General features: G+C 40.8%; 44 protein-coding genes and 1 pseudogene (2 of these 45 only partly in view). 41 read left to right on the top strand and 4 right to left on the bottom strand.

Translation table 11 applies throughout. From position 1 onward, the window contains the following. From AXE83_RS08155 to AXE83_RS08070, 18 genes are all read left to right on the top strand, one after another. A protein-coding gene (locus tag AXE83_RS08155) for a cysteine hydrolase family protein (protein ID WP_060956090.1) crosses the window boundary here: on the top strand, positions 1–310 show its 3' portion. The gene continues 191 nt to the left of window position 1, outside the view; only the last 310 of its 501 coding nucleotides appear in the window; the start codon falls outside the window, past its left edge; it ends in the stop codon at positions 308–310. 12 nt (positions 311–322) lie between these two features. Next, positions 323–676, top strand: coding sequence for a ribosome silencing factor (gene rsfS, locus AXE83_RS08150; protein ID WP_049503418.1), 354 nt, complete (start codon positions 323–325; stop codon positions 674–676). 110 nt (positions 677–786) lie between these two features. Beyond that, positions 787–1,527, top strand: coding sequence for a class I SAM-dependent DNA methyltransferase (locus tag AXE83_RS08145; protein ID WP_049549289.1), 741 nt, complete (start codon positions 787–789; stop codon positions 1,525–1,527). Positions 1,528–1,536: 9 nt separating this feature from the next. Further along, on the top strand, positions 1,537–2,634 hold the full coding sequence (locus AXE83_RS08140) for a nucleotidyltransferase (RefSeq protein ID WP_060956089.1): 1,098 nt from the start codon (positions 1,537–1,539) through the stop codon (positions 2,632–2,634). 131 nt (positions 2,635–2,765) lie between these two features. Further along, complete coding sequence (locus AXE83_RS08135) at positions 2,766–3,020, top strand: type II toxin-antitoxin system Phd/YefM family antitoxin (protein WP_190279310.1); 255 nt, start codon at positions 2,766–2,768, stop codon at positions 3,018–3,020. Positions 3,021–3,023: 3 nt separating this feature from the next. Further along, positions 3,024–3,278 carry a Txe/YoeB family addiction module toxin gene (locus AXE83_RS08130; protein ID WP_000924730.1) on the top strand — a complete coding sequence of 85 codons (255 nt, stop codon included), beginning with the start codon at positions 3,024–3,026 and terminating at the stop codon, positions 3,276–3,278. Positions 3,279–3,494: 216 nt separating this feature from the next. Next, positions 3,495–5,108, top strand: coding sequence for a ribonuclease Y (locus AXE83_RS08125; protein ID WP_060956087.1), 1,614 nt, complete (start codon positions 3,495–3,497; stop codon positions 5,106–5,108). Positions 5,109–5,244: 136 nt separating this feature from the next. Beyond that, the gene (gmk, locus tag AXE83_RS08120) at positions 5,245–5,871 is read left to right on the top strand and encodes a guanylate kinase (protein WP_060956086.1); all 627 of its coding nucleotides are present in this window, start codon (positions 5,245–5,247) and stop codon (positions 5,869–5,871) included. A gap of 24 nt (positions 5,872–5,895) precedes the next feature. Further along, entirely contained in the window at positions 5,896–6,210 is a 315-nt protein-coding gene (gene rpoZ / locus AXE83_RS08115; RefSeq protein ID WP_006146546.1) for a DNA-directed RNA polymerase subunit omega, read from the top strand. An 84-nt stretch (positions 6,211–6,294) separates the two neighbouring features. Beyond that, on the top strand, positions 6,295–8,691 hold the full coding sequence (locus tag AXE83_RS08110; protein WP_060956085.1) for a primosomal protein N': 2,397 nt from the start codon (positions 6,295–6,297) through the stop codon (positions 8,689–8,691). Positions 8,692–8,703: 12 nt separating this feature from the next. Further along, the gene (fmt, locus tag AXE83_RS08105) at positions 8,704–9,639 is read left to right on the top strand and encodes a methionyl-tRNA formyltransferase (protein WP_060956084.1); all 936 of its coding nucleotides are present in this window, start codon (positions 8,704–8,706) and stop codon (positions 9,637–9,639) included. Beyond that, entirely contained in the window at positions 9,632–10,945 is a 1,314-nt protein-coding gene (gene rsmB, locus AXE83_RS08100; RefSeq protein WP_060956395.1) for a 16S rRNA (cytosine(967)-C(5))-methyltransferase RsmB, read from the top strand. Before fmt ends, rsmB begins: the two co-directional genes overlap by 8 nt. Before the next feature lie 15 nt (positions 10,946–10,960). Further along, on the top strand, positions 10,961–11,701 hold the full coding sequence (locus tag AXE83_RS08095; RefSeq protein WP_060956083.1) for a Stp1/IreP family PP2C-type Ser/Thr phosphatase: 741 nt from the start codon (positions 10,961–10,963) through the stop codon (positions 11,699–11,701). Beyond that, a complete protein-coding gene (pknB, locus tag AXE83_RS08090; RefSeq protein WP_060956082.1) occupies positions 11,698–13,584 on the top strand; it encodes a Stk1 family PASTA domain-containing Ser/Thr kinase in 1,887 nt (628 codons plus the stop codon). Before AXE83_RS08095 ends, pknB begins: the two co-directional genes overlap by 4 nt. Positions 13,585–13,688: 104 nt before the next feature. After that, positions 13,689–14,447: a threonine/serine exporter family protein gene (locus AXE83_RS08085; RefSeq protein WP_049549274.1), complete on the top strand. Its 759-nt coding sequence runs from the start codon at positions 13,689–13,691 to the stop codon at positions 14,445–14,447. A gap of 1 nt (position 14,448) precedes the next feature. Beyond that, a complete protein-coding gene (locus AXE83_RS08080) occupies positions 14,449–14,898 on the top strand; it encodes a threonine/serine exporter family protein (protein WP_049503410.1) in 450 nt (149 codons plus the stop codon). Positions 14,899–15,074: 176 nt separating this feature from the next. Further along, positions 15,075–16,247, top strand: a complete 1,173-nt coding sequence (locus tag AXE83_RS08075; protein ID WP_060956081.1) for a hydroxymethylglutaryl-CoA synthase — start codon at positions 15,075–15,077, stop codon at positions 16,245–16,247. After that, positions 16,247–17,521 carry a hydroxymethylglutaryl-CoA reductase, degradative gene (locus AXE83_RS08070; RefSeq protein WP_060956080.1) on the top strand — a complete coding sequence of 425 codons (1,275 nt, stop codon included), beginning with the start codon at positions 16,247–16,249 and terminating at the stop codon, positions 17,519–17,521. The genes AXE83_RS08075 and AXE83_RS08070 overlap by 1 nt, the downstream gene beginning before the upstream one ends. Positions 17,522–17,672: 151 nt before the next feature. Here AXE83_RS08070 and AXE83_RS08065 read toward each other — a convergent pair whose 3' ends face one another. After that, positions 17,673–18,638, bottom strand: coding sequence for a LacI family DNA-binding transcriptional regulator (locus tag AXE83_RS08065; protein ID WP_060956079.1), 966 nt, complete (start codon positions 18,636–18,638; stop codon positions 17,673–17,675). Further along, the gene (locus AXE83_RS08060) at positions 18,619–20,073 is read right to left on the bottom strand and encodes a sucrose-6-phosphate hydrolase (protein WP_060956078.1); all 1,455 of its coding nucleotides are present in this window, start codon (positions 20,071–20,073) and stop codon (positions 18,619–18,621) included. Before AXE83_RS08060 ends, AXE83_RS08065 begins: the two co-directional genes overlap by 20 nt. A 361-nt stretch (positions 20,074–20,434) precedes the next feature. On the opposite strand from AXE83_RS08060, the gene AXE83_RS08055 reads away from it, so the two are divergent. Further along, positions 20,435–22,318 (top strand): sucrose-specific PTS transporter subunit IIBC, encoded by a 1,884-nt coding sequence (locus AXE83_RS08055; RefSeq protein ID WP_060956077.1) that lies wholly within the window; start codon positions 20,435–20,437, stop codon positions 22,316–22,318. Positions 22,319–22,625: 307 nt separating this feature from the next. Next, positions 22,626–23,513 carry a fructokinase ScrK gene (gene scrK, locus AXE83_RS08050; protein ID WP_060956076.1) on the top strand — a complete coding sequence of 296 codons (888 nt, stop codon included), beginning with the start codon at positions 22,626–22,628 and terminating at the stop codon, positions 23,511–23,513. A gap of 40 nt (positions 23,514–23,553) precedes the next feature. Here scrK and AXE83_RS08045 read toward each other — a convergent pair whose 3' ends face one another. After that, positions 23,554–24,744 (bottom strand): cation diffusion facilitator family transporter, encoded by a 1,191-nt coding sequence (locus AXE83_RS08045; RefSeq protein ID WP_060956075.1) that lies wholly within the window; start codon positions 24,742–24,744, stop codon positions 23,554–23,556. Between the two features lie 156 nt (positions 24,745–24,900). Here AXE83_RS08045 and AXE83_RS08040 point away from each other — a divergent pair, with 156 nt between their 5' ends. The 14 genes from AXE83_RS08040 (at position 24,901) to AXE83_RS07980 (ending at position 41,558) form a co-directional block, all read left to right on the top strand. Beyond that, positions 24,901–26,511, top strand: coding sequence for a hypothetical protein (locus tag AXE83_RS08040; protein ID WP_060956074.1), 1,611 nt, complete (start codon positions 24,901–24,903; stop codon positions 26,509–26,511). 1 nt (position 26,512) lies between these two features. After that, on the top strand, positions 26,513–27,544 hold the full coding sequence (locus tag AXE83_RS08035) for an acyltransferase family protein (protein WP_060956073.1): 1,032 nt from the start codon (positions 26,513–26,515) through the stop codon (positions 27,542–27,544). Continuing rightward, a complete protein-coding gene (locus tag AXE83_RS08030; RefSeq protein ID WP_060956072.1) occupies positions 27,537–28,505 on the top strand; it encodes a glycosyltransferase family 2 protein in 969 nt (322 codons plus the stop codon). Before AXE83_RS08035 ends, AXE83_RS08030 begins: the two co-directional genes overlap by 8 nt. A gap of 190 nt (positions 28,506–28,695) precedes the next feature. Next, the gene (locus AXE83_RS08025) at positions 28,696–31,380 is read left to right on the top strand and encodes a cation-translocating P-type ATPase (RefSeq protein ID WP_060956071.1); all 2,685 of its coding nucleotides are present in this window, start codon (positions 28,696–28,698) and stop codon (positions 31,378–31,380) included. Positions 31,381–31,490: 110 nt separating this feature from the next. After that, positions 31,491–31,901 carry a peptide deformylase gene (locus AXE83_RS08020; protein WP_060956394.1) on the top strand — a complete coding sequence of 137 codons (411 nt, stop codon included), beginning with the start codon at positions 31,491–31,493 and terminating at the stop codon, positions 31,899–31,901. Between the two features lie 119 nt (positions 31,902–32,020). Beyond that, the gene (locus AXE83_RS08015; protein ID WP_060956070.1) at positions 32,021–32,185 is read left to right on the top strand and encodes a DUF3953 domain-containing protein; all 165 of its coding nucleotides are present in this window, start codon (positions 32,021–32,023) and stop codon (positions 32,183–32,185) included. Between the two features lie 79 nt (positions 32,186–32,264). Further along, positions 32,265–32,987 (top strand): peroxide stress protein YaaA, encoded by a 723-nt coding sequence (gene yaaA, locus AXE83_RS08010; RefSeq protein WP_060956069.1) that lies wholly within the window; start codon positions 32,265–32,267, stop codon positions 32,985–32,987. Between the two features lie 140 nt (positions 32,988–33,127). Beyond that, a complete protein-coding gene (locus tag AXE83_RS08005) occupies positions 33,128–34,414 on the top strand; it encodes a homoserine dehydrogenase (protein WP_060956068.1) in 1,287 nt (428 codons plus the stop codon). Between the two features lies 1 nt (position 34,415). Continuing rightward, positions 34,416–35,285 carry a homoserine kinase gene (gene thrB / locus AXE83_RS08000; protein ID WP_045763189.1) on the top strand — a complete coding sequence of 290 codons (870 nt, stop codon included), beginning with the start codon at positions 34,416–34,418 and terminating at the stop codon, positions 35,283–35,285. Positions 35,286–35,561: 276 nt separating this feature from the next. After that, positions 35,562–36,500, top strand: a complete 939-nt coding sequence (gene msrB / locus AXE83_RS07995; protein ID WP_060956067.1) for a peptide-methionine (R)-S-oxide reductase MsrB — start codon at positions 35,562–35,564, stop codon at positions 36,498–36,500. 49 nt (positions 36,501–36,549) lie between these two features. Beyond that, complete coding sequence (locus tag AXE83_RS07990) at positions 36,550–38,274, top strand: ABC transporter ATP-binding protein (protein WP_060956066.1); 1,725 nt, start codon at positions 36,550–36,552, stop codon at positions 38,272–38,274. A gap of 1 nt (position 38,275) precedes the next feature. Further along, entirely contained in the window at positions 38,276–40,024 is a 1,749-nt protein-coding gene (locus tag AXE83_RS07985; protein ID WP_060956065.1) for an ABC transporter ATP-binding protein, read from the top strand. Between the two features lie 107 nt (positions 40,025–40,131). Further along, complete coding sequence (locus AXE83_RS11530) at positions 40,132–40,257, top strand: hypothetical protein (RefSeq protein ID WP_257721052.1); 126 nt, start codon at positions 40,132–40,134, stop codon at positions 40,255–40,257. Between the two features lie 41 nt (positions 40,258–40,298). Beyond that, a complete protein-coding gene (locus tag AXE83_RS07980; protein WP_060956064.1) occupies positions 40,299–41,558 on the top strand; it encodes a TRZ/ATZ family protein in 1,260 nt (419 codons plus the stop codon). 186 nt (positions 41,559–41,744) lie between these two features. Here AXE83_RS07980 and AXE83_RS07975 read toward each other — a convergent pair whose 3' ends face one another. Then, entirely contained in the window at positions 41,745–43,223 is a 1,479-nt protein-coding gene (locus AXE83_RS07975; protein ID WP_060956063.1) for an oligosaccharide flippase family protein, read from the bottom strand. A gap of 124 nt (positions 43,224–43,347) precedes the next feature. On the opposite strand from AXE83_RS07975, the gene mecA reads away from it, so the two are divergent. The 7 genes and pseudogenes from mecA to AXE83_RS07945 form a co-directional block, all read left to right on the top strand. Beyond that, entirely contained in the window at positions 43,348–44,085 is a 738-nt protein-coding gene (mecA, locus tag AXE83_RS07970; protein ID WP_060956062.1) for an adaptor protein MecA, read from the top strand. A gap of 665 nt (positions 44,086–44,750) precedes the next feature. After that, a complete protein-coding gene (locus tag AXE83_RS07965; protein ID WP_049526246.1) occupies positions 44,751–45,314 on the top strand; it encodes a TIGR01440 family protein in 564 nt (187 codons plus the stop codon). Position 45,315: 1 nt separating this feature from the next. Then, positions 45,316–51,210 (top strand): ZmpA/ZmpB/ZmpC family metallo-endopeptidase, encoded by a 5,895-nt coding sequence (locus AXE83_RS07960; protein WP_060956061.1) that lies wholly within the window; start codon positions 45,316–45,318, stop codon positions 51,208–51,210. Positions 51,211–51,368: 158 nt separating this feature from the next. Then, positions 51,369–51,929, top strand: a complete 561-nt coding sequence (locus AXE83_RS07955; RefSeq protein WP_049526243.1) for a TlpA family protein disulfide reductase — start codon at positions 51,369–51,371, stop codon at positions 51,927–51,929. A 9-nt stretch (positions 51,930–51,938) separates the two neighbouring features. Continuing rightward, positions 51,939–53,054 carry a peptide-methionine (R)-S-oxide reductase MsrB gene (msrB, locus tag AXE83_RS07950; protein WP_049526241.1) on the top strand — a complete coding sequence of 372 codons (1,116 nt, stop codon included), beginning with the start codon at positions 51,939–51,941 and terminating at the stop codon, positions 53,052–53,054. 78 nt (positions 53,055–53,132) lie between these two features. Continuing rightward, a pseudogene (locus tag AXE83_RS10680) lies at positions 53,133–53,287 on the top strand (helix-turn-helix domain-containing protein). A gap of 151 nt (positions 53,288–53,438) precedes the next feature. Further along, positions 53,439–57,671 carry the 5' portion of an SIALI-17 repeat-containing surface protein gene (locus AXE83_RS07945; RefSeq protein WP_060956060.1) on the top strand. 1,089 nt of this gene lie beyond the right edge of the window, so 4,233 of the gene's 5,322 nt are visible here — the first part of the coding sequence; it begins with the start codon at positions 53,439–53,441; its stop codon lies off the right edge, out of view.

The following is a 57,671-nucleotide window of genomic DNA, read 5'->3' as shown; positions in this document are numbered from 1 at the left end:
TTTAAGTCGAAAACCTAATGAAAAGGTCTTTCAGAAGAAGTATAACAGTATTTTCAAAGAAACTGGTTTAAAAGAATACTTGGATAAACAGGGGATTGAAAAATTAGTTTTATGTGGTATGCAGACAGAATATTGTGTGGATACCTCTGTCAAGGTTGCTTTTGAATATGGCTATAAGCTTATTATTCCAGAAGGAACTTGCACAACGTTTGATGGGGATGACATTCCAGCTGAAACGATAAATGAATTTTATGAGGACATTTGGGAGGAGCGCTTTGCAGATGTCCTAGATTACAAACATATTTTCTAGAAAGAGGATTAAATGAACGAAAAAGAATTACTAGAACTAGTCGTGAAAGCGGCTGATGAGAAACGTGCAGAGGATATCCTCGCACTTGATGTACAAGATTTGACTAGTGTGACTGACTATTTTGTCATCACTAGTTCTATGAATAGTCGTCAGTTGGATGCTATCGCTGATAATATCCGTGAAAAAGTAGCTGAAGCTGGCTTTAAAGGTAGCCATGTTGAAGGCGATGCAGCTGGAGGCTGGGTCCTATTAGACCTCGGTGGTGTCGTAGTGCATATCTTCTCAGAAGAAATGCGTGCCCACTATAACCTCGAAAAACTATGGCATGAGGCAAATTCTGTAGACATTTCAGAAGCCTTAGCATAGAAGATGAACTCAGTTGTAATCAACTGGGTTTTATTTGCTTATGTTAGAAGAAAATTGTTAGAAAGGTAAGGGCTAGTGGTGTTTACCATGGGGCTCTTGGTATCATGATTATGGCAACTTATGAAACTTTTGCGGCGGTCTATGATGCGGTTATGGATGATAGTTTATACGACAAATGGACGGACTTTTCTCTGCGTCATTTACCTAAAACCAAGGACAGAAAGAAACTATTGGAGCTTGCTTGCGGGACAGGGATCCAGTCTGTGCGCTTTTCTCAAGCGGGTTTTGATGTGACTGGACTTGATTTGAGTGCGGATATGTTGAAGATTGCCGAAAAGAGAGCGGCTTCAGCCAAGCAAAAGATTGATTTCATTGAAGGCAATATGCTGGATTTATCCAAGGCTGGTCAATACGACTTTGTCACGTGTTACTCGGACTCAATCTGTTACATGCAGGATGAAGTGGAAGTAGGGGATGTCTTTAAAGAAGTCTATAATGCTCTCAATGAGGATGGGGTCTTTATCTTTGATGTGCATTCGACTTACCAGACAGATGAGGTCTTCCCAGGCTATTCCTACCATGAAAACGCCGAAGACTTTGCCATGCTTTGGGATACCTATGAGGACGATGCTCCTCACTCCATCGTGCATGAACTGACCTTCTTTGTCAAGGAGGCAGATGGTTCCTTTAGCCGTCATGATGAGGTACATGAGGAACGAACTTACGAGGTCTTGACCTATGATATCTTGCTGGAACAGGCTGGTTTCAAATCCTTCAAACTCTTTGCGGACTTTGAAGACAAGGAGCCTACAGAAACTAGCACCCGTTGGTTTTTTGTGGCACAAAAGTAGGAGAATATCATGACCATTACAGGTATTATCGCGGAGTTCAATCCTTTTCATAATGGCCACAAATACCTGCTGGACCAGGCGGAGGGACTGAAAATTGTTGCCATGTCTGGGAATTTCATACAGCGTGGGGAGCCTGCTATCGTGGATAAGTGGACACGGGCTCAGATGGCGCTGGAAAATGGGGCGGACTTAGTGGTAGAATTGCCCTTTTTAGTCAGTGTCCAAGCAGCAGATTTTTTCGGTCAGGGTGCAGTGGCTATCTTGGCTCGTTTGGGGATTAACACCCTTGCTTTCGGGACAGAGGAAGTTCTGGATTATCAGAAAATTGCAGACCTATACTCAGAACGTGGTCAAGAGATGGAGAAATTTGTGGATAACTTACCTGATTCTCTTTCTTACCCTCAGAAAACGCAAGCTATGTGGAAGGAATTTGCAGGTCTTGATTTTTCAGGCAATACGCCTAATCATGTCCTTGCTCTCGCTTATGCCAAGGTGGTTGCAGGACGAAACATCAGACTTCATCCGATTCAGCGTCAAGGAGCCGGCTATCATTCTGTGAACAAGGATGTAGACTTTGCCTCGGCGACAGCTCTCCGTCAGCACCAATCAGATCAAGATTTCTTAGAACGCTTTATGCCTTCTGTTACTCTTTTTGAGCAGGCGAGTAAGGTGAGTTGGGATAACTATTTTCCACTTTTACGCTATCAAATCTTGTCAAATCCAGATTTAAGTACTATTTATCAGGTCAATCAAGAAATGGCAGTGCGTATTAAGGAAGCCATCAAAATAGCAAAATCTATTGAGGAATTGGTTGAGTTAGTGGCTACCAAACGCTACACCAAAGCGCGTGTCAGACGTCTCTTGACCTATATCCTGGTACAGGCCAGAGAAAGTGACTTGCCAGAAGCCATCCATGTCCTTGGCTTTACTGAAAAAGGCAGACAACATCTCAAGTCTCTGAAAGGGCAGGTCAATCTAGTCAGTCGAATTGGCAAAGAACCTTGGGATGCTATGACTCAAAAGGCAGACCAGATTTACCAACTGGGAAATCCAAGTATAGAAGAGCAGAATTTCGGCAGAGTACCCATTAGAATAGAATCAAACTAAGTCTACTGAAAGGTAGGCTTTTTGAGATTTTTTCGAATAAATAGATAGAAAAGAAAAAACTTGTACAAGTTCCTGACAATTTCTTTCTTTTTGTGTATAATAGTGGGAAAGAGGTAAAACGAGGTATGGTTATGGAAGCAGTTCTTTACTCAACATTCCGAAATCATTTGAAGGATTATATGAAGAAGGTAAACGATGAATTTGAACCTTTGACAGTTGTCAACAAAAATCCAGACGAGGACATTGTAGTCCTTTCAAAGAGCGAGTGGGATAGTATTCAAGAAACTTTGAGAATTGCTCAGAATAAGGAGCTTTCTGACAAGGTCTTGCGAGGAATGTCCCAAGTTCGTGTGGGACACACTCAGGTGCATATGATTGAGGAGTGATGGATGCTACTCAAGTTTACAGAAGATGCCTGGGCGGATTATTGCTACTGGCAAACTCAGGACAAGAAAACATTAAAAAGAATCAACAAACTAATCAAGGATATTCAACGCGATCCATTTACAGGAATTGGTAAACCAGAACCACTCAAGTATGACTATCAAGGAGCTTGGTCACGGCGTATTGACGCAGAAAATCGCTTGATTTATATGATGGATGGAGATAGCGTGGCTTTCTTGTCTTTCAAAGATCATTACTAAGTCTACTGAAAGGTAGGCTTTTTCTAATTTGTGTGTAAAAAAATTCTTTAAAAATTTGCTTAGTAACAATACCCTAGTTTATTAGGGAAAATAAGGATTTTAATCGCCGAAATAACCAAAACAACTTCAAATTAAGGTTTGTTAAAAATGATTTTTTATGGTAGAATGTATAAGAATGCATATCATTCGGATAAACAAATAAATTGAGGTAAAAACATGGAAATTATGGCGATTGTTATCGTTGTTTTTGCCGTCATCATTGGTTTAGTCATTGGATATGTCAGCATCTCAGTCAAGATGAAATCATCACAAGAGGCTGCAGAGCTGATGCTTTTAAATGCTGAACAAGAAGCAACTAATTTACGAGGACAAGCTGAGCGCGAAGCGGATTTATTACTCAATGAAGCTAAGAGCGAAAGCAAGTCTCTTAAAAAAGAAGCACTATTGGAGGCCAAAGAAGAAGCCAGAAAATACCGTGAAGAAGTGGACGCTGAATTTAAGTCAGAACGTCAAGAACTCAAGCAAATCGAAAGTCGTTTGACTGAACGTGCTAGCAGTCTTGATCGTAAAGATGACAATTTGACGAACAAAGAAAAAACACTTGAACAAAAAGAACAAAGTATTTCTGATAGAGCAAAAAACCTTGATGTACGTGAAGAGCAACTAGAAGAAATTGAGAAACAAAAGCAAGCTGAACTAGAGCGTGTCGGAAGTCTGACTCAGTCGGAAGCAAAAGACATTATCTTGGCCCAGACAGAGGACAACTTGACTAAGGAAATTGCTAGTCGCATTCGTGAGGCTGAGCAAGAAGTTAAGGAACGTTCAGACAAATTGGCTAAGGATATCTTGTCCCAAGCTATGCAGAGAATTGCTGGTGAGTATGTGGCTGAGTCTACCAACTCTACAGTTCATCTGCCTGATGATACCATGAAAGGTCGTATCATTGGTCGTGAAGGACGTAATATCCGTACCTTTGAAAGTTTGACAGGGGTTGATGTTATCATTGATGATACGCCAGAAGTGGTAACCTTGTCAGGTTTTGATCCTATCCGTCGCGAGATTGCCCGTATGACGATGGAAACTTTGCTTAAGGATGGACGTATCCACCCAGCTCGTATCGAAGAGTTGGTTGAGAAAAATCGTCAAGAGATTGACAATAAGATTCGTGAATATGGTGAAGCCGCAGCCTATGAAATTGGTGCACCAAACCTTCACCCAGACTTGATGAAGATCATGGGACGCTTGCAGTTCCGTACGTCATACGGACAAAATGTCTTGCGTCATTCGATTGAAGTGGCTAAGTTGGCTGGTATCATGGCTAGCGAACTTGGTGAAAATGCTACCCTTGCTCGTCGCGCGGGATTCCTTCACGATATTGGTAAAGCCATTGACCGTGAGGTAGAGGGTAGCCACGTTGAGATTGGTACTGAATTAGCGCGCAAGTACAAGGAACACCCAGTTGTGATCAATACCATCGCTAGTCACCACGGTGATGTAGAACCTGAGAGTGTGATTGCAGTTATCGTTGCCGCGGCGGATGCCTTGAGTGCTGCCCGTCCAGGAGCTCGTAGCGAATCACTTGAAAGCTACATCAAACGTCTCCATGATTTAGAGGAAATCGCTAATAGCTTTGAAGGTGTTCAAAATAGCTTTGCCCTTCAAGCTGGTCGCGAAATCCGCATTATGGTAAATCCAGGTCAAATCAAAGATGACAAAGTCACAATCTTGGCTCATAAAGTTCGTGAGAAAATCGAAAACAATCTCGATTATCCAGGAAATATCAAGGTAACCGTGATTCGTGAACTTCGTGCAGTTGATTATGCAAAATAAATAAGAAAGAGCAGTTGAAAAATTACTGCTTTTTTGTTACACTAGATAGAAAGATTGTAGCGAGCAGAAATGGCTTTAGATATATAGTCTTACAGAAATTTTCAAGTCATTTCACAAACTATCTAAAGGAGACATAATGGCAGACCGAGGCTTACTAATCGTTTTTTCAGGTCCTTCTGGAGTTGGAAAAGGAACGGTTAGACGAGAAATTTTTGAGAGTTCTGAAAATCAATTTCAATATTCTGTATCTATGACAACACGGGCACAACGTCCAGGTGAAGTAGATGGTGTTGATTATTTCTTCCGTACACGGGAGGAATTTGAAGAGTTGATCCGTCAAGGGCAAATGTTAGAGTATGCAGAGTATGTGGGTAACTACTATGGAACTCCTCTGACTTATGTTAATGAAACGCTTGATAAGGGAATCGATGTCTTTCTTGAAATTGAAGTGCAGGGAGCTCTTCAAGTCAAGAAAAAGGTTCCAGATGCGGTCTTTATCTTTTTGACACCGCCAGATTTGGAAGAATTGCAAGACCGTCTCGTAGGCCGTGGTACAGATAGTGCAGAAGTGATTGCTCAGCGTATCGAAAAAGCCAAGGAAGAAATTGCTTTGATGCGTGAGTATGACTATGCTATTGTCAATGACCATGTTTCTTTAGCTGCCGAGCGTGTGAAACGTGTCATTGAAGCTGAACATTTCCGTGTAGACCGCGTGATTGGTCACTATCAGGATATGCTACCAAAGTCTCCGACTATTCGATAAAATTTAGAAAACAGGTACAAACAAATGATGCTTAAACCCTCTATTGATACCTTACTTGACAAGGTACCATCAAAATATTCACTCGTCATCTTGGAAGCAAAGCGTGCTCATGAATTAGAAGCTGGAGCACCTGCTACTCAAGAATTTAAATCTGAAAAATCTACTCTTCGTGCCCTGGAAGAAATTGAATCTGGGAATGTAACCATCCACCCAGATCCAGAAGGAAAACGCGAAGCTGTTCGTCGTCGTATCGAAGAAGAAAGACGATTGAAAGAAGAAGAAGAAAAGAAAATTAAAGAGCAAATCGCGAAAGAAAAAGAAGAAGGTGAAAAAATTTAAGGTTGGGGGGACTCAATCTTATTTTTTCTATTGCAAGAATACTCAATCAATTAAAAGGATTTAAGAAGAGAAGGAGGTGAGGATATGGCTATTGCAAAAATCATTGTGGATGTTCCCTTGATGCAGACAGACCAGCCCTATAGCTACAAGATTCCAGAGGAATTTGAAGGGATGCTGGAAGTTGGCATGCGGGTTCATGTACCTTTTGGGAAGGCCAATCGCTTGATTCAGGGAATTGTTCTTGGGTTGGAGTCTCAATCTGATGCAGATGTGGCAGACGAGGACTTAAAAGAAATTGCCGAGGTGCTGGACTTTTCTCCTGTTTTAACAGAGGAACAACTCTGGTTGGCTGAAGAACTACGTAAGTCAGTCTTCTCATACAAAATTTCTATTCTAAAAGCTATGCTTCCGGGATTTTTGAATTCTAGCTATGATAAGATCCTCTATCCTCTGGAAGGCTTGAGTCAGGAAGATAAAGAGCGATTGTTCGGTTCGCAAGAATCTCTAGCCTTTTCATCTCTCGACCTGGAAAAGCAAGCTGAGATGATGCGATTGACCCGAAAAGGGATCTTGAAGCTAGAGTATCAGGCTGTGGATCAGAAGAAAGTTAAAACGCAGTCTTGGATTCAAGTGAATCTTGACAAATTAGAAAAGCTAGCAATCTCAAACCGTGCCAAGAAGAAATTGGAACTGCGAGATTATTTATTAGCACATCCAGAAAGCACTCCTTTGGCTACTTTGTTAGAACATTACTCACGAGAACAAGTCAATTTCTTTGTGGAACAGGGTGCTTTGACGATTCTTCAAAAGGAAGTTCAACGCTCAGCTGCCTACTTTGAAGGAATCGAGTCAAATCAAGCCCTAGAATTAAATCCAGAGCAAAAACAAGCCTGTGAGGCGGTTGTTGGAGCGATTGGAAAGAAACATCCTCCATTTCTTCTACAAGGAATCACTGGAAGTGGGAAAACCGAGGTTTATCTGCAGATTATCCAAGGGGCCCTGGATATGGGGAAAACAGCGATTGTTCTTGTACCAGAGATCTCTCTGACACCCCAAATGACAGAGCGCTTTATTGCTCGTTTTGGTGAGCAAGTTGCCATCCTCCATTCGGGTTTGTCCAATGGTGAAAAGTATGATGAGTGGCGCAAGGTGGAGCGTGGAGATGCTCAGGTAGTTGTAGGGGCCAGGTCTGCTATTTTTGCACCTTTAAAAAATCTAGGTGTTATCATTATCGATGAAGAGCATGAGGCTAGTTATAAGCAAGATAGCAATCCGCGTTATCATGCTAGGGATGTGGCTCTTTTACGAGCTCAGTATAATCAAGCTGCCCTAGTCCTTGGTTCTGCAACACCGAGTCTAGAAAGTCGTGCGCGTGCTGGTAAGGGTGTTTATCAACATCTACGCCTGACGCAACGGGCCAATCCTTTAGCAAGTATACCTGAAGTTCAACTGATTGACTTCCGTGATTATATTGGGCAAAATGAAACGTCAAACTTTACACCACCTCTGATTGAGGCAATACAAGATCGACTGGATAAAAAAGAGCAAGTGGTTCTCATGCTCAATCGTCGTGGTTATTCTAGCTTTGTTATGTGTCGGGAATGTGGGACTGTTGATACCTGTCCCAACTGCGATATTTCTCTTACTCTGCACATGGATACTAAGACTATGAATTGTCATTATTGTGGTTTTTCTAAGGAAATTCCTCATGTCTGTCCAAACTGTCAAAGTCGCAGTATTCGTTACTATGGAACAGGAACTCAGAAAGCCTACGATGAGCTAGCGGAACTCTTTCCAGAGGCACGCATTCTACGCATGGATGTGGATACAACTCGTAAAAAAGGCAGTCACCAAGCTTTACTTGAGCAGTTTGGCAAGGGTGAAGCGGATATTCTTCTGGGAACCCAGATGATTGCCAAGGGCTTGGATTTTCCAAATGTGACCCTTGTCGGAGTTCTCAATGCGGACACAGCCTTGAACCTGCCTGATTTCCGTTCTTCTGAGAGAACTTTCCAACTCTTGACCCAGGTGGCAGGACGAGCAGGAAGAGCTGAAAAAGCTGGGCAGGTCTTGATCCAGTCTTACAATCCTCAGCACTATGCTATTCGCTTTGCCAAGGATCAGGACTATGAAGGCTTTTATGCCTATGAAATGGGTATCAGACGTCAGTTGGGTTATCCACCTTATTATTTCACAATTGGAATTACCTTGTCTCATAAGAAAGAAGAAGAGGTTCTTAGACGTGCTTATCAAGTCATGGAAATATTGCGGTCAGGTTTGTCGGATGCTAGTATCATCCTTGGACCAACGCCAAAACCTATCGCTCGTACTCATAACCTCTATCATTATCAAATTTTAATTAAATACCGTTTAGAAGATGAGCTGGGTCCAACCCTTAACCAGGTCTTGGCCTTGACACAAGAACGGGAAAATAGCGAACTTCGTCTCAGTATTGACCACGAACCGCAACAATTTTTATAAGAAGGAGAAGATATGACAAAACTAATATTTATGGGAACGCCTGAATTTTCAGCGACTGTTTTAAAGGGACTTTTGACAGATGACCGCTACGAGATTGTTGCAGTTGTAACTCAGCCAGACCGTGCGGTTGGACGTAAAAAAGTCATCCAAGAAACCCCAGTCAAACAAGCAGCCAAAGAAGCAGGTCTTCCTATCTACCAGCCTGAAAAATTATCTGGTAGTCCAGAAATGGAAGCCATCATGAATTTGGGAGCTGACGGGATTGTAACAGCAGCTTTTGGACAATTCCTCCCAAGTAAACTCCTTGATAGCATGGATTTTGCAGTCAATGTTCATGCTTCGCTCCTTCCTAAACACCGTGGTGGTGCTCCTATCCATTATGCCTTGATTCAGGGTGATGAGGAGGCAGGAGTAACCATTATGGAGATGGTCAAGGAGATGGATGCAGGAGATATGATTTCTCGTCGTAGTATTCCAATTACAGATGAGGACAATGTAGGAACCTTGTTTGAGAAATTGGCGATTGTTGGTCGTGATTTGCTTTTGGATACTTTGCCTGCATACATTGCTGGCGAGATTCAGCCTCAACCGCAGGACCCAAGCCAGGTTACATTTTCGCCTAATATCAAACCTGAAGAAGAAAAGTTGGACTGGAACAAGACCAATCGTCAACTCTTTAACCAAATTCGTGGGATGAATCCTTGGCCAGTTGCTCATACTTTTCTAAAGGGCGAACGCTTCAAAATCTATGAAGCTCTGCCTGTAGAAGGCGAGGGGAATCCAGGTGAGATTATCTCTATCGGTAAGAAAGAATTGATTGTCGCAACAGCAGAAGGAGCCCTGTCTCTCAAGCAGGTTCAACCAGCAGGAAAACCTAAAATGGACATTGCTTCCTTCCTCAACGGTGTGGGACGAACTTTGGCAGTAGGAGAACAATTTGGTGACTAAAGTAGAAACGGCTAGAAGTTTAGCCTTAGAGGTGCTAGAAGACGTCTTTGTCAATCAAGCATATTCCAATATCGCCCTAAATAAACACCTCAAGGGAAGTCAACTATCAGTTGCAGATAAGGGTTTGGTGACAGAGCTGGTCTATGGAACTGTAGCTCGAAAACTTACATTGGAGTGGTACTTGTCTCATTTTATCCAAGACAGAGACAAGTTAGATAGCTGGCTCTATGTTCTTCTTCTCATGAGTGTCTATCAACTCCAATATCTAGATAAGCTACCTGACCATGCAGTGGTCAATGAAGCAGTGGAACTGGCTAAACTTCGAAAAAAGGGGAGCGAAAAACTAGTCAATGCAGTCCTTCGTCGTATCTTGCGTGAGGGTTTGCCAGATATTACCAGTATCAAACGTAAAAATAAGCGTGATTCCATTGCCTACTCTTTGCCAGTTTGGTTGGTTTCTAAGCTCAAGGAAGAGTATGGTGAAGAGCGAGCGCAAGCGATTTTTGAAAGTCTATTGAGGCGTAATAAAGCCAGTATTCGCGTAACAGATTTGAGCCGAAAAGAGGAAATCAAAGCTTTGCTTGGTGCAAGTGATTCTCATTTATCTCCTGCTGGTCTGGTTAAGGAACAGGGGTATTTTGCTAGTCATGACTTGTTTTCAGAAGGACTTATTACTATCCAAGATGAGTCAAGTCAACTGGTTGCACCGACACTAGAGCTACAAGGCGACGAGCAGGTTTTAGATGCTTGTGCAGCTCCTGGCGGAAAGACCGCCCATATGGCATCCTATCTGATGACAGGTCAGGTGACGGCTCTAGATCTCTATGACCACAAACTCACTTTAATTCAAGAGAATGCTCAGCGTTTAGGTGTAGCGGACCGTGTCCAAACGCAAAAACTAGACGCTCGAAAAGTGCATGAATTTTTTGGTAAGGATCAATTTGATAAGATTCTTGTTGATGCCCCTTGTTCAGGGATTGGTCTATTGCGTCGAAAACCAGATATCAAATATAATAAAGAGACAGCAGATTTCGCGTCATTACAGGAAATTCAATTGGAAATATTAGGTAGTGTTTGTCAAACGCTACGTAAAGGTGGTATAATAACGTATAGTACCTGTACTATTGTCTCGGAAGAGAACTTTCAAGTGGTTCAAGCTTTTTTAGAAAGTCATCCCGAGTTTGAGCAGGTTAAACTAGAACATGAATGTAAGGATATCGTGAAAAATGGTTGTATCCTCATTACTCCGGAATTATACGGAAGTGATGGATTCTTTATCAGCCAATTTCGTAAGATATCCAATTAGGAAGGAACTGACACAATGGAGATTTCATTATTAACAGATGTGGGTCAGAAACGTACAAATAATCAAGACTATGTCAATCTTTTTGTCAACCGTGCCGGTCGTACAATGATCATCTTGGCTGATGGGATGGGAGGACACCGTGCAGGTAATATTGCCAGCGAGATGGCAGTAACTGATTTAGGTGTTGCCTGGGTTGATACGCAGATTGACACCGTTAATGAAGTTCGCGAATGGTTTGCCCACCATCTTGAAGTTGAAAATCAAAAGATTTATCAAATGGGGCGTGATGAAGCCTACAAGGGAATGGGGACAACTCTAGAAGCCCTTGCAATTATTGATCATCAAGCTATTTATGCTCATATTGGAGATTCTAGAATCGGTCTCATTCGAGGAGAAGAGTACCGTCAACTGACAAGTGATCATTCTTTGGTCAATGAATTGCTCAAGGCGGGTCAATTGACACCTGAAGAAGCTGAGGCACATCCACAAAAGAATATCATCACACAGTCTATTGGGCAAAAAGATGAAATTCAACCTGACTTAGGAATTGTCAGCTTGGAACCAGGTGACTATCTGGTCATGAATAGTGACGGTCTAACCAATATGATTTCAGGCAGTGAGATCTATGATATTGTGACTAGCGATATCTCTCTTGATGATAAGGCAGCCACTTTGGTACGCTTTGCCAACAATGCCGGAGGGCTTGATAATATTACAGTTGCCCTTGTTTCGATTGAGGAGGAGGCGGCACTATGATCCAAATCGGCAAGATTTTTGCCGGGCGGTATCGGATTATCAAACAAATTGGCCGTGGGGGTATGGCAGATGTCTACCTGGCCAAGGATTTGATTTTAGACGGGGAAGAGGTAGCTGTAAAGGTCCTGAGGACTAACTACCAGACTGACCCGATTGCTGTTGCGCGTTTTCAGCGTGAAGCGCGTGCAATGGCTGACTTAGATCATCCCCATATCGTTCGGATAACGGATATCGGTGAAGAGGACGGTCAACAGTACCTGGCTATGGAATATGTAGCTGGTCTTGATCTCAAGCGCTATATCAAGGAACACTATCCCCTCTCAAATGAAGAGGCTGTCCGTATCATGGGTCAGATTCTCTTAGCGATGCGCTTGGCGCACACTAAAGGTATTGTCCATCGTGACTTAAAGCCTCAAAATATTCTTTTAACTCCGGATGGGACGGCTAAGGTAACGGACTTTGGGATTGCCGTAGCCTTTGCAGAGACCAGTCTGACTCAGACCAACTCTATGTTGGGTTCTGTTCACTACTTGTCACCTGAGCAGGCTCGTGGTTCTAAAGCAACGTTCCAAAGTGACATCTATGCCATGGGGATTATTTTCTATGAAATGCTGACAGGGCATATCCCTTATGATGGCGATAGTGCAGTAACCATCGCTCTCCAGCATTTTCAAAAACCTCTTCCTTCGGTCATAGCTGAAAATCCATCTGTTCCCCAAGCTTTGGAGAATGTGGTCATCAAAGCAACTGCTAAAAAGCTAACAGATCGATACCAGTCGGTTTCAGAGATGTATGTTGATTTATCTAGCAGTCTATCTTATAACCGCAGAAATGAACCTAAACTTGTTTTTGATGATGCTACTAAGGCGGACACAAAGACATTGCCAAAGGTTTCTCAAACAACCTTGACCTCTATTCCTAAGGTTCAACCACAGACAGATAGCCATCAGGCAACTAAAGCTAGCCCAGAAGTAAGCGCTAAAAAATCTGTGGAAAAACCAGTGAAAAAACGTCGTTTTAAAGCACGCTATCTGGTTCTACTAGCAAGTTTCGTACTGGTTGCGGCTTCTCTAGTATGGATTTTATCCAGAACACCAGCTACCATCGATATTCCAAATGTAGCAGGTCAAACAGTTGCTGAAGCTAAGGAAACCTTGAAAAAAGCCAACTTTGAAGTTGGTGATGAGAAAACGGAAGCTAGTGAAACAGTCGAGGAAGGACGAGTGATTCGGACAGATCCTGAGGCAGGTAGTAACCGAAAAGAGGGAAGTAAGATTAATCTGATTATTTCAACTGGTAAGCAATCCTTTAAGATTGGTAATTACATTGGTAAGAAGTCTACAGATGTCATTGCTGAGTTGAAGGAGAAAAAAGTTCCCGAAAATCTGATTAAGATTGAGGAGGAAGAGTCCAGTGAATCGGAACCAGGTGTGATTTTGAAACAGAGTTTATCTGAAGGTACGACCTATGATCTTACTAAGGCTACTTCCATCGTCTTGACAGTTGCTAAAAAGAAAAAGGTTACAACTGTGACCATGCCAAACTATGTTGGATATAGTCTTGAATTTGCAAAAAATAATCTCAAAAGTTTAGGTATTAGTGAAGATAGAATTGAAATTAAAGAAGTGGAGATAGCACAAGAAGGAATTAAAGAAGGTGAGATTGCCAAACAAAGTCCCGCACCCGATGAAAAACTTGATTTAAGCAATCCGATAGTTAAACTCTATATTTATAAACCTAAAAAAAATTCACCACCAATTAGTCAACCTTCGTCAGAACAAAATTCTGGTCAAACTGACACAACAAACCCTACAAACCCTACGCAGGGTAACCATCCAACAACACCTACACAAGATGGAACTGGAAGTCAACGAAATCAATAGACTCTCTATATATAAACCAATCTTTGTCACAGTTTCTGTGGCAAAGATTTTTTTTCCTCCAAAATTATGATAAAATAAAATGGAGTTTGAAAAAGGAGGGAAATATGGAAGAATCAAAAAAACTGAATGCAGTTATTGATGTCATCATGCTAGCTGGAACAATTCTGCTTCGCAATGGTTCTGAGATTTATCGTGTTGAAGATACCATGATTCGGATTGCTCATTCACAGGGCATTATGGATTGTAATGTTTTGGCCATGCCTGCCGCCATCTTTTTCTCCATTGAAAATACAAATATCTCTCGTATGAAGCGAGTTACATCCTCCTCTTATAATATTGAGAAGGTATGTGATGTTAACCAGATTTCACGACAACTTGTAGCAGGACAGCTTGATCTGGATACAGCCTTTATCCAACTAAAGGAATTAAATGCTAAGGCGTCTCCCTATACCAATGTTCAACTAACTGCTGCAGCGACTCTCAGTGCTCCCTTCTTTTCAATCATGTTTGGTGGGAATGTCTACGATGCAATCGGAGCAGGAGTGGCGACCTTATTTGCCTTTACTTGCTCTCTCTATGTAGAGAAGTTTATTCGTATTCCTTTTATGACAGCTTTTGCAGGTGCTCTTGTCTTTGGTTTGATTGCACAATTTTGGGCGCGCTATTCTGGTTTACCATCGACGGCGGATTTAGTGATTGCAGGTGCAGTTATGCCCTTTGTACCTGGAATTGCCCTGACCAATGCTGTTCGAGATATTATGACCAATCACATTAACTCTGGTATGAGCAAGATGTTTGAATCCTTGCTGATTACCCTTGCCTTAGGGGCTGGAACATCAGTCGCCCTCGTACTAATGAACTAATATGACACTAACAACATTTTTATTGCAAGCTCTGGCAAGTTTGCTTGCCATTATTACCTTTTTAATTGTTTTAAATGTCCAGCGTTCCATGCTCATCCCTGGTGGAGTTTTAGGGATGTCTATCTGGTTACTCTATCTGATACTCAAGGAACCAACCAATGTCATTTTGGCAACCTTTATTGCTGCTGTGATTGGTTCTTGTGTCAGCCAAATTATGAGTATCCTCTATAAGACACCAGCAGTTGTTTTTGCTCTGGCTATATTGGCGCCACTAGTACCAGGTTATCTATCTTATCGAACCACTTCCTTCTTCGTTACAGGTGACTACGGCCATGCCATTTCTAGTGCCATGTTAGTCATGATGTTGGCCCTTGTTATCTCCATTGGAATGGCCAGTGGGACAGTTTTGTTGAAATTGTATCATTATCTCAAAAAGAATCGAGCTAGCTAAGACTCGATTTTTTGTAGCTCTAAAGTTCTGTTTGTTGGACTAGCCTAAAAATGAGATAAGGTTTTTAAAATGAACTTGATTTGGTGAATCAAGTCTTTTTTCGCTCATTTGACTTCAATTGTGATAAAATAGAGGTGAACGATTTTTTACAATGAATGATAAAAATAGAGGTAAATATGACAATCGGTATTGATAAGATTGGTTTTGCGACCAGTCAATACGTTTTGAAATTACAAGATTTAGCAGAAACCCGAGGAATTGATCCTGAAAAATTGAGTAAAGGACTCCTTTTAAAAGAATTGAGTATCGCTCCTTTAACAGAGGATATTGTTACCTTGGCTGCTAGTGCAGGAAATTCTATCCTGACTGAAGAAGATAAGCAAGAGATTGATATGGTTATCGTAGCGACAGAGTCTGGAGTCGATCAAAGTAAGGCGGCTGCAGTCTTTGTACACGGTTTATTAGGAATCCAACCATTTGCTCGTAGTTTTGAAATCAAGGAAGCTTGCTATGGTGCAACTGCGGCACTTCACTATGCTAAGTTACACGTAGAAAATTCTCCAAAATCAAAAGTTTTGGTACTAGCCAGTGATATTGCAAGGTATGGTGTTGAAACTCCTGGAGAACCAACTCAAGGTGCAGGCTGTGTTGCCATGTTGATTAGCCAAAATCCACGCGTTATGGTCTTCAACAACGATAACGTTGCGCAGACTCGTGACATTATGGACTTTTGGCGTCCAAACTATTCGACAACACCATTTGTAAATGGAGTCTACTCAACACAGCAGTATTTGGATAGCTTAAAAACGACTTGGGAAGAGTACCAAAAGCGATATGATTGCGACTTGAATGATTTTGAAGCTATTTGTTTCCATTTGCCATATCCAAAGCTAGCTCTCAAGGGATTGAAAAAAATCCTCGATAAATCTCTACCTCAAGAGAAAAAGGATTTACTTCAAAAACACTTTGATGAGTCCATTATTTACAGCCAAAAGGTTGGAAATATCTATACAGGTTCACTCTTTTTAGGACTCTTATCTCTTCTTGAAAATTCTGATAGTCTCAAAGCAGGGGACAAGCTAGCTCTCTATAGCTACGGAAGCGGTGCTGTATCTGAGTTCTTCAGTGTGGAATTGGTTGAAGGCTATGAACAGCAATTGCAGAAAAATCGCTTAGACTTGCTAGACCAGCGTCAAGCATTGAGCGTAGCTGATTATGAACGAATCTTCTTTGAGGAAGCAAACTTGGATGAGTCAGGTTCTGCAACCATGTCAGGCTATGAGGGACAGGACTATGCTCTGGTTGAGATTGTAGACCACCAACGTCGCTACAGCAAGGTTGAAAAATAATGAAAAAAAATTGGAATGGATTTGCTAAAAAATCAATTCAAGAGCGCCTAGAACTAGTTAAGTCTCAGGCGCTTACTTCTATGGAAGCCCAAGAAAGTCTTGAGCAAAATGAGAATCTCAGTCTAGCAGTTGCGAACCAATTGAGTGAAAATGTAGTGGGGACCTTCTCACTTCCATACTCAGTAGTTCCAGAAGTGTTGGTAAATGGTCAAGAGTACACCGTTCCTTATGTGACCGAAGAGCCATCTGTGGTTGCTGCGGCTAGTTTTGCTAGTAAGATTATCAAGCGTGCGGGTGGTTTTACTGCACGAGTTCATCAGCGACAAATGATTGGTCAGGTAGCTATTTATCAGGTTCCAGATAGGGATAAAGCTTGTCAGGCTATTTTGAGTCAGAAAGCGGAACTACTCGAACAAGCAAACCAAGCCTATCCCTCTATTGTCAAACGTGGTGGTGGAGCGAGAGAGCTAAAAGTTGAGAAAATTTCTGGTGAGGCTGACTTTTTAGTGGTTTATCTCCATGTAGATACTCAAGAAGCAATGGGAGCTAATATGCTCAATACCATGCTTGAAGCTTTAAAACCAAGTCTAGAGGCTCTAAGTCAAGGGCAAAGTTTAATGGGAATTCTATCCAACTATGCAACAGATTCTCTAGTAACCGCAACTTGTCGGATTGCCTTTCGTTATTTGAGTCGCCAGAAGGATGAAGCGCGTGAACTAGCTGAAAAAATGGTTTTAGCCAGCCAGTTTGCTCAAGCAGATCCTTATCGAGCGGCTACCCACAATAAGGGAATCTTTAACGGAATTGATGCTCTCTTGATTGCTACTGGAAATGATTGGCGTGCCATTGAAGCAGGAGCACATGCCTATGCGAGTCATGATAGTTCCTATCGTGGTCTTAGTCGTTGGACTATGGATTTGGAAACAGAAGAACTGATTGGAGAGATGACTCTGCCGATGCCAGTTGCTACCAAGGGTGGATCAATTGGTCTCAATCCTCGTGTCGTTCTCAGCCATGACTTGCTAGGTCATCCATCAGCTAAGGAATTGGCTCAAATTATCGTTTCGATTGGTCTCGCTCAAAACTTTGCAGCACTTAAGGCTCTGGTCAGTACAGGAATCCAGCATGGACACATGAAACTTCAAGCGAAGTCACTAGCCCTCCTTGCAGGAGCTACAGAGGCAGAAGTGCCTAAGTTGGTAGAAAGCTTGATTGCTGAAAAAACTTTTAATCTAGAGAAAGCCCAAACACTCTTGAAAAAATTTAGATCATAAGAAAAACTCAGACTGATTCAGTCTGAGTCTTTTTGTTTATACTCAATGAAAATCAAAGAACAAACTAGGAAGCTAGCCGCAGGTTGCTCAAAACACTGTTTTGAGGTTGCAGATGGAAGCTGACGTGGTTTGAAGAGATTTTCGAAGAGTATTAAATACTTTTACCTGGTAAGAGACTAACTGGTAAGAAATAACCGGTTGTGGCAACTTCTTTTCCTTCGATTTTTTGAAGTAGTAAATCAACTGTCAGGCGAGCAATTTCTTCCAAGGGTTGTTTAATGGTAGTAAGGTGAGGATAGAAATTCTCGATAAAATAAGTTCCATCATAGCCAATAACCTTGAGTTCTTCTGGAACAGAGATACCAAGCTCCTGGGCAATCTTCATAACCAAGATGGCTGTTAAATCATCTGAAGCAAAAATCGCATCTGGTTTTTGCTTAGTCAAGATATTTTTGATTTCCATTTCTTTTCGAAGGGGTGAAAAGTCACTGGAAACATTGATAATAGGAGCCTTGGGTAAGATTGAAGCAAAACCAGCATGACGAAGTCCTGTTGGAGAATTGGAGTTGTCATTACCTGTAATCATGATGATAGCCTTGGCTCCAGTTTTAGCCAAGGTCTGAGCGGCTAGGACTCCGCCAGCATAGTTATCAGAAGAAACGACAGGAATATCTGGTGACAAGTTTCGGTCAAAGGAGATGATAGGAGCCGTCACGCGATTGTAGTCTTCAATCCCTAAGTTATGGCTACCAGAGATAATACCGTCCACCTGGTTGGCCTCTAGCATTTCAAGATATTCACGTTCTTTTTCCGAATCGTGTTCACTGTTACAGATGATTGTCTTATAGCCTTTTTTGAAGAGTTCGTGCTCTAATTTGTCAATCAATTCAGCATAGAAAACATGGCTGATTTTTGGGAAAATTAGCCCAATTAACTTGGCAGATTTACCTTGAAGACTGCGAGCCAGATTGTTAGGTTTATAGCCTAGCTCACGCATAGCATCTTTAACCTTTTGAATAGTTTTTTCTGACAGGTAGCCTTTTTTATTAATAACACGTGAGACAGTAGTTGGGCTGACGCCTGCTAGTTCTGCGACATCAGTTAGTTTTGCGACCATATTCTAATTCGTAGTATGTTCCAGTTGGGTTTCCAGATTTAATGAGGATTCCATTTTGATCTTCGTGAGGGAAGACACGACCAGAAAATACTTTTTCTCCTTTATTGATAAAGATTTCAAAGACTGAGTTGTCGATGAAGATATTGACAGTAGTTGCTTGATTAGTAACTGAGCAAGAGCGAGTAGTTCCAAATTCTTGAGCGTATTGCTCACCTGCTTGACTGCGGTCAACAGTAACTTGACCATTGACAAGGTCAAAGTTGATAGAGAGTCCTTTGCCATCTTTATCAGCAAGAAGAACGATTTCATTTTGACTATCAGCTTCTAGGTTAAGCTCGATCTCGTAGGTGTTTTTGGTTTCAGAACGATTTGAGAATTCCTCTTCTGAAGCACGAAGATCCTGGATAGCTGCTACAGGGTATTGATAGAGTTTGCCGTCTTTAATGGTAAGTTCTTTTACCAATGAGAAAGTTCCTTGGTGATCAAAACGGTCAGATGGGTAAGAAACGTCTGGTAAACCAAGCCAACTAACAGCAAGGGCACGTCCATCAGGGGCATTGAAGGCTTGAGTGGCATAGGCTTCAAAACCATAATCGAGGTTGTGTAGTTCAGACACATCTACCATACGAGCATTTTCTGGGTCAAAGGAAGCGCCGATTTTATACATGTTTGGATAGATATTGTCGTATTCAAGAACCTTTTTATCCAAACCTTGTGGGCAGTAAAGAAGGACAGGTTGTTCTCCGACAAAGACTAGATTTGGGCACTCCATCATATAGGCAGTGCGGTCATTGTTAAAGTCAAGATCAGCAACTTCTTGCCAGTTTGTATAATCATTATCGATAGCCTTATAGAGACGAACAAAACCTTTTTTGTCCAAATCTTGACCACCAACGATAGCGTAGTATTGCCCTTTAAAGTTAAAAATCTGTGGATCGCGGAAGTGGTCAGTAGCATCAGCAGGCTGATCAATCAAGATTTTATCAATCTTTTTAATATTTCCATCCTTATCCATCAAGGCACCGATCTGATAAGGGTGGCGTACCCAATTGTCATCACGGACATTTCCAGTATAAAAAAGGAATAATTGATCGCCAAACTGCATAGCAGAACCAGAGTAAGCACCGTGGCTATCTAAAGGAGTATCAGGTAAGATTTTTACACCTGTTTCAGTAAAGTGCACCAAATCGTCACTTTCAAGCTGAACCCAAGACTTTAACCCATGAGCTGCTCCGAAGGGGAAGTTTTGGTAAAAGACAACCCACTTGCCATCGAAATAAGAAAAGCCGTTTGGGTCGTTGAGGAGACCTTCCTTTGGCTCAATGTGATAGCTGACATGCCATGGGGATTGTGCCATCTTTTCTTGGATTTCTTTTCTTTCTTCTTGTGTCCAATCTTCATAACGTCTGTAACGACGTTCAGTAGTCCATTCCATTTCTATTTCCTCCATAAATTCTACTATCTTAATAGTAAACGTTTCCTTATAAAAAAGCAAGTCTTTCACACTAAATTTAAGAAAAAAATGTCAAACGATTGACAGAGTTCAGAAACAAAATTTTATGAAAATCGATGAAAATATGAAAGTTTTTGAAAATTTAAAAGTAAAAACCCTGAGTTTATAGGGTATTTATTGCTGTGTTGATGAAAAAAATAGCAAAAACAATCAAAAAATAAAAATTAGCAAAATTTTTTCTGCAAAACGCTTGACATATTTTTTAAACGTGATAGAATAATATTCGTAGGGCGGATAAAATCGCTTTCAAACAAGAAAAAATTTTATAAGGAGATTTTTGCAAATGACTAATACAGAAATTGCAAAAAAAGTCATCGAAGCCTTGGGCGGACGTGAGAATGTTAACAGTGTAGCTCACTGTGCTACTCGCCTTCGTGTTATGGTTAAAGATGAAGCGAAGATTAACAAAGATGCTATTGAGAACTTGGAAAAAGTTCAAGGTGCTTTCTTTAACTCAGGTCAATACCAAATCATCTTTGGTACAGGTACAGTTAACAAGATGTACGATGAAGTCGTAGCTCTTGGTTTGCCAACGACATCTAAGGATGAGATGAAGGCAGAAGCTGCTAAACAAGGAAATTGGTTCCAACGTGCCATCCGTACTTTCGGTGATGTTTTTGTACCAATCATTCCAGTTATCGTAGCAACTGGTCTCTTCATGGGTGTTCGTGGACTCTTGAATGCTCTTGGAATGACACTTCCAGAAGATGTTACAACTTACACTCAAATCTTGACTGACACAGCCTTCATTATCTTGCCAGGTTTGGTTGTTTGGTCAACCTTCCGTGTATTTGGTGGTAACCCAGCTGTTGGTATCGTTCTTGGTATGATGCTCGTTTCAGGTTCACTTCCAAATGCCTGGGCTGTTGCTTCTGGTGGAGAAGTAACTGCTATGAACTTCTTCGGATTTATCCCAGTTGTTGGTTTGCAAGGTTCAGTTCTTCCAGCCTTCATCATCGGGGTTGTCGGAGCTAAGTTTGAAAAAGCTGTTCGTAAAGTTGTTCCAGATGTTCTTGACCTCTTGGTAACACCATTCGTAACACTCCTCGTAATGTCAATTCTTGGTTTGTTTGTGATCGGACCAGTCTTCCACGTTGTTGAAAACTATATCCTTCTTGGAACAAAAGCTATCCTTAACTTGCCATTCGGTCTTGGTGGTTTCTTGATTGGTGGAGTTCACCAAGTTATCGTCGTATCAGGTGTTCACCACATCTTTAACTTGCTTGAAGTTCAATTGCTTGCTGCTGACCATGTTAACCCATTCAACGCTATCATCACAGCTGCCATGACTGCTCAAGGTGCTGCAACAGTAGCCGTTGGTGTGAAAACTAAAAATCCTAAACTTAAAACACTTGCTTTCCCAGCTGCTCTTTCTGCCTTCCTAGGTATTACTGAGCCTGCTATCTTCGGGGTTAACTTGCGTTTCCGTAAACCATTCTTCCTTTCATTGATCGCTGGTGCAGTCGGTGGTGGACTTGCTTCAATCCTTGGTCTTGCTGGTACTGGTAATGGTATCACAATCATCCCTGGTACAATGCTTTACATTGGTAACGGACAACTTCCACAATACCTTCTTATGGTAGCTGTATCATTCGCTCTTGGTTTTGCTCTTACTTACATGTTTGGTTATGAAGATGAAGCAGAAGTGGCTTCAGAAGCTACAACTGAACGTTTAGCTGACGAAGCAGTAACTGGTACTGTTGTTGCACCTAGCGAAGGTGTCATCCAAACACCAATCGTTGGTGACGTAGTTGCACTTTCAGACGTTAATGACCCAGTTTTCTCAAGTGGAGCTATGGGACAAGGAATCGCTGTGAAACCTAGCCAAGATGTTGTCTATGCACCAGCTGATGCTGAAGTGACAATCGTCTTCCCAACAGGGCATGCTTATGGTTTGAAAACAGCAAACGGAGCTGAAATCTTGATTCACGTTGGTATCGACACTGTTTCAATGAACGGTGAAGGATTTGACCAAAAAGTTGCCCAAGGTGACAAGGTTAAAGCTGGAGATGTTCTTGGAACATTTGACTCAGCTAAGATTGCTGCTGCAGGACTTGATAACACTACTATGGTTATCGTAACAAACACTGCAGACTTTGCTTCAGTAAATCCAGTTGCTTCTGGATCAGTTGCTAAGGGAGATGCAATCATCGAAGTTAAAGCTTAATACTCTTCGAAAATCAAATTTAAACTGCGTCATACTCGCTTTGCCGTATGTATGTGTTACTGACTTCGTCAGTTCTATCTACAACCTCAAAGCTGTACTTTGAGCAATCCGCAGCTCGATTCCTAGTTTGTTCTTTGATTTTCATTAAGTACACTACTTTCGATTTAATAGATCAAAAAACGAACAAATGTCATGTTTGTTCGTTTTTGATTGAATAGTAAAATTTACAGAGGAAAAACTAAAATATAGAGCAACTTTCCTTCTGGAATTATGCTATAATAGAGAAAATAAAAACTAGAGGTTTATCATGACAAAACTATATGGAAGCTTGGAAGCGGGCGGTACAAAATTTGTCTGTGCTGTCGGTGATGAAAACTTTAATATTGTAGAAAAAACACAATTTCCAACAACAACTCCTATTGAGACAATCGATAAAACTATCGAGTTCTTTTCAAAATTTGATAATCTTGCAGGACTTGCGATTGGTTCATTTGGTCCAATCGATATCGATAAAAACTCAAAAACTTACGGGTTTATCACAACAACTCCAAAACCTAACTGGGCAAATGTAGACTTGCTCGGTGCTCTTCGTCGCGCTCTAAACGTTCCGATGTATTTCACAACAGACGTAAATAGTTCTGCCTATGGTGAAGTGGTTGCTCGTAACAATGCGGGTGCCCGTATCGAAAACTTGGTTTACTACACAATCGGTACAGGTATCGGTGCAGGTGTTATCCAACGTGGCGAGTTTATTGGCGGTGTTGGTCACCCTGAGATGGGGCATTATTATGTGGCTAGACACCCAATGGATATTGAAAAAGAATTCAAAGGTGTTTGTCCTTTCCATAATGGATGTTTGGAAGGTTATGCAGCTGGTCCAAGTTTGGAAGCTCGTACAGGTGTTCGTGGGGAAAACATTGAACTCAATAACTCTGTCTGGGATGTTCAAGCCTACTACATTGCTCAAGCTGCAGTGAATGCGACTGTAACTTTCCGTCCAGATGTCATCGTCTTTGGTGGTGGGGTTATGGCTCAACAACATATGCTTGACCGTGTACGTGAGAAATTCACATCCTTGCTCAACGGATACCTACCAGTTCCAGATGTACGTGACTATATCGTGACTCCAGCTGTTGCTGGCAATGGTTCAGCTACACTAGGAAACTTCGTTCTTGCTAAGAGCGTTGCAAAATAAACATGAAAAATGAGGTCGGGAATTATCCCGGCCTCATTTTTTAGTCTTTTTCTATCTTTGTTTCTTGATGGAAAATATTTTGCCAAGTTTCATGTCTGCGCCAAATGCTTGTGTGAATGGTATCACCAATCTGATAGCGGATCAGTTTTGTCTTCTGACTGATCGAGGTTAGATGAAGCTCTTTAATGGCAGATGTCAGTTCTTTTTCGGACTTATAGGCATCCTTGTCCAGTTCTTGTCCGTCCTGGCGGATATAAATGAAGTCTTCTGCAAGTAACTCTTCCAGTTGATTTCCTTGGTCAATTAGTTGCTCTCTCATGAGTAATTTTTTATAGACATTATCAAGAATTTCATCCTCAGGAATCGGTGCTGGTTCGATATGAATGTCTGTATCAAAGACACCAAAGCGTTCGGATAACATGGATTCAACCTGATCTGCAATTTCGTGGCTTTCGAAAACAGACAGATCTGGGTTCATCTCGAGAGTAATGTCCAGATAGATATTACTTCCGTAAGTACGACCGCGTTGTGATTTGACCTTGCTAATCTTAGGAATTTCCATGATAGCCTTTTGGTAATCTTCCAACAAATGTTCATCAAAACCATCTGAAAGACTGAAAGACGACTCGATAAAGATATCATAGGCAGTCTTGAGGATAAAGAAGGTAATGATAATCGCGACCAACTTATCCACGATTGGATAGTTGAAGCTACTTGCCAGGATAGCAATAGAAGTTCCAAGAGAAGTCACAGCATCTGACAAATTGTCCTTGGCCGCTGTCTTGAGAGCTTTGGACTTAGCTTGCTTACTCAGATGGGTATTGTAGAGATAAACGGCGAACATGATAATGGCAGAGATGACTCCCAGAGTCGCACCAAGTGGGTCAATGACCGTTTGTTCTCGGCTGAGTATTTTTTGGATGGTATCACGTAGAACATCAAAGCCAACGTAAAACATGATGATGGAAGTGATGAGACTTGCCAAATCCTCTATTTTCCAGTGACCGAAGCGATGATCTCTATCTGCCGGTTGGCGAGCCAAACGAATCCCGATGAGAAGGGCTACATTTCCAACGATATCTGAAACGTTGTTAAAACCATCTGCCACCAAACTGGATGAATGGAGCAAGTGTCCGGTTGCTAGCTTAGCTGCAGACAAGAATAGATAGGTCAAAATGCTGATAATGGCACCACGCTCAGCCAATTTTAAGTTTGAAACCGATTGATTCATCTAACTCCCCTTCAAGCATTTTAGTATTCTTTCATTATACTGGTTTTCCAAGGAAAATTCAAATGGCTATTAGGGTATTTATTCAGAAATCAACAGATTTTTATTTTGAAATATGATAGAATGATAAGGTAATATTTATTTTAGAAAGAGTTTTTAATGAATCATAAACAAATCATTGATAGAGTGATTCGAATTGGTTTGCTGTTGCTACCATTTCTTATTTTTTATGGCTATAGAGTAGTTAAGGGGTTTGATTATCCAGTGATTGATGATGTCATGGTCAATCAAACCATATTATCGGGTGATAATATGTTGCTTCCCTATATTGGAATTTTGTTATCATCTGCTTTAGTATTTCTTCAGCAATTATTTACAACTTGGAATATTTATTTTATTTTCTTAGCTCTCAGTTTTTGCTTGAGTTTTAGCATCTATTTGGAGTTCTTTTTTAGAAAGAAATATTATTTCTTACTTCCCTTAGTAATTTTACTTCAAATGGTTTTAATGAAGTATTTCTCGTTTTCAGTAATTGCTTACTTGTTATCGACAGCAGCTATACTATTATTATTTGATAGAAAATACCTAACGGGAATGCTTTTGTCTGTAATAGGGTTATCGATTAGGTCGCAAATTATTGCTAGTTTATTATTGCTTTTGCTCCCCTTCCTAGCTTTTGAAGTCATCAAAGGAAAAAAGAAAAAAGAATTATTCTTGTTATCTGCTGTCATTTTACTTATCTTTGCTTCCAATAAAATTTATACCTTAATGAGACCAGATGTTCGAGAATACCTAAATTGGAATACTCTAAGTACCAATTTGAGAGATTTCCCTGCAATTGATTATGAGAAGCATGCCAAGGAATTTCAGGAATTGGGGGTCAGTGAAAACGACTTATCTGCTTCAACCTACTGGTTGTTTGCAGAAAAAGATGCTTTGAACAATGAGCTGTTAACAAAAATTCAATCCGTACGTTCTTTCTCTGAGAAGTACTCCTTTAATGTATTTCAGATGGTGAAAGATTATTTCCAAAACATTATTTTGACAACCTTTCTTCTTGTTATGGTTGGCTGGTTTTTGTTCTTTAAGCCTAAGAAAGTCTATGGCTGGTTACTCCCGCTTGTTCCATTTGCACTAATTGGCGCTCTATTTGTTAGGCAGAGAGTGGTAGAACGTGTTTATATCCCGATTATCGTTAGCTTTTTAATCTTTTTTATCTACTATGCACCCTTATTTTACAATAAGCGTAAACTGTTGAAGAAAAGGGGAATTTTTTATAGTCTACAACTTGTAGGAATGCTGGCGAGTATGGCCTGGGTAGATAGTGTAGGACAAGAACTTTACTGGTTCCCAATCATTCAATCATCCATGGTATCAGAGTATCATGATGTAGTGGAAAAACATTCTGATAAATTGCTTGTTTTTGGCGGTTATGGAACACTTGTCAATTCTCAACCGAGCTTGGCTACGATTAGAAGGAAGCCTGATCAGTTGGTTGAAAATACAACAACCTTAGGTAACTGGCAAACTTTTTCGCCACATTATTATCAATTAATGAAAAAGTATCATGTTGAGGAGCCTAGTAATCTTCTTTCTTCTGCTATTGATAAGGAGAATATCCTATTCTTTTGGTCACCCTCTTCAGGAAAGATGGATCAAGTCAAGAAAATAATGAAAGAACATTACCAGAAAGATGTTTATTTTGAAGAAGTTGAGGTGGTCACTTCTGACATGAATCTTTATCGACTAAGAACAGGAGAAGGGAGATAGGATGAAAAAGCGCATAGGTTACCTAGATATGGCTAAGGGGCTAGCGATTATACTTGTTATTATAGGGCATAGCAGTTTTGTGCCTCTTCGTGCAAAAGTACTCCTCTATGTTTTTCATATCCCCTTATTTTTCTTCTTGTCAGGTTTTACTTTAAATGTCACTAAATACAAAACATTTAAGGAATATTTTCTTAGCAAGGTGAAAAGTTTGGTTGTTCCCTTTTTTTGCCTGAATATTTTTGTTTTTCTATTTCAACTCTTTGTCATGTATCCTGAACAAGTGTTTAGTTTTAATCTTATTCATTTTACTAAACAGTTATTGTTGTCAGACCGCTTGCATGTTTATTTTCAGTTATGGTTTCTGAATGTCATGTTTTTAGCACATGTTTTTAGTTACTTTATTCTCAGAAAAAAATGGACCATTATCCAATGGCTTTTGATTAGTGTATCACTTTTATTTTTAGTCGTTTTGGGACAAAAAATCTATGCTTGGAATTTTTATCTTATCTGGAATATTGACCTGGTCCCTGTAGCCATTATATTTACACTCTTAGGTGTCGGAGTGAGAAAATATTTAGCGCAGATGGAAAAGTTTTTTGCAATTTATTATTTGCCGCTTGCCTTATTGCTAACTATATTTGTTGGTAGGTTGAACTATCATTGGAGTGGGAAACAGATTGTTGATCTTTACTATCAACAGATTGGAAACCATCTCTTGTTTTACATTGCTGCAATTTCAGGTATATGGTCCACCCTCATATTCTTTAAGTCAATTCCTGAAATGACTCTCTTGAAATCAATCGGTCAAAGAACCTTGATTTACTATGGTGTCCATGCCCCAATTGTTTTAGTACTAGTAGAAAAATTAGTTTTACAACTGTCTACAAGATATACTGGTATTTTTGTGAATGGCTACGTTACTACAAGTGTTGTGACACTATTGACTTTAGTAGGGTGTGAATTGATTGTCAGAGTATTTAGAGGGACCAATTTTCCCTTTGGATTTAAAAGATTAGGAGTCAAAAATGAGTAGAAATAATCCGATTTTATATATCGTGATTCCATGTTATAACGAAGAGCAAGTGTTGCCTCATACCAATCCGATGTTTGTTGGGAAAATTGAGGAATTGGTGAAAAATCAAGAGGTTCATCCCAATAGTAAGGTCATGTATGTGAATGATGGCAGTAAGGATCGAACTTGGGAACTTATCCAAAAATATGCTTCATCGAATCCATATGTTGTAGGTATTTCTCAAAGTCGAAACCGTGGTCATCAAAGTAGTGTTCTTGCTGGGATGTACGAAGCTGCAGAATTTGCGGATATCGTGATTACCATTGACGCAGATGGTCAAGATGATATTGATTGTATGGATCAGATGATTGCTGAATATAAGTCAGGTTCAGAGATTGTCTACGGCGTTCGTGATAATCGAGAGACAGATTCGGCTTTTAAACGTATTACAGCAGAGGGATTCTATAAGGTGATGCATTTATTTGGAGCAGATGTCGTTTTTAATCATGCTGACTATCGTTTAGTCTCCAAACGTTTTATTCATGAACTTGCTAAATTTAAAGAAGTTAACTTATTTCTTCGAGGTATTATGCCTCTTGTAGGGTTTAAGTATTCCTACGTGACTTATAAACGTCATGAACGAATTGCTGGAGAAAGTCACTATCCACTTTCTAAAATGCTTGGTCTAGCAATGGATGGTATTACTAGCCTATCTATTAAACCTATTCGCTTGATTACTAGCCTGGGAGTTATGACTTCACTTTTTAGTTTTTTGTTGATCATCTGGGTTTTGTGGAGCAAATTTGCTGGTACAGTAGTAGCCGGATGGGCCAGTACCTACGCCATTGTAAGCTTACTTGGCGGGGTTCAACTCATTAGTCTTGGTGTAATTGGGGAATATATCGGAAAAATCTATCTAGAAACGAAACAACGTCCAAGATATATTATCAGCGATCGCACCTATGATGAGAGTGATGAGTAACCCCACCTCAAAACTTGAAAACTTTTGAAATTCTGATATAATAGAACTACTCAAGGGAGTAGCTGGCGGTTAACCGCGATAGTGTCGTCATTACGAATTATTTCCGGCACTATATTAAACAGCGAGACTTGTTTTTTTAAAAAACAGGTCTCTTTTTTTGTAAAAAGAGGCCAAAAAGGAGGAGACTGTTTTGTCAAAAGAACAAAATAAAGACTTGTTTTACACACAAACCTCAGAAGAAGTCCTAAAGAACTTGGACTCATCTATCGAAGGTTTGTCAACTGCTCAAGCTCAAGAACGCTTAGCGACTTATGGTCGTAATGAGTTGGAAGAGGGAGAGAAACGTAGCCTACTAGCTAAATTCCTTGATCAATTTAAGGATTTGATGATTATCATCTTGCTAGCAGCAGCCGCACTTTCTGTAATTACAGAAGGGATGGATGGTTTAACAGATGCCATTATTATCTTGGCCGTTGTTGTCTTGAATGCTGCCTTTGGGGTTTACCAAGAAGGGCAAGCAGAAGCAGCCATTGAAGCTCTGAAAAATATGTCTAGCCCGATGGCCCGTGTTCGTCGTGATGGTCATGTTATTGAGATTGACTCGAAAGAATTGGTACCTGGAGATATCGTCTTGCTTGAAGCGGGAGATGTCGTGCCTGCAGATATGCGCTTGTTCGAAGCAGCTTCCCTTAAAATAGAAGAAGCAGCTCTTACAGGGGAGTCTGTGCCAGTTGAAAAAGATGTGACAGGACTTGTTGAAGCAGATGCTGGTATCGGGGATCGTGTTAACATGGGTTACCAAAACTCAAACGTCACATACGGTCGTGGGATTGGTGTCGTGACCAACACTGGTATGTATACAGAAGTTGGTAAGATTGCAGATATGTTGGCTAATGCCGACGAGACAGAGACACCATTGAAGCAAAGCTTGGAACAATTATCTAAGGCCTTGACTTACTTGATTGTTGTGATTGCCGTTATTACTTTCTTGGTTGGTGTATTCGTTCGTGGTGAACATCCGTTGGAAGGCTTGATGGTTGCGGTTGCTCTTGCGGTTGCTGCGATTCCAGAAGGACTTCCTGCCATTGTAACCATCGTTCTATCTTTGGGAACAACAACCCTTGCCAAACGTAATTCGATTGTTCGTAAATTACCAGCGGTTGAAACTCTTGGTTCAACAGAAATCATCGCGTCTGATAAAACAGGTACCTTGACTATGAACCAAATGACGGTTGAAAAAGTCTATACTAACGGTCAATTGCAAAGTGCAGCAACAGAAATTGGAGCTAGCAACAATACCCTTCGTATTATGAACTTTGCCAATGATACAAAGGTAGACCCATCTGGCAAGTTGATTGGGGACCCAACGGAGACTGCATTGGTACAGTTTGGTCTGGACCACAACTTTGACGTTCGTGAAATCTTGAAGGATGAGCCACGTGTGGCTGAATTGCCATTTGACTCTGATCGAAAGCTCATGTCTACCATCCATAAGGAAGCAGACGGTTCTTACTTTATCGCTGTTAAGGGGGCACCTGACCAATTGCTCAAGCGCGTGACTCGTATTGAGGTCAATGGGGAAGTTCGTCCAATCACAGAAGAAGATAAAAATGCTATCCTTGAAACTAACAAAGAATTGGCCAAACAAGCTCTTCGTGTCTTGATGATGGCTTATAAGACAAGCAATGAAATCCCAACCTTGGAATCTGAAATTGTTGAATCTGACCTCATCTTCTCTGGTTTGGTCGGCATGATTGACCCTGAGCGTCCAGAAGCAGCAGAAGCTGTTCGTGTCGCTAAGGAAGCAGGTATCCGTCCAATCATGATCACGGGTGACCACCAAGATACAGCGGAAGCTATTGCCAAACGTCTTGGAATCATCGATCCAAATGATACAGAAGACCATGTCTTCACGGGTGCTGAGTTGAATGAACTCACTGATGAAGAATTCCAAAAAGTCTTTAAGCAATACTCTGTATACGCACGTGTATCACCTGAGCACAAGGTTCGTATCGTGAAAGCATGGCAAAAAGAAGGTAAAGTTGTTGCCATGACAGGTGATGGAGTCAATGATGCGCCATCACTTAAGACAGCTGACATCGGTATCGGTATGGGGATTACTGGTACAGAGGTTTCTAAGGGTGCTTCTGATATGGTCCTTGCTGATGATAACTTTGCAACCATTATCGTAGCGGTTGAAGAAGGACGTAAGGTCTTCTCAAATATCCAAAAATCTATCCAGTATCTCTTGTCTGCTAACATGGCTGAAGTCTTCACGATTTTCTTTGCAACCCTCTTTGGTTGGGATGTGTTGCAACCAGTGCATCTTCTCTGGATTAACTTGGTAACAGATACGCTTCCAGCCATTGCCCTTGGTGTTGAGCCAGCTGAGCCAGGTGTTATGACCCACAAACCTCGTGGTCGTAAGTCTAACTTCTTTGATGGTGGTGTCTTCGGAGCAATTATTTATCAAGGAATCTTCCAAACCATGCTAGTTCTAGGTGTTTATGGTTGGGCTCTTCTTTTCCCAGAGCACCAAAGTCATACTGAAATCCATGCGGATGCCCTTACCATGGCTTTTGCAACTCTCGGTTTGATCCAATTGCTCCATGCCTTTAACGTTAAGTCGGTTTACCAATCAATCTTTAAAGTGGGACTCTTTACTAACAAGACCTTTAACTGGTCTATCCCAGTTGCCTTCGTCCTCTTTGTGGTGACAATTTTGGTTCCTGGATTTAATAATCTCTTCCACGTGTCACATTTGAGTTTGACTCAATGGATGGTGGTCGCTGTAGGAGCGCTTATGATTGTAGTCCTTGTTGAGATTGTCAAAGCAGTTCAACGAGCACTTGGAAAAGATAAAAACGCTATTTAAACAATTATGAAAAGTCATCTTCGGATGGCTTTTTGTTTGTATATAAAGGTAAACTGACAAAGATTTTGTGCTATAATCAAGGAGAATGATATCGCATGGAGGAAAGAATCTTGGAAAAGAAAATTGTAAAAGATATGATGTTTTTATCGCAGATATCCCAGCCTGCTGGTCAGGAAGATTTACCCATAGCAAAGGATTTGCAGGACACCCTATTGGCTAACCGAGAAACCTGTGTTGGACTAGCGGCCAATATGATTGGGGTACAAAAACGCGTCATTATTTTTAATATCGGCATGATTCCCATGGTTATGTTTAATCCAGTTCTTCAATCCTTTGAAGGGCCATATGAAACGGAGGAAGGATGTTTGTCTTTGACAGGTGTCAGACCGACAACTCGGTATGAGAAGATTACAGTAAGCTACAGAGATATCCATTGGCAAGAGCAAACCATTACCCTGACAGGATTTCCTGCTCAGATTTGTCAGCATGAATTGGATCATTTGGAAGGGATTATCATATAGGCCTTGTATCCTAGATCAGGGTCCATCCTTCAAGCTTAAGGAAACAACCTCGTTTTTCTTGCACTCTTGTTTGAAATTTGTGATAATAAATGAAAGAATAATAAATGGAGGACAGTCAAATGGGATTTTATCTGATGATTGGTTCGATGTTGCTTGGTCTTTTCGCTTTGAAGATAGGATTTTCTCATCTAAAGGAGAAAAAGGTTACTCTTTCATCTATCTTGACAAGCTGCCTTGGGACAGCACTAGTTCTCTTTGCAATCTGGTTAGGATTGCCAAAATAAGGAAAGAAGCCTCGGTATTCACCGAGGTTTTTAGGCTCAAATCCTTGGTGCTCCTAGAAAAATATGCTACACTAAGACTATGAAAATTCTAATCCCAACTGCAAAAGAAATGAATACAAATGTTCCTAGTTTTGAAGCAAATCCCTTGCGTCCTGAAAGTCAGGCTGTAGTGGATGCATTAGCGACATATTCTGCCCAAGAGCTGGAGAACTTTTACAAAATATCTGCCGAAAAAGCGCAAGAGGAGTATGAACATATCCAGGCCTTGAAAAATGGAACTGCGACAAACTATCCAGCCTTGCACCTCTTTGATGGGCTCATGTATCGCAACATCAAACGGGACAATCTAACCAAGGCTGAACAAGCCTATCTGGAGAAACACCTCATGATAACGTCAGCTCTCTATGGTGTGATTCCAGCCTTTGAACCGATTGCGCCTCACAGACTGGACTTTTTGATGAAGCTTAAAATTGCTGGGAAAAGCCTGAAAAGTCACTGGCATTCAGCTTATGAAGAGTCGGTGAAGGGTGAAGAACTAATCTTTTCACTCTTGTCTTCGGAATTTGAAACTGTCTTTCCAAAAGATATCCGTGAAAAAATGGTGACCTTTAAGTTTATGGAAGACAGAGATGGAAAACTTAAAGTCCACTCAACCATTTCAAAAAAAGCCCGAGGAGCCTTTTTAACAGCCCTGATGGAAAATCAAGTAACCTCGGTAGAAGATATTAAAAAGCTCAGTTTTGCAGGTTTTACCTATCGAGACGACCTGTCGAGTGACAAGGAAATGGTCTTTGTGAAATAGATTGAAAATAGCGTCTGTCCTAAATTGTATCAGGGCAGGCTTTTTTATGATTTTGCGCTCCTATTTTTAGTTCAGAATGGTAGGAATTTTCTCACAATTTTGGTATAATAGGACTATTAGAAAATTTCAAGGAGACAAACATGTCAGTTAAAATTGCTTTACTTGGATTTGGTACAGTAGCCAGTGGCGTACCATTCTTGCTAAAGGAAAATGGAGAAAAAATTGTTCAAGCAGCACATTCAGAAATTGAAGTAGCCAAAGTTTTGGTCAAAGACGATGAAGAGAAAGCACGCTTGCTTGAAGCAGGAAATGATTTTAATTTTGTAACAAATATTGACGAAATTTTGTCAGATAAAGACATCGCGATTGTTGTTGAGTTGATGGGACGTATCGAACCGGCAAAAACATTTATCACTCGTGCCTTAGAAGCAGGGAAACATGTCGTTACAGCCAACAAGGACCTTTTGGCTGTTCATGGTGCAGAATTGCTTGAGATTGCCAAAGCTCATAATGTTGCTCTTTATTATGAAGCAGCTGTTGCGGGAGGAATTCCAATCCTTCGTACCTTGGTTAACTCACTAGCATCAGACAAAATCACTCGTGTTCTTGGTGTTGTCAATGGAACATCTAACTTCATGATGACCAAAATGGTAGAAGAAGGCTGGTCTTATGAAGATGCTTTGGCAGAAGCCCAACGACTTGGTTTTGCTGAAAGCGACCCTACCAATGACGTTGATGGGATTGATGCAGCTTACAAGATGGTCATCCTCAGTCAGTTCGCCTTTGGGATGAATGTCAAGTTTGAAGATGTTGCCCATCAAGGAATCCGCAATATCACTCCAGAAGATGTGGCAGTTGCCCAAGATCTTGGGTACGTGGTTAAATTAGTAGGTTCTATCGAAGAAACAGCTTCTGGAATTGCTGCTGAGGTTACTCCAACCTTCCTTCCTAAAGCTCATCCACTTGCAAGTGTTAACGGTGTTATGAATGCGGTCTTTGTGGAATCTATCGGTATCGGCGAGTCTATGTACTATGGACCAGGTGCAGGTCAAAAACCAACTGCAACAAGTGTTGTAGCTGATATTGCTCGTATCGTTCGTCGTTTGAATGACGGCACCATTGGCAAAGCCTTTAACGAATACCATCGTGACCTTGTTTTGGCTCAGCCAGAAGATGTCAAAGCCAACTACTATTTCTCAATCCTGGCTCCAGATTCAAAAGGGCAAGTCTTGAAATTGGCAGAGCTCTTTAATGCGGAAGATATTTCCTTCAAGCAAATCCTTCAAGATGGTAAGCAAGAAGGCAAGGCTCGTGTTGTCATCATCAGCCATAAGATCAACAAGGCGCAACTTGAAAATATTACAGACTCTTTGAAGGGTGTAGCTGAATTTGAACTTCTCAATACCTTCAAGGTTTTAGGAGACTAAGATGAAGATTATTGTACCTGCTACAAGTGCCAATGTGGGTCCTGGTTTTGACTCTGTTGGTGTAGCTGTAACCAAGTATCTAGAAATTCAGGTTTGTGAGGAACGTGAAGAATGGATGATTGAGCATCAACTAGGCAAATGGATTCCACGTGATGAACGTAATCTTTTGCTGAAGATTGCTTTACAAATTGTTCCAGACCTACAACCAAGACGTCTGAAAATGATCAGTGATATTCCACTTGCGCGTGGACTTGGTTCTTCTAGTTCAGTCATCGTTGCAGGAATTGAGTTGGCAAATCAATTAGGGAACCTAAAATTAACGGATCACGATAAGTTGCAATTGGCGACTAAGATTGAAGGACATCCTGATAATGTTGCACCTGCTATCTATGGAAATCTAGTCATTGCAAGCTCAGTCGAGGGTCAGGTTTCAGCAGTAGTGGCACCTTTTCCAGAGTGTGCCTTTCTAGCCTACATTCCAAATTATGAATTGCGTACTCGAGATAGTCGTGGTGTCTTGCCTAAGAAACTTTCTTATAAAGAAGCTGTTGCAGCAAGTTCTATCGCCAATGTAGCGATTGCAGCCTTGCTGACTGGAGACATGGTCAAAGCAGGACAAGCTATTGAGAGTGATCTCTTCCATGAGCGTTACCGTCAAGAACTGGTGAGAGAATTTGCGACGATCAAGAAAGTTGCTAAGAGAAACGGTGCTTATGCGACCTACTTGTCTGGTGCTGGGCCTACTGTCATGGTTCTAGCTGAGCCTGATAAGATGCCTAAAATTAAGGCTGAGCTTGAAAAGCAACCGTTCAAAGGCAAACTTCATGATTTGCAAGTAGATACACAAGGCGTTCGCGTCGAAGCAAAATAAACATAGCAATGGGATGGGGAAACTCTCTATTAGAGGCTTCCTGTCCTTTTTTTGAAAATGAAACATGGGAACTGATACTCAATGAAAATCAAAGAGCAAACTAGGAAGCGAGCTGCAGGTTGCTCAAAGCACTGCTTTGAGGTTGTAGATAAGACTGACGATGTCAGTTACATATATCTACGGCAAGGCGAAGCTGACGTGGTTTGAAGAGATTTTCGAAGAGTATGAAATGTTTCCCGTGTTTATCGACCGATAGACGGTCAAGGAGGATTTGAAATGGCAGAAATATATCTAGCAGGTGGTTGTTTTTGGGGCTTAGAGGAATACTTTTCCCGTATTTCTGGAGTGTTGCAAACTAGTGTTGGTTATGCCAATGGTCATGTAGAAACCACCAATTATCAATTGATTAAAGAAACAGATCATGCTGAGACTGTGCAAGTTATTTATGATGAAATGGCAGTCTCGCTTCGTGAGATTTTACTCTATTATTTCCGAGTTATCGATCCCCTTTCTGTCAACCAACAAGGGAATGACCGTGGTCGTCAATACCGCACAGGGATTTATTACCTAGATGAAGCTGATCTACCAACGATCAATACAGTAGTTCGCGAACAAGAACTCCTCATAGGTCGTAAAATTGCAGTGGAAGTGGAGAAGCTTCGCCACTATATCCTGGCTGAGGACTATCACCAAGACTATCTCAAGAAAAATCCTGGTGGCTATTGCCATATCGATGTGAAAGATGCAGAGAAACCACTGATAGACGCTGCTAACTATGAAAAGCCTAGTCAGGCAGTTTTACGAGAAAGTTTGTCAGAAGAGTCCTACCGAGTTACGCAAGAAGCTGCGACGGAAGCTCCCTTTACTAATGCTTATGACCAAGCTTTTGAGGAAGGGATTTATGTTGATATCACGACTGGTGAGCCCCTCTTCTTTGCCAAGGATAAGTTTGCTTCAGGCTGTGGTTGGCCAAGTTTTAGCCGACCAATCTCTAAAGAGCTTATCCATTACTATCAAGACTTGAGTCATGGTATGGAGCGAATTGAAGTCCGTTCACGTTCGGGTAATGCTCACTTGGGACATGTCTTTACAGATGGACCTCAGGAACTAGGTGGTTTACGCTATTGTATCAATTCTGCCTCTTTACGATTCATTGCTAAGGATGAAATGGAAGGGGCTGGCTACGGCTACCTGCTTCCATATTTGAATAAGTAAAAAGATGGTGGTTTTTCCACCTTCTTCATTTTGGAAATAGAAGGGACACATGAAACAATTACTTTCTTACTTTAAACCCTACCTCAAGGAGTCTTTCCTAGCACCCTTGTTTAAGCTGCTAGAAGCTGTTTTTGAACTCTTGGTTCCCATGGTGATAGCAGGTATTGTTGACCAATCTATCCCTCAAAAAGATCAGGGCCATCTGTGGATGCAAATGGGACTCCTCTTTGTGTTTGCAGTTATCGGTGTTCTGGTAGCTTTGGTTGCTCAGTTTTACTCAGCCAAGGCAGCAGTAGGATTTGCCAAGGAGTTGACCAATGACCTCTATCGTCATATTCTCTCCTTGCCCAAGGATAGTAGAGACCGTTTGACGACTTCGAGTTTGGTGACGCGTTTGACTTCAGATACCTATCAGATTCAGACAGGGATTAATCAATTCTTACGCCTCTTTTTAAGAGCGCCTATTATTGTTTTTGGTGCCATTTTCATGGCTTATCGCCTCTCGCCTGAATTGACCTTCTGGTTCTTGGTCATGGTTGCCATTTTGACCCTTGTCATTGTCGTTTTATCACGCTTGGTCAATCCTCTCTACAGTAGTTTGAGAAAGAAAACTGACCAGCTGGTTCAGGAAACGCGCCAACAGATACAAGGTATGCGTGTGATTCGTGCTTTTGGCCAAGAAAAACGAGAAATCGAACATTTTCAAGTACTAAACCAAGTCTATATGGCTATCCAAATGAAAACAGGCTACTGGTCTAGTCTCTTGACCCCCTTGACCTATTTGATCGTCAACGGAACTTTGCTGGTGATTATCTGGAATGGCTATATTTCTATCCAGGGAGGCTGGTTCAGTCAGGGTGCCTTGATTGCCCTAATCAACTATCTCTTACAGATCTTGGTAGAGTTGATTAAACTAGCCATGCTCATTAATTCACTCAACCAGTCCTATATATCAGCTAAGCGTATTGAGGAAGTCTTCACTGAAGAACCTGAAGATATTCATTCTGAGATTCAGGCGGGGAAGGTGTCTGGGAATCGAGTTTTACATGTTCATCACTTGAGCTTTACCTACCCAGATGCTGCCCAACCTTCTCTCAGAGATATTTCTTTTGATATGCAACAAGGGGAGATTCTTGGGATCATCGGAGGGACTGGTTCTGGTAAGTCAACCTTAGTGCAGGTCCTACTTGGCCTCTATCCGGTAGATAAGGGAAGCATTTCCCTTTATCGAGATGGACGTAGTCCTCGCGATCTTTCTGAATGGCGTTCTTGGATGGCCTATGTCCCTCAAAAGGTTGAACTTTTTAAAGGGACGATTCGTTCCAATTTGATTTTGGGTATGGAAGAGCTTGTCTCTGACCAAGAACTCTGGCAGGCTTTGGAAATTGCTCAGGCCAAGGACTTTGTCAGTGAAAAAGAAGGTCATCTGGATGCAGAAGTCCAAGCAGGCGGTCGTAATTTCTCAGGTGGGCAAAAGCAACGTTTATCTATTGCCCGAGCAGTCTTGCATCAAGCACCATTTCTCATCTTGGATGATGCGACTTCAGCCCTTGATACCATCACCGAGTCCAGTCTTCTAAAGGCCATTCAGGAGAACTTGCCAAATACGAGCTTAATCTTGATTTCCCAACGGACTTCAACCTTGAAGATTGCTGATCAAATTCTTCTTTTAGAGAAAGGGGAGCAATTAGCACTTAGAAATCATGAGGAATTGATGGAGACTAGCCAAGTCTATCGTGAAATCAATGCATCCCAACATGGAAAGGAGGACTAGAATGAAAGGCAAACATGCAAGTCAAACCCTTAAACGATTAGCAAAAGATTTAGCTGGCCATCCCGTCCTTCTTTTCCTGGCTTTCTTGGGTACTATTGCTCAGGTAGCCCTATCAATCTATCTACCAATCTTGATAGGACAGGTGATTGATCAAGTCCTAGTCGATGGTTCATCCCAGCTATTTTGGCAGATTTTCCTCCAGATGACTTTGGTGGTCATAGGAAATACGCTGGTACAATGGGCCAATCCCCTCCTATACAACCGCCTCATTTTCTCCTATACCAGAGATTTACGCGAAAAAATCATTGAAAAGCTCCATCGTCTTCCGATTGCCCTTGTAGATAGACAAGGTAGTGGAGAAATGGTCAGCCGTGTAACGACAGATATCGAGCAGTTGGCAGCGGGTCTGAATATGATTTTCAACCAATTTTTCATAGGAGTTTTGATGATTTTGGTCAGCATCCTTGCTATGCTCCAAATCCATCTATTGATGACTCTCTTGGTTCTGCTCTTAACACCTCTGTCTATGGTCATTTCACGCTTTATCGCTAAGAAATCCTACCATCTCTTTCAAAAACAGACAGAGACTAGGGGGATTCAGACTCAGTTGATAGAAGAATCGCTCACCCAACAGAACATTATCCAGTCCTTCAATGCTCAGGAAGAATTTATCGAGAGACTTCATGAGGCAAATGACAACTACGCAGGTTATTCTCAGTCGGCTATCTTTTATTCATCGACAGTCAATCCTTCCACCCGTTTTGTCAATGCCCTCATTTATGCCCTACTAGCTGGTGTTGGAGCCTTGCGTATCATGGCGGGTTCTACTTTGACGGTTGGGCGTTTAGTGACCTTTTTGAACTATGTGCAGCAGTACACCAAGCCTTTTAACGATATTTCATCAGTCTTAGCCGAGTTGCAAAGCGCCTTAGCTTGTGCAGAACGTGTTTATGCTGTGTTAGAAAGTCTGGAGATTACAGAAACTGGTCAGGAAGAATTGACAAGTGAACAAGTCAAGGGTGCTATTTCCTTTAAACATGTTTCTTTTGGTTACAATCCTGAAAAGATCTTGATTAAGGATCTGTCTATTGATATTCCAGTTGGTAGTAAGGTTGCTATCGTTGGACCAACGGGTGCAGGGAAATCAACCCTCATCAATCTCCTCATGCGTTTTTATCCTATTAATTCAGGAGATATCTTGCTAGATGGTCATTCTATTTATGACTATACTAGAGCATCTCTTCGACAGCAGTTTGGAATGGTGCTTCAAGAAACTTGGCTCAAGCAGGGAACCATTCATGACAATATTGCCTTTGGAAATCCTGATGCTAGCCGAGAGCAGGTCATTGCAGCAGCCAAGGCAGCAAATGCGGATTTCTTTATCCAACAATTGCCCCAGGGATATGATACCAAGCTTGAAAATGCAGGGGAATCCTTGTCTGTTGGTCAGGCTCAGCTTTTAACCATTGCCCGCGTTTTTCTAGCCATTCCTAAGATTCTGATCTTAGACGAGGCGACTTCATCCATCGATACCCGGACAGAGGTGCTGGTTCAGGACGCCTTTGCCAAACTCATGAAAGGGCGGACAAGCTTTATCATTGCCCACCGTTTATCGACCATTCAAGATGCGGATTTGATTCTTGTCTTGGTCGATGGAGATATTGTCGAATATGGCAATCATGAGGAACTCATGACGAGAAAAGGCAAATACTATCAAATGCAGCAAGCAGCAGCTTTTAGCCCAGAATAAATGGGAAAGCCATTATAATGCCAATGAACAAACAAGAAAAGTTGCCTTCAGGTGACTTTTTTGTTACAATAGCTAGAAAAATTATCTGGTATGAAAGCTAATACTCAATGAAAATCAAAGAGCAAACTAGGAAACTAGCCGCAGGTTGCTCAAAACACTGTTTTGAGGTTGTAGATGGAAATGACGTAGTCAGTATCCTACACATACGGCAAGGCGACGTTGACGCGGTTTGAAGAGATTTTCGAAGAGTATAATTTAGAAAAGGAGCCTATTGATGAAAGTCTTTCAGCATGTAAATATCGTGACTTGTGACCAAGATTTCCACGTCTATTTGGATGGTATCTTGGCTCTTGAAAATTCTCAAATCGTCTATGTTGGTCAGGAAAATCAAGAAATTCTCAAGCAAGCAGAACAAATCATAGATTATCAGGGTGCTTGGATCATGCCTGGTTTGGTTAACTGCCATACTCACTCTGCCATGACAGGCTTGAGAGGGATTCGTGACGATAGCAATCTCCACGAATGGCTAGAGGATTATATCTGGCCGGCAGAAGCAGAGTTCACACCAGAGATGACCACAAAGGCTGTCAAAGAGGCTCTGACAGAGATGCTCCAATCAGGAACGACAACTTTCAATGATATGTATAATCCCAATGGAGTAGAGATAGAGAAGATTTATGAAGCGATCAAGGCGTCTAAGATGCGTTGCTATTTTTCTCCGACTCTCTTTTCTTCAGACATGGAGACGACTGATGAGACTATAGCCAAAACTCGAGCTGTTATCGAGACAATCAAAGGCTATCAAGACCCAAATTTTAAGGTTATGGTGGCTCCTCATTCACCCTACAGTTGTAGTCGAGAATTGTTAGAGGCTAGCTTGAACCTAGCAAAAAAAGAAGATATTCCACTTCATATCCACGTTGCAGAAACAAAAGAAGAGTCAGGGATTATCCTGAAGCATTATGGTAAACGTCCAATAGCCTTCCTAGATGAGCTTGGCTATTTAGACCATCAAGCTGTCTTTGCCCATGGTGTGGAGCTAAATGAAGCAGAAATTACCCGTTTGGCAGATTCGCAAGTCGCTATCGCCCACAATCCTATCAGCAATCTCAAACTAGCCTCAGGAATTGCAGCAATCGTCCAACTTCAAATGGCAGGAGTAGCAGTTGGTATTGCGACTGACTCAGTTGCTTCTAACAATAACCTCGATATGTTTGAGGAAGGACGCACGGCAGCCCTTTTACAGAAAATGAAGAGTGGTGATGCCAGCCAATTTCCAATCGAAACTGCCCTCAAGGCCCTGACCATTGAAGGAGCTAAGGTGTTGGGAATGGAAGATGAGATTGGTAGTCTAGAAGTTGGCAAGCAAGCAGATTTTCTCGTCATCCAGCCCCAAGGAAAAATCCATCTCCAACCTCAAGAAAACATGCTTTCTCACTTAGTTTATGCTGTCAAATCGAGTGATGTTGATGATGTCTACATTGCAGGTGAGCAAGTCGTGAGAGCTGGGCAGGTACTAACAGTAGATTTGTAAGTGATATTCTTTCTAATTTTTTAAAGCTAGGTTAGTCTAGCCTTGACCTAGTTTAGTTTAACATGTTCATTGAGTGAGTATGTATTGTCCATGATGCTATTGGATGCATAGAAAAAGAAGACTTTGCGAGTCTTCTTTTTGTTGTATCATATTTGATTTGAATATTTTTGAGAAGGATAAAGACCTCTATCCTCTTTTAATCTTAGCACGAACTAAGTCAAGCGCATAATGAAGTGTTTTATCTTTGATAATAAAGAGTGTGATAGCGTAATAGATGCCGCAAGCAACAATTGTGCATAGAACCATGCTAATCATCTTCATCGTAACTTCATAGCTATAAACTTGGAAGAGGATTTTAAAAACATAATAAATTGGGATGAAACCGAGTGACACGATTGTGTAGCGAGCCAAGGTTGTAAAAATCTCTCTCAAATCCAATAGTTTATGCTTCTGAATAAAGCGAATTTCTAGCAGAACTACAATTGATTCAGCTATAATGGTTGTCCCAATGTAGTATGCTGGAGTATAGATATTGTTAAAAAGGAGTAGAGAGTTTAGAATGACATTGACACCGCCACCGATAAAGTAGAAGGCGGTCAAACGATTTTCATGGTCATTAATAAAGATAATCTGTTTTCCAAGGATTAATTCGATAGCCCAGATAATGGTACGAAAGGCAAAGACACTCGTTACGATTCCTGCTTCTAGATACTTCTCAGAAGAGTAGATAACTGTAGCATAGGTTCCTAAAACCATAATACCAATACTGGTAGGGACCATGAGGAAGTAAAACAGTGATGCACCCTGATTGACCAAATTTTTATAAGAAGTAAAATCTTTTTTTCCTAGATAATAACCAAGTCGTGGGATACTGACGTTGATAGCGCCACTAAGAACACTAGCAATCAGCATAACGATACTGGAGGCGATGGTGTAGTAAGAGATGAAATTCTCATCAGGTCCTTTAGTGATGAACATACGATCCAGCAAGGTATAGAGCATATTAGCATTTGCCAGAAGGAGCATGGTTAAGAGTGGTTTAGATGACTTGAGAAGTTCGATGAACTCAATCTTAACAAAGGAGACCTCTCGTTTAATCCAGAGGAAGCTGAGTAGATAGTTGATGATAGTTGTCGCACTCATGATGCAAGCATAAGGAACGATGTCATCAGGTGTCTTGACGAAGGCAAAGATAGCCACCAACATTCCAATCCGAATAATCAGTGTTTTATAAAGGATAAAGGAATAATTCTCGTAGGCTTCATTCATCCACTCGATATTCAGAAATTGGAAGAGAGCTTGGATGCCAAGGATGTAGTAAAGGATTTTTAGATTGACAATACTGGTATCAAAGTGAATAAAGAGGAAATAGATAGCTGTTGTCAGAATTGAAGTAATCAGGGAAATATAGAATAACTTAGAAAAGACATAATTGATCTTATTCTTATCATCCTTAACCTTACTGATAGCTCGAATCCCATAATTGTAAATCCCAAAGGCAGCAAGTGGAATGACAAAGCTTGCCCAGGTGTTGGCAGTGTTGAAGTAACCGTAATTGGATTTACTAAGAATCCGTGTTAGATAGGGATTAGTAATCAAAGGAAAAACGATATTTAAGATATTGACCAGCAAGCTAGCCAAAGCATTTACTTTAATATTTTTCATGAAATTTTCTTTCTTATATTCTAAAATAGATACTAGTATTATATCACATTCCAACGCCATTCTTTTGATAAAATCTGTGAAATCTTGTATAATAGATAGAACTGAAAGTATGAGGTTACGAACTATGAAAATGAAACAAATCAGTGATACGACATTAAAGATCACCATGTCTTTAGAGGATTTGATGGATCGAGGGATGGAAATCGCAGACTTTCTCGTTCCACAAGAGAAAACAGAAGAATTTTTCTATGCAATCTTGGATGAGCTAGAGATGCCAGATAGCTTCTTGGATACAGGTATGCTCAGCTTCCGAGTAACACCTAAGCCAGACAAGGTTGATGTTTTTGTGACAAAATCTAAGATCGACCAGAATTTAGATTTTGACGATTTGGCAGATCTTCCTGATATGGATGAGTTGGCTAAAATGTCTCCAGATGAGTTTTTAAAAACCTTGGAGAAAACCATGGCAGAAAAAACTAAAGATGATATTGAAGCTATTCAATCTTTAGAGCAGGTTGAAAAGGAAGAAGAAGCAGCGCTTGATGAAGCCCTCGAAGTAGAAGAAGGAAAAAGAGAGCCTTATATCTACTACATCTTACGTTTTGACGATTTATCTAGTTTGGTTTCTTTTGCCCAAACGGTTGACTACCAAATGGAAACTTCAGAACTCTATAAGATGAATGATCAGTACTATTTGACAGTCTTAGTTGATGTAGAAGATCAACCTAGCCTTTATCCAGCTTGGTTGTTGGCTCGTATGCGAGAATTTGCGGATGATAGTGATATCAGTCGTTCTGTCCTCCAAGAATATGGGCAACTACTCATCAATCATGATGCTGTCCAAGGACTCCAAAAAGTTTAATCTAGAAAAAGAGGTTGGGATAAAAGATCCCGACCTCACTTTTTATTAGCAATCATACTTTGACGCGGTAGCTGATTGAACTTTTTGTTCGTCTTTTAGACTCCAAAAAGCTCCTAATCATCCTCGCGGGGCTGGGGCTACGAAATCGAGACTTTGTCTATCGATTTCTGTCCCACCGCCTTTTGTTATCTTCTCTGTAAAATCTAGTTTTTAAAAATATTGGATACAGTTTGTATTCAAAAAACTGACATATTATAATTTGAGGATAAAATTAAAATTTTAGCATAATTTCATGAAAATTTTCTGAATCATTATCTAAATCTACATGGACGAAAAAGTGGCTAAAAAATAAGCAAAGTAGTAGCTTTAATAGAAGAAATGGGGTAGAATGGTAGAAGTTGCTTTTCGGTAGCTTATAATCGAATTGACAGACAAATCTTTTAGGTGTAAATGTTGGTATATCAACGATTTTACTAAACTATTATATTTTTTTTGTTTCCAAAGTATAATTTATCTTATATTTGAAACTAGATGAATTTGAATCAGTTTTTAAAAAGAGCCCTCATATAGTTTTTGAATCCTAGCAAATGGTATTCCTATGCCTTCCAATCTTGCTAAAATTGATGAAAAACGATATGATAGAATGAAAAAAAGCGAGGTGAAATATGGACCAAAGACGGATTCAAACAGAAACACAGCAGATACTTGAAGATGTTTTAGACAAGGCTTCTTTACAGGAGGGAGCACTATTTGTCTTGGGTTTGTCTTCGAGTGAAGTGCTGGGAGGACACATCGGAAAAGATTCGAGTCAGGAAATCGGTGAACTTATTGTCAAGACTATGTTGGAACTGTTGACGGCTAAGGGAATTCACCTGGCTGTTCAAGGTTGTGAACATGTCAATCGGGCTTTAGTTGTGGAACGAGAAGTAGCTATAAAACATCAGTTGGAGATTGTGAGTGTACTCCCGACCTTACATGCAGGAGGTTCTGGTCAATTGGCCGCCTTCCGCTATATGAAGGATCCCGTGGAGGTCGAATTTATCAGGGCAGATGCTGGTCTGGACATTGGTGATACAGCTATCGGTATGCATATCAAACATGTTCAGGTACCCATTCGACCAGTTTTAAGAGAGATTGGTCAGGCTCATGTAACGGCACTTGCTAGTCGACCAAAACTCATTGGAGGAGCGCGTGCTCAATATCCAATAGATCATATTAGGAAGATATAAAATGAATACTAGAAAAATGCAGTTTGAGAGAGTCATTAAATACTCTATTCGGAAGTTCTCGGTTGGTGTCGGTTCTGCGGTTATCGGGACATTTCTTTTGGGGGCAAATAACTTTTTAGTTGAAACTGTTTCAGCTAACGAAGTGGTAACACCCAACCAAGTTCATTACCGTTATTTGGCTGAACAAGAATTGACAGAAGCAGAAAAAGCTTTGATCCATCACGAACTCCCTTCTGATTTAAAGCAAGATGATGTTGTCTATCTTGTTTACAGAAAGAAGGAAGTGAATTCTCAACAATTGCCAAACACTGGAAGCAAGGAGCTGGCACTGGCAACTCTTGGTTTTGCAACAGCGTCTATGGTTGTTGTGGTGATGTCTAAAAAACACCGCAATAAAATGCTTGGCCTTCTCTTTATCGGAGCTCTAGGTGGTAGTTACTTTATCCCTCAGTCAGCTCAAGCCTTTGAGAATAAAATCTTGGTTTCCTTCAATCAAACGATTGCAGCAAGTAGTCAAGAGGACTTGGCAAAAGGTGTCATTCAAATCGAAGGATACGAATACGTCGGTTACTTTAAAGCATCAGACTTCCAAGACCAACCAGAGCAAATGACGACTGCTAAGGGAACTCAAGAAGAAGGCCACGAAGGCGAATCTTTGGTTCAACCAGAGTTGCCAGCCTACACCGACGAACTTACAGCCAAAGGCACCCAAGAAGAAGGTCACGAAGGCGAATCCCTAGTTCAACCAGAAGCTCCAGCTTATACGGGCGAGATTAGTGCCAAAGGCACCCAAGAAAAAGGCCACGAAGGCGAATCCCTAGTTCAACCAGAGTTGCCAGCCTACACTAGCGAGATTAGTGCCAAAGGCACCCAAGAAGAAGGTCACCAAGGTGAGTCTTTGGTTCAGCCAGAGTTGCCAGCCTACACCGGCGAGCTTACAGCCAAAGGCACCCAAGAAGAAGGTCATGAAGGTGAATCCCTAGTTCAACCAGAAGTCCCAGCTTATACAGGCGAGCTTACAGCCAAAGGTACCCAAGAAGAAGGCCACGAAGGCGAATCTTTGGTTCAACCAGAGTTGCCAGCCTACACCGGTGAGATCACAGCTAAAGGCACCCAAGAAGCAGGTCATGAAGGCGAATCCTTAATTCAACCAGAAACGCCAGCTTATACCGGTGAGATTAGTGCCAAAGGCACCCAAGAAGAGGGGCACCAAGGTGAATCTCTAGTTCAGCCAGAATCCCCAGCTTATACAGGCGAGATTAGTGCCAAAGGAACCCAAGAAGCAGGTCACCAAGGTGAATCCCTAGTTCAGCCAGAATTGCCAGAGTATAAAGTAGCTGAAGCAACTATTACAGAAACTGAAACAGTAGCAGTTCCATATACAAAGGAGTATGTAGCTGATGATACTCGTTACACTGATGAAGAAACAGTGATTCAAAACGGTCAAGCAGGAAGTCAGCTGATTCATCGTGTCTATAAGACAGTCAATGGCCAAAAAGTTGGGGACCCAATCAGCACGAGTACAGAAACTGTTACGGCACCAGTAAACGAAAAAATTAGTCGTGGTACAAAGGCTATTGAAGGTCAAGTTGAAGAAGTTTCATTTGAAGAAATTCCTTTCGAGACAAGAACAGAAGTAGACAGCACTCTTCCGAAGGGAACAGAAGTTGTTGCTCAAGCTGGTCAAAACGGTAAGAAAAAGATTACCAAAGTCTATAAGACTCTTAAAGGAGTGAAAACTGCAGATGCTCCAACGATTTCAGAGGAAGTTGTTGAAGTAGTTCAAGATCGTATCATCAAAAAAGGTGATCAAATCCTGACTGAGCCAACGTTGACTCTCACTCATATAGACAAAGAAGAATTAGAGCGTAGTGCCAAGGTTCGTTACCAATTGGTCAAACCAACAGGTGTAACCATTAAATCTCTTGAAGTTGTTTTGAAAGATGGAGACACTAGCCTTCAAACAGTCAATATGTCTGAGGGAGACCTGACTGCTAATCTTACAAACTTGAAGTATTACAAGGACTACAAGATTGCGACTAAGATGGTTTACGATCGTGGAAATGGGAATGAAGAAGTAGTTCTTGCGGAAGAACCACTAAGGCTGGATTTAAAGAAAATCGAGATTAAAGATATTCTAAGAACGGATTTGATCAAATATGAAAATCAAATCGAAATGGATGAAACTCGACTGACTTCAGTGCCAACCGACTTGTCAAACTATTATCTGAAAGTTACCTCTAATGACCATAAGACCAATCTACTAGCGGTTCAAAAAATCGAAGAGTCAACAATTGATGGAAAACAAGTCTACAAGGTAACAGCAGTAGCGGAGAACTTGGTTCAACGTAATGTCGATAATCGCTTTAATGAAACTTATACCTACTATATTGAAAAACCAAAAGCTAGTCAGGATGGTGTTTTCTACGACTTTGGAGAATTGATCCAAGCCATTCAGGCAAATCCTGCTGGTGAATTTAAACTGGGTCAAAGTATGAGTGCTCGTAACGTTGTTCCTCAAGGTAAATCTTACATTACTTCGGAGTTTACTGGTAAACTATTGAGTGATGGTGACAAACGTTTTGCTATCCATAATTTGGAACATCCCCTCTTCAATGTCATTAATGGTGGGACTATTAAGAACATTAACTTTGAAAATGTAGATATTAATCGTTCTGGTCAAAATCAAATTGCTACGGTTGGATTTAACCTTAAAAATAAAGGTCTGATTGAAGATGTTAAGGTGACTGGTTCGGTTACTGGTAACAATGATGTTGCAGGTATTGTCAATAAGATTGATGAAGATGGTAAGGTTGAAAATGTCGCCTTTATTGGTAAAATCAACTCTGTAGGAAATAACTCGACAGTTGGTGGCATTGCTGGTTCAAACTATATGGGCTTTGTCAATAGAGCCTATGTAGATGCGACTATTACGGCGCAAAATGCAAATGCAAGTATGCTAGTGCCATTTGTCACTTACATGCTAAATAGTTGGAAATCAGGTACAAAAGCAAGATTAACAAATTCTGTTGCCAAGGGTATCCTTGATGTTAAAAATACTAGAAACGTTGGTGGTATTGCCTCTAAAACATGGCCATATGGAGCTGTACAAGATAACGTAACATATGCTAAAGTAATCAAAGGTCATGAAATATTTGGTTCTAACGATGTTAACGATGAAGATGGTGGCCCACATATTAAAGACCTTTTTGGCGTAGTTGGCTATAGCTCAGCTGAGGATGGTACTGGTAAAGATACCAAGAGTCCTAAAAAACTCAAACATTTGACTAAGGAAGAAGCTGATAAGCGTGTTGCTGGTTACAATATTACAGCTGATAAATTCATAAGTGAATCTTATGAATTGAACAAGTTGAACAATGTAAGCACCCGTGAAGCAGCTTATGAGTCTATTCAAGACTACAATCCAGACTATAAACTTGCTTATAAGAATATTGAAAAAATACAACCATTCTATAACAAAGATTTTATCGTTAATCAAGCTAATAAATTAGATAAGAACCACAAGTTAAATACTAAAGAAGTTATTTCTGTTACTCCAATGAATGATAATAACTTTGTAACAGATCTAAGTGTTGCAAACAAAATTATTGTTCACTATGCTGATGGAACAAAAGATTACTTCAACCTATCTTCTAGTGATGAGGGTCTAAGTAATGTTAGAGAATACACTGTAACAGACTTAGGTATTAAATATACACCTAATATCGTTCAAAAAGATCATAGTGCTTTAATTAACGGTATCGTAAATATCTTAAACCCTATCGAGCTTCAATCTGATCCAATTTACCAAAAACTTGGCAGAACAGGACCTAATAAAGTAAATGCGATTAAAAATCTATTCTTAGAAGAAAGTTTCGACTATGTAAAAGCTAATCTTAATACATTAGTAACTAAACTAGTTGAAAATGAAGATCACCAACTTAATAATTCTCCCGCAGCTCAACAAATGATTCTTGATAAAGTTGAGAAAAATAAAGCTGCCCTATTATTAGGTTTAACATACTTAAACCGTTACTACGGCGTTAAATTTGGTGATGTTAATATTAAAGAATTAATGTTATTCAAACCTGATTTCTATGGTAAAAACGTTGATGTTCTTGATAGATTAATTGAAATTGGATCTAAAGAGAATAATATCAGTGGTTCAAGAACATACGATGCTTTCGGTGAGGTTCTAGCGAAATACACTAAATCTGGAGATTTAAATGGTTTCTTAGACTACAACAGAGGATTATTCACTAATATCGATAATATGAATGATTGGTTCATTGATGCGACTAAGGATAAGGTCTATGTAGTAGAAAAAGCTTCTCAAAATCCAGGAGTTGGCGAACATAAATATCGTGCTTATGACAATTTGACTCGTGGTCTTCATAGAAAAATGATTCTACCTTTGTTGAATCTAGATAAGACAGAAATGTTCCTCATTTCTACTTACGATACGATGTCTTATGGTACAGCTAATAAGTACAATACTACTTTGGAAAAACTTAAACCGGAGATTGATCTAGCCGCACAACGTCAGATTAATTATCTTGATTTCTGGCATCGATTGGCCTTGGATAATGTGAAGAATAGATTGTTCAAAGATATCGTCTATCCAGTTTGGGAAGGATTCTATGTTTGGGGTCACGGTTGGCCAGGCTGGCCTGAACGCTATGGCCAATTCAAAAATAGTACGGAAGTATATGCCCCAATCCGTGAAATCTATGGACCTGTAGGAGAATACTACGGTGATAATGGAGCTGTTGCTGGAGCATATGCAAGTATTTACGATAATCCAAATGATAATCGTGCTAAAGTAACTTTCGTTATGTCTAATATGATTAGCGAATACGGAGCTTCTGCGTTCACACACGAGACTACACACTTAAATGACCGTCTTGTTTACTTCGGTAATTTTGGTCGTCGTGAAGGTACAGATGTTGAAGCCTTTGCCCAAGGTATGCTTCAATCACCTGCAACACAAGGCCACCAAGGTGAATATGGAGCTCTAGGATTAAACATGGCATTTGAAAGACCTAACGATGGTAACCAATGGTATAATACGAATCCAAATGATCTTAAATCACGTGAAGCTATCGATAACTACATGAAAGGTTATAACGATACTCTGATGATGTTAGACAATCTTGAGGCTGATGCAGTTCTTGGACAAAATAGTCAAGAATTGAATAATGCTTGGTTCAAGAAAGTTGATAAGCAAATGAGAGGAAACTCTAAGAACCAATACGATAATGTTCGTGCTCTAAATGATACTGAAAAAGCTATTCAACTTCATTCCGTGAACGACCTAGTAGATAACAACTTTATGACTAACCGTGGACCAGGAAATGGTATCTATAAACCAGATGACTTTAGTTCTGCATATGTCAACGTCCCTATGATGACAGGTATCTATGGTGGTAACACAAGTGAAGGTGCTCCTGGAGGAATGTCATTTAAACATAATACATTCAGATTATGGGGTTACTACGGCTATGAAAAAGGCTTCCTAGGCTATGCTACTAATAAGTATAAACAAGAGGCTAAGGCTGCAGGTAAGAACACCCTAGGTGATGACTTTATTATCAACAAGATTTCTGAAGGAAAATTCAACAATCTTGAAGATTGGAAGAAAGCTTACTATAAAGAAGTGAAAGACAAGGCTACAAATGGTTTGACAACCTTTGAAGTAAATGGAACTAGCATTTCATCTTACAGTGATCTTCTTCGCTTGTTCAAGGAAGCTGCTGCTAAGGATGCTGCAACCTTAAAAACAGAGAAGAATGGTAATAAGTCTGTGTCAACAAATAATGTAACCAAACTTAAGGAAGCTGTTTATAAGAAACTTCTTCAACAAACAGATAGCTTTAAAACTTCTATCTTTAAATAATCCAAAGCTCTCATCTGCTTAGCAGGTGGGAGTTTTTTGGTAATCAAGAAGATTATTGATTTTCCAAACAGATTCTAAGTATTTTTAGCAAGGTAGGTATATAATAGAACTACAAAGCCAATATCTATATTCATATAACAAAAAAGAAGGTGATGAAGATGAAAACATGGCAAGCAACTGTATTGGTCTGCACTAGTCAGGTTTGTCTATCGGCTTGTAACAATCAGATGGAGAACCAAGCTGATAAGCAAAATAGAGACAAAAATGCGCAAGTTAGTTCTCAAATGGCAAAACAAGGTGAAGCAGTTCCAGACTTTGAGCTTATGGGAGTTGATGGTAAAACCTATCGCCTATCAGATTACAAAGGCAAAAAGGTCTATCTCAAATTTTGGGCTTCATGGTGTTCTATTTGTCTAGCCAGCCTCCCTGATACCGATGAACTGGCAAAAGAAGCTGGCGATGACTTTGTAATCTTGACAGTCGTTTCTCCTGGTCAAAAAGGCGAGCAAGCAGAAGAAGGCTTCAAGAAATGGTATCAGGGCTTGGACTATAAAGATTTACCAGTATTGTTAGACCCTTCGGGACAACTTTTGGCGAGTTACGGAGTTCGTTCTTATCCGACTCAGGCCTTTATTGATAAGGAAGGTAGACTCGTTAAGACCCAACCAGGTTTTATGGACAAAGAAACTATTTTACAGACGCTAAAAAGCATAGATTAGAGGCTCATCATGAATGATAAATTAAAAATAATTGTATTCATTGGAATCATCATTTGCATTATTATCGGAATTTTATTTCTTTTGGAAAAAAGGAGCGCAAGCTACACAGATACCACTCAAATCGAGAAGGCAGCAGTTAGTCAAGGACAAAAGGCCAAGAAAAAAACTGATTCAAGTAAAGATGCTGACTTGCATGAAATCTATCTAGCTGGAGGTTGTTTCTGGGGAGTCGAAGAATATTTTTCACGAGTAGCAGGTGTGACAGATGCTGTCTCTGGTTATGCTAATGGTAGAGGAGAAACAACCCAGTATGAATTGATCGGCCAAACTGGGCATGCTGAGACTGTTCATGTGACCTATGATGCCAATCAAATCTCTCTAAAAGAGATCTTGCTTCATTATTTCCGCATTATCAATCCAATCAGTAAGAATAAGCAGGGAAATGATGTGGGGACTCAGTACAGAACAGGAGTCTACTATACAGATGAGAAAGATTTAGAAGTCATCAATCAAGTTTTTGACCAAGTTTCTAAGAAGTACGACCAACCTCTAGCGGTTGAAAAGGAAGCCTTAAGCAATTTTATCGTGGCTGAAGATTACCACCAAGACTATCTCCAGAAAAACCCTAATGGCTATTGCCATATCAATGTCAATCAAGCATCCTATCCTGTTATTGATGCAAGTCAATATCCAAAACCGAGCGACGATGAATTGAAAAAACTTTTGTCTCCAGAGGAGTATGCCGTGACACAAAATGGTCAAACAGAACGTGCCTTTTCAAATCGTTACTGGGATAAATTTGAAGCAGGTCTTTATGTGGATGTTGCGACTGGCGAACCTCTCTTTTCTTCGAAAGATAAATTTGAATCGGGCTGTGGTTGGCCAAGTTTTACCCAGCCTATCAGTCCAGATGTTGCGACCTACAAGGAAGACAAGTCATACAATATGGTCAGAACGGAAGTCAAAAGTCGAACAGGGAATTCTCACCTAGGACATGTCTTTACAGATGGACCTAAGGACAAGGGAGGTCTACGCTATTGTATCAATAGTCTGTCCATTCGCTTTATTCCTAAGGATCAAATGGAAGAAAAGGGCTATGGCTATTTGTTGGATTATGTTGAGTAATCTTGAGATTATTAAAAAGTGTTTACTTGAAATATATTTTAATTCATAAGAAGTGTAGAATTTGGATTATAGAAGCGATTGGGCAATTTAATCGAACGTGTTGGAATCACTCCTGAAAATTTTTGATTTTGAAAACAAGTAAGGTGAAAGCTATCCGTTTTTCAACCCTGGAAGCTATTTGTAAAGAACTGGGGTGTCAGCCAGGTGATATATTGGAATATGTACCAGACTAAAAATGTGGTTCAGCCAATGCTGATCCACTTTTTTATTTAAAAAATATCAATTTATCTCGAAAATATTTTGTAAAAAAATCAACAAAATATTATAATAAGATTATGAAAACGGAATAAAGGAGATGTCTTTAAGGACAAGAACGAAGCTGATATGGAAGATAGAAAAAAGCTACAAAAATTTGCCATTCGTAAACTGAGCATGGGAGTGGGCTCGGTATTGATTGGACTTGCCTTCATTGGAGGAACACTTGAACCGAAACTGGTTCAGGCTGATGAAACCAAGCAAGTTTCCTTTCATTACTTAGCAGAATCGGAGTTGACAGCTGCTGAACGTGAACTCATTCATCATGAATTGCCACAAGATCTTAGTCAAGAGAGCTATTATCTAGTTTATCGCAAGCAGGGACAAGCCGTCTTACCTCAAACAGGATCCGTCACCTTCCCCTTGGCTGGTCTTGGTCTTTTGACTGCTAGTTTGGTGGTTTTCCTATTTTCCAAGAAAAAACCTTCTAAGATAGTTGGAGTGTTATTGATTGCTTCTGTAGGTAAGAGTTTATTACTACCTTATCAAGTATTTGCTTTTGAACACAAGGACTTACTAGCTTATGATCAGACTAAAACCCTTGTGTCTGCTGATGGTTTATCACAAGGGATTATAGACATTAAAGGCTATGACTATGTCGGTTATTTATTAGAGTCGGATTTAAGAGGAACAGGCCAAAATCTAACGTCTAGTGGAAATCCAGAAATTCCTGCAAAGCCAGTAAATCAAGCAGCCGTTCATGAAATTTCCGAATTTACAGGTGGGGTATCAGGCGAATCCTTGGTTGAGCCAACAAAACCAATATTTGAAGGTGGCGTCAATGGCCCAGGAGCAGTAGCTGAATCCTTACCAGAGTATACACCAGAATTTAGCAGTCAAAGTGGCATCCCAGAAGTCCATGACAAAGCAAGCTTTACAGGAGGCGTATCAGGCGAATCCTTGGTTGAGCCAACAAAACCAACATTTGAAGGTGGAGTCAATGGCCTAGGTACAGTAGCAGAAAGCTTACCAGAGTACACACCGGACTCGAGTAGTCAAAATGGCGTCCCGGAAGTCCATGACAAAGCAGACTTTACAGGTGGGGTATCCGGCGAATCCTTGGTTGAACCAACAAAACCAACATTTGAAGGAGGAATCAATGGCCCAGGTACGGTAGCTGAAGCCATACCAGAGTATACACCAGAATTTAGCAGTCAAAGTGGCATCCCAGAAGTCCATGACAAAGCAGACTTTACAGGTGGCGTATCTGGTGACTCCTTGGTTGAGCCAACAAAACCAACATTTGAAGGTGGAGTCAATGGCCCAGGAGCAGTAGCTGAAACCTTGCCAGAGTATACACCAGAATTGAGTAGTCAAAGTGGTATCCCAGAAGTCCATGACAAACCAGACTTTACAGGCGGCGTATCCGGCGAATCCCTAGTCGAGCCAACAAAACCAACATTTGAAGGAGGCGTCAATGGTCAAGGTACAGTAGCCGAAACCTTACCAGATTATGAAGGAGGCGCAGTCCCAGTTGACACTCTGAAACAGGAACATCCTGAGTTCACAGGCGGTGTATCAGGCGAATCCTTAGTTGAGCCAACAAAACCATCATTTGAGGATGGCGTCAATGGCCTTGGAGCAGTAGCTGAAACCTTACCAGAGTATACACTCGACTTTAGCAGTCAAAGTGGCCTTCCAGAAGTCCATGACAAACCAGACTTCACCGGTGGCGTATTCGGCGAATCTTTAGTTGAGCCGTCTAAACCAATATTTGAAGGAGGCGTTAATGGTCCGGGTACAGTAGCTGAAGCCTTGCCAGATTATGAAGGAGGCGTAGTCCCAGTTGAAACCTTGAAACAGGAACGCCCAGAATTTACAGGTGGGGTATCCGGCGAATCTTTAGTTGAGCCGTCTAAACCAATATTTGAAGAAGGCGTTAATGGTTCGGGTACAGTAGCTGAAGCCTTGCCAGAGTATGAAGGAGGCGCAGTCCCAGTTGATACTCTGAAACAGGAACTCCCTAGCTATAGTGGTGGTGTGAATGCCACTGAAGCGCTCGTTCAAGATGCAAAACCGACTCTACATGTTGAAGTCCGAAAAGAGTTGATTCCTAAACAAACTAGGGAAAAGATTGATCCAGACATGCTTGTCGGTGAAACAAGAATCGAGCAAGTCGGTCAAGATGGTGAGAAAGAGATTGTTACCAGCTATGAGGAAAAAGATGGGAAACGTATCTCAGAGCTGAAAGAGACAACACGGATTTTAACAGAAGCTAAAGATCAGGTTATCATCCGTGGCAGCAAGGAAAAAGAAGAAATTAAACCTGAACCTGTCCTAACTCTTTCAAATATTACTGGAAATTCGATGGGCCGTTCAGCTCGCTTAAGTTATAACTTGGAGAAGGCAGATGGTGTTTCCGTTTCAAAAATTAGTGCCACTATTAAAGCCAAGGGGCTAGAGGATCAGACCATTGACTTAACGAGTGATCAGCTGGAAGCAACAGTTGATAATCTAAAACTTTATACGGATTACACCATATCTACAAAGATGGTCTTTAATCGTGGTAAGGGTGAGGAGAGCACTCTGCTTGAGGACCAAAAGCTCCGTCTAGAGCTTAAAAAGCTGGAAATAAAAGATATCAAGGAAACAAGCCTTATCAAGGTTGACAATGGCAGAGAGACTGAGATTCAGTACTTAACGGAAGCACCAAGGAATTTGGAAAACTACTATCTCAAGGTCAGCTCTAAAGATCATAAGACTAGCCGTTTAGCCATCAAGTCTATTCAAACTGAGAGAATAAACGGAAAAGAGTACTACAAGGTAACTGCTGAGGCAACTGACTTGATTCAACGAAATGCTCAGAAAACCTTTGAAGCAGGCTATAGCTACTACCTGGCTAAGTCAAGTGCTGATTCTCCTACGATTGCTGGTGTAAAAGAGTACACTTATCAGGATATCCAAGATTATGATAGTCGCCATGATCAGGCCTATCGCAACCTTGAAAAATTGCAACCTTTCTATAATAAAGAATGGATCGTTAATCAAGGGAACAAGCTGGATCTTGATCACAATCTATCCAAGAAAGAGGTCGTCTCTGTTATTGCTATGAAGGGGCAAGAATTTGTGACGGACCTGTCAGCGGCAGATCATATCATGGTTCATTATGCAGACAAGACCAAGGATGTGTTTGAAATCACCTCGCAAAATTCTGGCTTGACTGCTATCAAGGAATACAAGATTGCTGACTTGGATGTACTTTATACTCCAGATATGCTGGTTAAGGACCGTTCAGCCCTAGCCAAGGACCTGACCTCAATCCTGAAAACAGTGGACTTACAGTCTGATGGGGTTTATCGAATCCTAGATGATCAAACCACCAGCCTTGATAAGAAGGTTGAGGCTGTGAAGAATTGGTATCTAGAAGAAAGCTTTGCAGAGGTCAAAGCGCAGCTGGGAAGTCTGGTTGATAAGTTACTTACTAATCTAGACTACCAGTGGAATGATTCACCTGCTAGCATGGCTTCCTTGAAGCAAAAAGTTCAGGATAATCAGTCTGCTATCATGCTTGGTCTGGCTTATCTCAATCGTTATTACGGTATCCGATTTGCGGATTATAATCTGAAAGAACTCATGCTTTTTAAACCAGATTTTTATGGCAAAAATGTGGATGTCTTGGATCGATTGATTGAACTCGGTTCAAGAGAAAGTAACCTAAAAGGCGATCAGACTCATGAAACTTTTGCCAGAGTCCTAGCCAAGGATACAAAATCTGAAGATTTACATGCCTTCTTAAACTACAACAGACAGTTGTTGACGACTGACAAGGATATGAATGACTGGTTTGTGAATGCCACTAAGGGCCATGTGTACATAGCAGAGCGAGCTTCGAAGAATCAAGAAATTGCAAATCGGAAGCATCGGGCTTATGACAATCTGAATAACTGGTTGCATCGCAATATGATTCTGCCTTTGTTGAATGTCAAGAAGGCACAGATGTTCCTGATTTCCAACTACAATACCATTACCTTCGGGTCAGCTGATAAATCTGGCAAAACCATAGACCAGATGAAAGCTGACATTGATCTAGTAGCGGACCGTCAGTTGACTTACTTGGACTTTTGGTATCGTCTTGCCGCTGATGATGTCAAAGACCGTATGGTTAAGAGTGACTTTAATGTAGCTACACCAGTTTGGGAAGGCTATCGCGTTGATGGACGTGGCTGGATAGAGCGTTATGGACATACTAGTGGTATGGCAGACTATGCGCCAATTCGTGAAGTATTTGGGCCAGCAGGTCGCTACTATAAGGACAATAAACTAGGAGCCTATGCCTCTATCTATCCTAATATCAATGCCAGA

It is taken from the genome of Streptococcus sp. oral taxon 431 (assembly GCF_001553685.1).
GTDB lineage: Bacteria > Bacillota > Bacilli > Lactobacillales > Streptococcaceae > Streptococcus.
Note: the sequence above shows the minus strand (reverse complement) of the source record. Positions and strands in the feature narration are given on the sequence as shown.

What these genes read in the sequence shown, in the direction of transcription:
- rsfS (WP_049503418.1), top strand. Translation starts at nt 323, where the DNA reads ATGAACGAAAAAGAATTACTAGAACTAGTCGTGAAAGCGGCTGATGAG.
- AXE83_RS08145 (WP_049549289.1), top strand. Translation starts at nt 787, where the DNA reads ATGGCAACTTATGAAACTTTTGCGGCGGTCTATGATGCGGTTATGGAT.
- AXE83_RS08140 (WP_060956089.1), top strand. Translation starts at nt 1,537, where the DNA reads ATGACCATTACAGGTATTATCGCGGAGTTCAATCCTTTTCATAATGGC.
- AXE83_RS08135 (WP_190279310.1), top strand. Translation starts at nt 2,766, where the DNA reads ATGGAAGCAGTTCTTTACTCAACATTCCGAAATCATTTGAAGGATTAT.
- AXE83_RS08130 (WP_000924730.1), top strand. Translation starts at nt 3,024, where the DNA reads ATGCTACTCAAGTTTACAGAAGATGCCTGGGCGGATTATTGCTACTGG.
- AXE83_RS08125 (WP_060956087.1), top strand. Translation starts at nt 3,495, where the DNA reads ATGGAAATTATGGCGATTGTTATCGTTGTTTTTGCCGTCATCATTGGT.
- gmk (WP_060956086.1), top strand. Translation starts at nt 5,245, where the DNA reads ATGGCAGACCGAGGCTTACTAATCGTTTTTTCAGGTCCTTCTGGAGTT.
- rpoZ (WP_006146546.1), top strand. Translation starts at nt 5,896, where the DNA reads ATGATGCTTAAACCCTCTATTGATACCTTACTTGACAAGGTACCATCA.
- AXE83_RS08110 (WP_060956085.1), top strand. Translation starts at nt 6,295, where the DNA reads ATGGCTATTGCAAAAATCATTGTGGATGTTCCCTTGATGCAGACAGAC.
- fmt (WP_060956084.1), top strand. Translation starts at nt 8,704, where the DNA reads ATGACAAAACTAATATTTATGGGAACGCCTGAATTTTCAGCGACTGTT.
- AXE83_RS08095 (WP_060956083.1), top strand. Translation starts at nt 10,961, where the DNA reads ATGGAGATTTCATTATTAACAGATGTGGGTCAGAAACGTACAAATAAT.
- pknB (WP_060956082.1), top strand. Translation starts at nt 11,698, where the DNA reads ATGATCCAAATCGGCAAGATTTTTGCCGGGCGGTATCGGATTATCAAA.
- AXE83_RS08085 (WP_049549274.1), top strand. Translation starts at nt 13,689, where the DNA reads ATGGAAGAATCAAAAAAACTGAATGCAGTTATTGATGTCATCATGCTA.
- AXE83_RS08080 (WP_049503410.1), top strand. Translation starts at nt 14,449, where the DNA reads ATGACACTAACAACATTTTTATTGCAAGCTCTGGCAAGTTTGCTTGCC.
- AXE83_RS08075 (WP_060956081.1), top strand. Translation starts at nt 15,075, where the DNA reads ATGACAATCGGTATTGATAAGATTGGTTTTGCGACCAGTCAATACGTT.
- AXE83_RS08070 (WP_060956080.1), top strand. Translation starts at nt 16,247, where the DNA reads ATGAAAAAAAATTGGAATGGATTTGCTAAAAAATCAATTCAAGAGCGC.
- AXE83_RS08065 (WP_060956079.1), bottom strand. Translation starts at nt 18,638, where the DNA reads ATGGTCGCAAAACTAACTGATGTCGCAGAACTAGCAGGCGTCAGCCCA.
- AXE83_RS08060 (WP_060956078.1), bottom strand. Translation starts at nt 20,073, where the DNA reads ATGGAATGGACTACTGAACGTCGTTACAGACGTTATGAAGATTGGACA.
- AXE83_RS08055 (WP_060956077.1), top strand. Translation starts at nt 20,435, where the DNA reads ATGACTAATACAGAAATTGCAAAAAAAGTCATCGAAGCCTTGGGCGGA.
- scrK (WP_060956076.1), top strand. Translation starts at nt 22,626, where the DNA reads ATGACAAAACTATATGGAAGCTTGGAAGCGGGCGGTACAAAATTTGTC.
- AXE83_RS08045 (WP_060956075.1), bottom strand. Translation starts at nt 24,744, where the DNA reads ATGAATCAATCGGTTTCAAACTTAAAATTGGCTGAGCGTGGTGCCATT.
- AXE83_RS08040 (WP_060956074.1), top strand. Translation starts at nt 24,901, where the DNA reads ATGAATCATAAACAAATCATTGATAGAGTGATTCGAATTGGTTTGCTG.
- AXE83_RS08035 (WP_060956073.1), top strand. Translation starts at nt 26,513, where the DNA reads ATGAAAAAGCGCATAGGTTACCTAGATATGGCTAAGGGGCTAGCGATT.
- AXE83_RS08030 (WP_060956072.1), top strand. Translation starts at nt 27,537, where the DNA reads ATGAGTAGAAATAATCCGATTTTATATATCGTGATTCCATGTTATAAC.
- AXE83_RS08015 (WP_060956070.1), top strand. Translation starts at nt 32,021, where the DNA reads ATGGGATTTTATCTGATGATTGGTTCGATGTTGCTTGGTCTTTTCGCT.
- yaaA (WP_060956069.1), top strand. Translation starts at nt 32,265, where the DNA reads ATGAAAATTCTAATCCCAACTGCAAAAGAAATGAATACAAATGTTCCT.
- AXE83_RS08005 (WP_060956068.1), top strand. Translation starts at nt 33,128, where the DNA reads ATGTCAGTTAAAATTGCTTTACTTGGATTTGGTACAGTAGCCAGTGGC.
- thrB (WP_045763189.1), top strand. Translation starts at nt 34,416, where the DNA reads ATGAAGATTATTGTACCTGCTACAAGTGCCAATGTGGGTCCTGGTTTT.
- msrB (WP_060956067.1), top strand. Translation starts at nt 35,562, where the DNA reads ATGGCAGAAATATATCTAGCAGGTGGTTGTTTTTGGGGCTTAGAGGAA.
- AXE83_RS07990 (WP_060956066.1), top strand. Translation starts at nt 36,550, where the DNA reads ATGAAACAATTACTTTCTTACTTTAAACCCTACCTCAAGGAGTCTTTC.
- AXE83_RS07985 (WP_060956065.1), top strand. Translation starts at nt 38,276, where the DNA reads ATGAAAGGCAAACATGCAAGTCAAACCCTTAAACGATTAGCAAAAGAT.
- AXE83_RS11530 (WP_257721052.1), top strand. Translation starts at nt 40,132, where the DNA reads ATGAAAATCAAAGAGCAAACTAGGAAACTAGCCGCAGGTTGCTCAAAA.
- AXE83_RS07980 (WP_060956064.1), top strand. Translation starts at nt 40,299, where the DNA reads ATGAAAGTCTTTCAGCATGTAAATATCGTGACTTGTGACCAAGATTTC.
- AXE83_RS07975 (WP_060956063.1), bottom strand. Translation starts at nt 43,223, where the DNA reads ATGAAAAATATTAAAGTAAATGCTTTGGCTAGCTTGCTGGTCAATATC.
- mecA (WP_060956062.1), top strand. Translation starts at nt 43,348, where the DNA reads ATGAAAATGAAACAAATCAGTGATACGACATTAAAGATCACCATGTCT.
- AXE83_RS07965 (WP_049526246.1), top strand. Translation starts at nt 44,751, where the DNA reads ATGGACCAAAGACGGATTCAAACAGAAACACAGCAGATACTTGAAGAT.
- AXE83_RS07960 (WP_060956061.1), top strand. Translation starts at nt 45,316, where the DNA reads ATGAATACTAGAAAAATGCAGTTTGAGAGAGTCATTAAATACTCTATT.
- AXE83_RS07955 (WP_049526243.1), top strand. Translation starts at nt 51,369, where the DNA reads ATGAAAACATGGCAAGCAACTGTATTGGTCTGCACTAGTCAGGTTTGT.
- msrB (WP_049526241.1), top strand. Translation starts at nt 51,939, where the DNA reads ATGAATGATAAATTAAAAATAATTGTATTCATTGGAATCATCATTTGC.